The organism is uncultured Chitinophaga sp. (assembly GCF_902168175.1).
In the GTDB taxonomy this organism is placed as follows: domain Bacteria; phylum Bacteroidota; class Bacteroidia; order Chitinophagales; family Chitinophagaceae; genus Chitinophaga.
Genome location: NZ_CABHOU010000095.1, coordinates 173,014 through 230,684, shown reverse-complemented (window position 1 = coordinate 230,684; position 57,671 = coordinate 173,014). Strand labels below are relative to the sequence as shown.

Annotated in this window: 44 protein-coding genes (1 of these 44 running past the window's edge); 3 read left to right on the top strand and 41 right to left on the bottom strand. The window is 45.9% G+C overall.

All coding sequences use genetic code 11. The features are described from left to right. Window positions 1–50: 50 nt before the first annotated feature. From QZT80_RS22225 to QZT80_RS22195, 7 genes are all read right to left on the bottom strand, one after another. Complete coding sequence (locus QZT80_RS22225) at window positions 51–1,169, bottom strand: heparan-alpha-glucosaminide N-acetyltransferase domain-containing protein (protein WP_295127459.1); 1,119 nt, start codon at window positions 1,167–1,169, stop codon at window positions 51–53. A gap of 352 nt (window positions 1,170–1,521) precedes the next feature. Further along, window positions 1,522–3,420 (bottom strand): ABC-F family ATP-binding cassette domain-containing protein, encoded by a 1,899-nt coding sequence (locus QZT80_RS22220; protein ID WP_295127456.1) that lies wholly within the window; start codon window positions 3,418–3,420, stop codon window positions 1,522–1,524. Between the two features lie 949 nt (window positions 3,421–4,369). Beyond that, a complete protein-coding gene (locus QZT80_RS22215) occupies window positions 4,370–5,971 on the bottom strand; it encodes a hypothetical protein (RefSeq protein WP_295127453.1) in 1,602 nt (533 codons plus the stop codon). Between the two features lie 30 nt (window positions 5,972–6,001). Further along, window positions 6,002–7,135: a glycosyltransferase family 4 protein gene (locus tag QZT80_RS22210; protein WP_295127450.1), complete on the bottom strand. Its 1,134-nt coding sequence runs from the start codon at window positions 7,133–7,135 to the stop codon at window positions 6,002–6,004. A gap of 8 nt (window positions 7,136–7,143) precedes the next feature. Further along, window positions 7,144–8,013, bottom strand: coding sequence for a glycosyltransferase (locus QZT80_RS22205; protein WP_295127448.1), 870 nt, complete (start codon window positions 8,011–8,013; stop codon window positions 7,144–7,146). A gap of 21 nt (window positions 8,014–8,034) precedes the next feature. Beyond that, window positions 8,035–9,252, bottom strand: coding sequence for an SDR family NAD(P)-dependent oxidoreductase (locus QZT80_RS22200; protein WP_295127445.1), 1,218 nt, complete (start codon window positions 9,250–9,252; stop codon window positions 8,035–8,037). Window positions 9,253–9,273: 21 nt separating this feature from the next. Then, window positions 9,274–10,308 carry a hypothetical protein gene (locus tag QZT80_RS22195; protein WP_295127442.1) on the bottom strand — a complete coding sequence of 345 codons (1,035 nt, stop codon included), beginning with the start codon at window positions 10,306–10,308 and terminating at the stop codon, window positions 9,274–9,276. 560 nt (window positions 10,309–10,868) lie between these two features. On the opposite strand from QZT80_RS22195, the gene QZT80_RS22190 reads away from it, so the two are divergent. Beyond that, on the top strand, window positions 10,869–12,548 hold the full coding sequence (locus QZT80_RS22190; RefSeq protein ID WP_295127439.1) for a DUF4838 domain-containing protein: 1,680 nt from the start codon (window positions 10,869–10,871) through the stop codon (window positions 12,546–12,548). On the opposite strand, the gene QZT80_RS22185 is transcribed toward QZT80_RS22190, so the two are convergent. From QZT80_RS22185 to QZT80_RS22075, 23 genes are all read right to left on the bottom strand, one after another. After that, window positions 12,545–13,429 carry a glycosyltransferase gene (locus tag QZT80_RS22185; RefSeq protein WP_295127437.1) on the bottom strand — a complete coding sequence of 295 codons (885 nt, stop codon included), beginning with the start codon at window positions 13,427–13,429 and terminating at the stop codon, window positions 12,545–12,547. The genes QZT80_RS22190 and QZT80_RS22185 overlap by 4 nt on opposite strands. Before the next feature lie 5 nt (window positions 13,430–13,434). Further along, window positions 13,435–14,385: a glycosyltransferase gene (locus QZT80_RS22180; protein ID WP_295127434.1), complete on the bottom strand. Its 951-nt coding sequence runs from the start codon at window positions 14,383–14,385 to the stop codon at window positions 13,435–13,437. Window positions 14,386–14,396: 11 nt separating this feature from the next. Continuing rightward, complete coding sequence (locus tag QZT80_RS22175; protein WP_295127431.1) at window positions 14,397–15,533, bottom strand: NAD(P)-dependent oxidoreductase; 1,137 nt, start codon at window positions 15,531–15,533, stop codon at window positions 14,397–14,399. A 52-nt stretch (window positions 15,534–15,585) separates the two neighbouring features. Next, window positions 15,586–16,152 carry a DapH/DapD/GlmU-related protein gene (locus QZT80_RS22170; protein ID WP_295127428.1) on the bottom strand — a complete coding sequence of 189 codons (567 nt, stop codon included), beginning with the start codon at window positions 16,150–16,152 and terminating at the stop codon, window positions 15,586–15,588. A gap of 186 nt (window positions 16,153–16,338) precedes the next feature. Next, entirely contained in the window at window positions 16,339–17,001 is a 663-nt protein-coding gene (locus tag QZT80_RS22165) for a CatB-related O-acetyltransferase (RefSeq protein WP_295127425.1), read from the bottom strand. A 36-nt stretch (window positions 17,002–17,037) separates the two neighbouring features. Further along, window positions 17,038–17,841 carry a class I SAM-dependent methyltransferase gene (locus tag QZT80_RS22160; RefSeq protein WP_295127422.1) on the bottom strand — a complete coding sequence of 268 codons (804 nt, stop codon included), beginning with the start codon at window positions 17,839–17,841 and terminating at the stop codon, window positions 17,038–17,040. Between the two features lie 45 nt (window positions 17,842–17,886). Continuing rightward, window positions 17,887–19,683: a hypothetical protein gene (locus QZT80_RS22155; RefSeq protein ID WP_295127419.1), complete on the bottom strand. Its 1,797-nt coding sequence runs from the start codon at window positions 19,681–19,683 to the stop codon at window positions 17,887–17,889. Between the two features lie 5 nt (window positions 19,684–19,688). Further along, the gene (locus QZT80_RS22150) at window positions 19,689–21,218 is read right to left on the bottom strand and encodes a lipopolysaccharide biosynthesis protein (protein WP_295127416.1); all 1,530 of its coding nucleotides are present in this window, start codon (window positions 21,216–21,218) and stop codon (window positions 19,689–19,691) included. 37 nt (window positions 21,219–21,255) lie between these two features. Continuing rightward, on the bottom strand, window positions 21,256–21,702 hold the full coding sequence (locus tag QZT80_RS22145; RefSeq protein ID WP_295127413.1) for a DapH/DapD/GlmU-related protein: 447 nt from the start codon (window positions 21,700–21,702) through the stop codon (window positions 21,256–21,258). Window positions 21,703–21,827: 125 nt separating this feature from the next. Continuing rightward, complete coding sequence (locus QZT80_RS22140; protein ID WP_295127410.1) at window positions 21,828–23,075, bottom strand: N-acetyl sugar amidotransferase; 1,248 nt, start codon at window positions 23,073–23,075, stop codon at window positions 21,828–21,830. A 4-nt stretch (window positions 23,076–23,079) separates the two neighbouring features. Then, on the bottom strand, window positions 23,080–23,730 hold the full coding sequence (hisH, locus tag QZT80_RS22135; protein ID WP_295127407.1) for an imidazole glycerol phosphate synthase subunit HisH: 651 nt from the start codon (window positions 23,728–23,730) through the stop codon (window positions 23,080–23,082). Then, window positions 23,727–24,578, bottom strand: coding sequence for an imidazole glycerol phosphate synthase subunit HisF (gene hisF, locus QZT80_RS22130; RefSeq protein ID WP_295127404.1), 852 nt, complete (start codon window positions 24,576–24,578; stop codon window positions 23,727–23,729). Before hisF ends, hisH begins: the two co-directional genes overlap by 4 nt. Window positions 24,579–24,606: 28 nt before the next feature. Further along, window positions 24,607–25,350, bottom strand: coding sequence for an oxidoreductase (locus QZT80_RS22125; protein WP_295127401.1), 744 nt, complete (start codon window positions 25,348–25,350; stop codon window positions 24,607–24,609). After that, window positions 25,331–26,269 carry a Gfo/Idh/MocA family oxidoreductase gene (locus tag QZT80_RS22120; protein ID WP_295127399.1) on the bottom strand — a complete coding sequence of 313 codons (939 nt, stop codon included), beginning with the start codon at window positions 26,267–26,269 and terminating at the stop codon, window positions 25,331–25,333. The genes QZT80_RS22125 and QZT80_RS22120 overlap by 20 nt, the downstream gene beginning before the upstream one ends. After that, window positions 26,266–26,988, bottom strand: coding sequence for an acylneuraminate cytidylyltransferase family protein (locus QZT80_RS22115; RefSeq protein WP_295127396.1), 723 nt, complete (start codon window positions 26,986–26,988; stop codon window positions 26,266–26,268). The genes QZT80_RS22120 and QZT80_RS22115 overlap by 4 nt, the downstream gene beginning before the upstream one ends. A 16-nt stretch (window positions 26,989–27,004) precedes the next feature. After that, a complete protein-coding gene (locus tag QZT80_RS22110; RefSeq protein ID WP_295127395.1) occupies window positions 27,005–28,054 on the bottom strand; it encodes a nucleotidyltransferase family protein in 1,050 nt (349 codons plus the stop codon). Next, a complete protein-coding gene (neuC, locus tag QZT80_RS22105) occupies window positions 28,051–29,172 on the bottom strand; it encodes a UDP-N-acetylglucosamine 2-epimerase (RefSeq protein ID WP_295127392.1) in 1,122 nt (373 codons plus the stop codon). The genes QZT80_RS22110 and neuC overlap by 4 nt, the downstream gene beginning before the upstream one ends. Then, window positions 29,169–30,191, bottom strand: coding sequence for an N-acetylneuraminate synthase (gene neuB, locus QZT80_RS22100; protein WP_295127389.1), 1,023 nt, complete (start codon window positions 30,189–30,191; stop codon window positions 29,169–29,171). The genes neuC and neuB overlap by 4 nt, the downstream gene beginning before the upstream one ends. Then, window positions 30,191–30,832, bottom strand: a complete 642-nt coding sequence (locus QZT80_RS22095) for an acetyltransferase (RefSeq protein WP_295127386.1) — start codon at window positions 30,830–30,832, stop codon at window positions 30,191–30,193. The genes neuB and QZT80_RS22095 overlap by 1 nt, the downstream gene beginning before the upstream one ends. Next, window positions 30,825–31,958 (bottom strand): LegC family aminotransferase, encoded by a 1,134-nt coding sequence (locus tag QZT80_RS22090; protein WP_295127383.1) that lies wholly within the window; start codon window positions 31,956–31,958, stop codon window positions 30,825–30,827. The genes QZT80_RS22095 and QZT80_RS22090 overlap by 8 nt, the downstream gene beginning before the upstream one ends. Before the next feature lie 13 nt (window positions 31,959–31,971). After that, window positions 31,972–33,264, bottom strand: a complete 1,293-nt coding sequence (locus QZT80_RS22085) for a nucleotide sugar dehydrogenase (RefSeq protein ID WP_295127380.1) — start codon at window positions 33,262–33,264, stop codon at window positions 31,972–31,974. Window positions 33,265–33,272: 8 nt separating this feature from the next. Beyond that, entirely contained in the window at window positions 33,273–34,355 is a 1,083-nt protein-coding gene (locus QZT80_RS22080; RefSeq protein ID WP_295127377.1) for a Wzz/FepE/Etk N-terminal domain-containing protein, read from the bottom strand. A 26-nt stretch (window positions 34,356–34,381) separates the two neighbouring features. Beyond that, entirely contained in the window at window positions 34,382–36,835 is a 2,454-nt protein-coding gene (locus tag QZT80_RS22075; RefSeq protein WP_295127374.1) for an SLBB domain-containing protein, read from the bottom strand. A 606-nt stretch (window positions 36,836–37,441) separates the two neighbouring features. Between QZT80_RS22075 and QZT80_RS22070 the strand changes: the two genes are divergently transcribed. Together QZT80_RS22070 and idi are read left to right on the top strand one after the other, a co-directional pair. Continuing rightward, complete coding sequence (locus QZT80_RS22070) at window positions 37,442–37,942, top strand: RNA polymerase sigma factor (protein ID WP_295127371.1); 501 nt, start codon at window positions 37,442–37,444, stop codon at window positions 37,940–37,942. 227 nt (window positions 37,943–38,169) lie between these two features. Then, the gene (gene idi / locus QZT80_RS22065) at window positions 38,170–38,703 is read left to right on the top strand and encodes an isopentenyl-diphosphate Delta-isomerase (protein WP_295127368.1); all 534 of its coding nucleotides are present in this window, start codon (window positions 38,170–38,172) and stop codon (window positions 38,701–38,703) included. A 57-nt stretch (window positions 38,704–38,760) separates the two neighbouring features. Here idi and QZT80_RS22060 read toward each other — a convergent pair whose 3' ends face one another. The 11 genes from QZT80_RS22060 to QZT80_RS22010 form a co-directional block, all read right to left on the bottom strand. Further along, complete coding sequence (locus tag QZT80_RS22060) at window positions 38,761–40,161, bottom strand: RtcB family protein (protein ID WP_295127365.1); 1,401 nt, start codon at window positions 40,159–40,161, stop codon at window positions 38,761–38,763. Between the two features lie 416 nt (window positions 40,162–40,577). After that, window positions 40,578–41,147: a DinB family protein gene (locus tag QZT80_RS22055; protein ID WP_295127362.1), complete on the bottom strand. Its 570-nt coding sequence runs from the start codon at window positions 41,145–41,147 to the stop codon at window positions 40,578–40,580. A 580-nt stretch (window positions 41,148–41,727) separates the two neighbouring features. After that, window positions 41,728–43,914 (bottom strand): DUF3857 domain-containing protein, encoded by a 2,187-nt coding sequence (locus QZT80_RS22050; RefSeq protein WP_295127359.1) that lies wholly within the window; start codon window positions 43,912–43,914, stop codon window positions 41,728–41,730. 7 nt (window positions 43,915–43,921) lie between these two features. After that, window positions 43,922–45,814: a transglutaminase domain-containing protein gene (locus QZT80_RS22045; RefSeq protein ID WP_295127356.1), complete on the bottom strand. Its 1,893-nt coding sequence runs from the start codon at window positions 45,812–45,814 to the stop codon at window positions 43,922–43,924. 1,625 nt (window positions 45,815–47,439) lie between these two features. After that, complete coding sequence (locus QZT80_RS22040) at window positions 47,440–48,522, bottom strand: PA0069 family radical SAM protein (RefSeq protein WP_295127353.1); 1,083 nt, start codon at window positions 48,520–48,522, stop codon at window positions 47,440–47,442. 76 nt (window positions 48,523–48,598) lie between these two features. Further along, complete coding sequence (locus tag QZT80_RS22035) at window positions 48,599–50,377, bottom strand: hypothetical protein (RefSeq protein WP_295127350.1); 1,779 nt, start codon at window positions 50,375–50,377, stop codon at window positions 48,599–48,601. Window positions 50,378–50,671: 294 nt separating this feature from the next. Beyond that, window positions 50,672–51,385, bottom strand: a complete 714-nt coding sequence (locus QZT80_RS22030; RefSeq protein ID WP_295127347.1) for a hypothetical protein — start codon at window positions 51,383–51,385, stop codon at window positions 50,672–50,674. A gap of 20 nt (window positions 51,386–51,405) precedes the next feature. Further along, window positions 51,406–51,987 carry a papain-like cysteine protease family protein gene (locus QZT80_RS22025; RefSeq protein ID WP_295127344.1) on the bottom strand — a complete coding sequence of 194 codons (582 nt, stop codon included), beginning with the start codon at window positions 51,985–51,987 and terminating at the stop codon, window positions 51,406–51,408. A gap of 177 nt (window positions 51,988–52,164) precedes the next feature. Next, a complete protein-coding gene (locus QZT80_RS22020) occupies window positions 52,165–55,515 on the bottom strand; it encodes a methylmalonyl-CoA mutase family protein (RefSeq protein ID WP_295127342.1) in 3,351 nt (1,116 codons plus the stop codon). A gap of 651 nt (window positions 55,516–56,166) precedes the next feature. Further along, a complete protein-coding gene (locus QZT80_RS22015; RefSeq protein ID WP_295127339.1) occupies window positions 56,167–56,874 on the bottom strand; it encodes an NUDIX domain-containing protein in 708 nt (235 codons plus the stop codon). 102 nt (window positions 56,875–56,976) lie between these two features. After that, window positions 56,977–57,671, bottom strand: the 3' portion of a protein-coding gene (locus QZT80_RS22010; protein WP_295127337.1) for an amidohydrolase. 937 nt of this gene lie beyond the right edge of the window; the window shows 695 of its 1,632 coding nt (coding positions 938–1,632); its start codon lies off the right edge, out of view; the stop codon is at window positions 56,977–56,979.

The window sequence follows — 57,671 nt, the reverse complement described above, 5'->3', positions numbered from 1 at the left end:
TAATCAAAAAGAAAGAGCCGGCGTTGTTGCCCGGCTCTCATTATAAAAAACTACACTTTAATATAAATCTTCTTTTTATCCATCCACCAACCTAATAACCAAAACAGCAGCACGTGGAAAATGGCGAATAATAACGAGCCGTTCATATTACCTGCCAGCGGCTGAAACACCGTTTCATACAACCAGCCATAGAAGTTTTTGCCAGGCGCAGGCCGTATCAACCCATACACCTTTACCAGTACACCCGACATCACGAATATGAACAGCGGGTTTTTACCGAATACTTCGAAAAAGCTCCAGCCTTTACGCCAGTTCTGGATCTCTATAAGATTTATGAGTATGGCTATTAAGATAAGCGCGAGGCCCACAGAAAGCAGCACATAAGAGCTGGTCCATATTTTTTTGTTGATGGGGAACCAGATGTTCCAGAGATATGCGAGTGCGATTAATCCTGCACCGACCGCTGCCAGGCGGAGTACGGTAGCATTGGTTTTGCCTTTACGCTGAATGTAATCGCCGGCCAGGTAGCCGAATATCACGTTTACGATGGCGGTCATCGTGCTGAGCAGGCCTTCCGGATCAAACGGAACGCCTTCGCCACGGTACATGTGATTTTCGGTAAGAATCGCCTTATCGATGAACAGCCCTGCATTACCTTCCAGGCTGTAAGGGTCGCCCTGGCCAAAGGCCAGCAGTATGCCCCAGTAGCCGAACAGCAGTACCACTGCGGCAATTAACGCCCCTTTAGGTTTAAGGTAATGGATAAGCAGGGCAGCTATGCCATAACAAAGCGCAATACGCTGCAGCACGCCGAGTATACGCAGGTTCGAGAGCGACTTAAATACCAGGTTGTCGCCGTCCCAGCGAACAAAAGGGAACCAGTTCAGCAACAGTCCGATGATAAATATGAGGAAGGTGCGTTTGAATATCTTTTGCAGCACCGCCGCGTTACCGAGCGCTTCATACTTTTTAAGTGCGAAACTCATCGCATTACCAACAGCAAACAGGAAAAACGGGAACACCATGTCGGTAGGCGTCCAGCCGTGCCAATGGGCGTGCCCCAATGGCGGGTAAATAAATTGCCAGCTGCCCGGGTTGTTCACCAATATCATACAGGCAACCGTTAAACCGCGGAATACATCTAAGGATAGAAAGCGTTGTTGGCTCATAAACGGATTTTGGTTAGGTGGCTAAAGCTAGAAAAAAAGCGGAGAAAAGGAAGATATTTCGGTTGAGTGGGGAGGGTTAGGCTATGTAAAAGTAAGGGGAGCAGATCGTAAGACATGTTTTACGCTCGCGGGTGCGTTTGCGACAGGCAAACACCGCAGATGTAGTTGTTCCTTTAGATTTCCGTTGCGGTGTAAATACCACAAGCGATGGAAGAACGGAACGTTGCCCAATGTTGTTACTGCCGCTGAAGGGAGTGACACAACGGCGGCTGATAGGTGTTCCATCGCCCGTTACCTGATTATTTAAATATAAAGGGCGACGTATACACCGCCGCCCTCAATAGCTTATGATTTATGATTCCATTTCGCTGAGGTCCAGCCAACGAAGGCCTTTCTCGTCGAGCTGTTGTATGATGGTGCCTATGCGGCCGGCAGCAGCCTGCAATTCGTCGTAGCCCATGTTACCGGCGGCCATCTGATCTTCCAGCTTTTTCTTCTCCACCTCGAGATTGGCCATATCCTTTTCCAGTAGTTCCATTTCACGTTTCTCTTTGAAAGACATTTTGCGGCCCTTCACTTCCGGAACAATTACTTCAACAGGCTTTTCAGGTGCCTGCTCTACTCTTTTAGGTTCAGACTTTATCTTTTCCTGGTCCTTTTCCCACTCACGGTAAAGGCTGTAATTACCCGGGAAGTCGCGGATTTCGCCGTCACCTTCAAATACAAACAGGTGGTCCACCAGTTTATCCATAAAGTAACGGTCGTGGCTTACGATCAGGATACAACCCTGGTAGTTGAGCAGAAAATCCTCCAATATGCTCAGCGTAGGGAGATCGAGATCGTTCGTGGGCTCATCAAGTACCAGGAAGTTCGGGTTGCGGAACAAGATCGACAGCAGGTGCAAACGACGGCGCTCGCCACCGCTCAACTTCGAGATAAAGGTGTATTGTTTTTCAGGCGGGAACAGGAACAGTTGCAGGAACTGCGCTGCGCTCACCTTTGTGCCATCGGCCAGCGGAAAGTGTTCGGCGATGTTTTTCACGAACTCGATGATACGCATATCTTCCTTAACCTGCAGCCCCTCCTGCGAGTAGTTGCCAAAAACGATGGTTTCGCCCACGTTGATCTTGCCCGAATCGGCCTGCTCGCTGCCCAGCAGCATATTCACGAAAGTCGATTTGCCGACCCCGTTTTTACCTACCACACCAACGCGTTCGCCCTTTTTAAAGGTATAGTCAAAGCCTTTGAGTATCACTTTTTCGCCGTAAGACTTATACACCTTCTTCATTTCGATGATCTTGCCACCGAGGCGCGTCATCTTCACGTTCAGTTCAAGCTGTTGCTGTTCCAGGCGTGCCGATGCCCTTTTCTCCACTTCGTAAAAGGCGTCCTGGCGGGACTTCGACTTGGTGGTACGGGCCTTCGGCTGCTTACGCATCCACTCCAGTTCCTTACGGTACGTGTTCCGTGCCTTCTCGGTGCTGGCCTTGTCCGATTCCTCACGGGCGGCCTTTTTCTCCAGGTAGTTTTCGTAATTGCCTTTGTAGATATAGAGTTGCTGGTTATCCAGCTCCATAATTTCGTTACAAACACTGTCCAGGAAGTAGCGGTCGTGCGTTACGAGCAGCAGGGTCACCTTTTCCTGGTCCATGTAATTTTCCAGCCACTCGATCATCGATACATCAAGGTGGTTGGTCGGTTCGTCCATGATCAGCAGCGTATGCTTATGTTCGAAACCGATGTCGATCAGCACTTTGGCCAGGGCCACACGTTTCTGCTGACCGCCCGAAAGCGTTCCGATTTTTTGGTCGAGGTGATGAATATTAAGCTTACCGAGGATCTGTTTCACTTTAGCATCGAAGTGCCAGGCGTTGAGATCATCCATTTTTGCGATGGCGTCGGTCAGTTTGTCCATATCCGGCTCAGCATCCTCATCTGTCAGCAACTCGTATTCACGGATAGCGTTGATAATGGGGTGATTATAATTGAAGATATTCTCAATTACCGTTTTGTTCATATCGAAGTCGTGCGTTTGCTCCAGCATTACCACTGTTACACCTTTGTGGATCCACACTTTGCCAGAGTCAGGAACTTCCGTACCGCTGAGTATGCGAAGCAGGGTAGATTTGCCGCTACCGTTAAGGGCAACGAGCGCAATTTTATCTCCCTCTTCAATATGAAATGAAATATTCTCGAATAAAGGCGCTTCTCCGTAAGATTTAGTCAAACCTTCTACAGTAACATAATGCATGCGGCGAAGTTAAGGATATCCGGCAATTTAGGGTAGGGCAAACGGAAAAACGGCAATTTTCTTATATGGTTTCCAAATATTATTTCGTATATTCATTATAGAAAATGATGAATCCTATTGATCTGACAGCACCGGCACAGCGACATTGACAGTGTAGACACTATTGCCATCATCCAAACATTTCAAATAATCATAATTATATAACAGACTGGAAATTTATACAGGATCGACAAATGCAATAAGATCTCGTGTATACTCCCATGTGATATTGACAAGCCGCGACAGGGTAAGGAGGATGCACAGTAGTTCCCATTTGCGGGACGAATGCCCGGCCTTAATCCATGCGGTTTCTTTTGTTTGTCTCCCCTTAATCCAGATAGAAAGCCCCGGCACATGCCGGGGCTTTTGGTTTTTGATCCAGTGCATTATATGGGACCTCAGCTGGCAAGCTTGCGGGATGCCGTATAGCTACACGTAGATCGAAACAAATTTGAACACATTAGATGGTGGCCCGCGCTGGCAAGCGGACGGGGGAGCCATTTAAACGTGGGTGCCGGTTGGTGCCGTGCAGATTGCTTACAGTTTCGTTGGTTAGGTGATTAAAGTTTCACTGTTTCGTTAAGTTAGCCGTGCTTTTTACCCATTGTAAGCCACCGGAACGCGGCGAAGAATGCGGTAACTGTAGTCATGGCTAATAGATGACTCAGAAAGTTGTGCATTTGCTCTAGATTTAAATTGATTGACTCGACATATGTAAGGTAAGAAAGTTTTTGGTGTTGCAACAACCACTTTAGGGGGATAATTTTTTTGCTATAATAACGCAGTTTATTGTTGTGGATGGCCTTTTGATGGATGAGTTGGGTGTGTCAGAATGACACGTTTGTGGGAGGGGGGCGTGAAAAAGCCCCGCCGGAGCGAGGCTTTTTCCTTTATTATATGCTTGCCAACATTAGAAATCGTAGTAAAACTGGCGGAAGGTGGTGCGGAGGCCGAACTGGAACATGGTTTCGCCGGTGGTGCCTAATTCGTTCTTTTGCCTGCGGCCGGTAACCGAAGCCTCGAGGCGGAGGTTATATTTTGGGTTGAGGACGTAGGCGAGGGAGCCGGTTAGGTAAATGAGATCTGTTTTAATACCCTGCCCGATTTTGTTACCATACTCCTGTGCCCTGGTGGTGTAGTCTTTTAACACGATGTCTTTCCCGTAGTTAGTCGCCTCATCCGGATCGAGCCCGTAGTTAGCGTACGTTAACTGGCCCCTCAGGTACCAGCGTTTGTAGGTATACGACGCTATGCCCAGTACTTCCTGGAAGTTGGCGCCTAGTGGGTGGGCGAGGGATTGGTTATAGTGAGCGTAGTTAGCGAAGGAGTTACGGAACGAGTAAGTGTAAGGTCTTACTACATTGTATTCTCCCTGCAGGTCGAGTTGTTTTACTTTGAAAAGATCAAATGAGCGGAAGCCGAGCTGCATGGCCCATTTGTTAGCCCACCAGCCTTCGCCGCCAAAGAACTCACTCAGTTTGAACTCGTCGAGCATGAACTGGCCGTAGGTGGTGAGTTTGGGCAGGACTTTATATTTTACGTTGAGGCCTATCATGGCGTTGTCAGACGAGCCTACGGAGAATTCGGCGGGTCTCAGGAAGATGATCGGGTTCATGTACGTCCAGTCGAAGCCGCGTTTGCGTTTAGAGGTGGTATCATAGTCGCTCCACATGACCGCGTCGAAGAGGCCGACCGTGATTTTCTTGTTGATATTCCAGTCGAGGAAGTGGAACACGCCCCATTTTTTGTAGTAGCCGGCATCCGTTTCCGCTTCACGGAAAGAGAGGCTTTTCATATCCTGGAACTGTGCCCACATAGATGTATACTGCACATTGCCCAGGTTAATTGTTGCTTTTAAATAGGGGTAGCTGAACGGAACATCCGACAGAATTAATGAGCGATATCCATCGCCGATGGAATTGCTTCCATACCCCGCGGTTAAATTTAAAAACTTGCTGGGGGTGTAAGAAAGTTTGGCGTTTACATATGCATAGTCAAAAGCTTTGCCTCCGGAGAAGTTGCGTATTTCTCCCTGGCCCGGAACAACGCGGTATTTTCTTATGAATGTATCGAGATAGGCAGGGAATGCGCCCTGGTTTTCGAAGAAGTAAGTTTCGAAGTAAAGTTGTTTACCGATGTTTCCCTGAATGGATGCGCCGCGGGTGTTGAGCCAGGTGTTTTTACCGCCGCCTGCGTTAGTGCGGCCAACGTTAAGGTCGGCGTGGAGGTCCATGAAAACGTTGAAGTCGGGTTGGCGCACCTCGACCAGATGTTCGTGGAAGAGTTTTCGATAAAGCCAGCTTTTCCCGGCACGGTCGAATACAGTTGTATCTTCATATAAGATGCCTTTAAGCGCGGTATGCCTGTTTTCCTTATCGAGATATAGCTCCCGCATATTGGTATAATTATAAGGCATAATCACCGGCGAATTTTCCTGGGCAAATACGTTGTTCATCGTCAGCAACAGGATGATTGTTCCCTGCCAATACTTCATGGGCAATGTTTTTATCATGATAAGATTTTAATATTCCATGCAGGCATTTTAGTTCTTTTCGTTCCCCATAAGATACTGAGCGATGGCACTTTCGTAATACGCGAGTACCAGACGTTCATGAAATTCCTGTTCCACTTTGATCCGGCCTTGCCGGCCCATTTCTGTTAGTACCGAAGCGTCGGCATCCAGCATCCGGATCATCTTATCGGCGAGATCATCCACACTTTTCAATTTACAGATCAGGCCATTTACCTGGTGATCCACCACTTCTTTGCATCCGACATTATCTGTTGTAATGATGGGAATTTCAAGACTTGCAGCCTCCAACAACGCTCGTGGAACGCCTTCTCGGTAATACGACGGCAGGACGAAGCAGGTCGCCTTCATTAGATATTGCTTTACGTTATCCGTGACCCCTAGGTACTCAATCACACCCTCGCTTTGCCATGCTTCCATTTGCATGGAGGAGATGGCAGATGGATTAGCGGAGTCGATAAATCCTAATAGTTGAAAACGCGATTGCGGGTACAGCTGTTTCACTTTCCGGGCAGCTTCCACGTATACTCCGACGCCCTTATCCCACAACATCCTTGCCGAAAGCAAAAAGGTAAAACAACTTTTATCAACGTTGTAAGGTGCATCCCGTAAAAATCTTGCCGTATCTATACCTTCACCGGGTAGCACCTTGGTTTGATATTCGTCAACAATGTTGTTTCCAACAAACAGTGCCTGGTCTTCTTCATTCACAAACCACAACTCGCGCGAACATTTTGCAGCCCTTGTATAAAGGGCCTTTACCAATTTATTCAACAACCCTTCTTTCAGGAAAGCGTAACCGGCCCCGGATACAATCGCTATCGAAGGAACTTTGGCAGCTTTGGCGGCAAGGCTTCCGTAAATATTGGGCTTTACGGTATAATGAAAAATAAACACCGGCTTTATCTGCTGGTATTGTTGTTTTAAAAACACATAAAAAGCCCAGTCTTTAAACGGATTTTTACCTTTGTTCGCCAACTTGCATGCAATAAAGGTAGCGCCTTCTTTTACCAGGCGTTCGCTGTATTCGTCTTCATTGGCGATGCACACAACTTCATAACCGGCACGCTGTAACAGCTTAATGATCGATAATCTGAAATTGAACAAATACCAGGAAGTATTTGATACTAAAATTATTTTCTCCATTTCCTTTACTAAATATTAGCGGCTTCAATGGTGCGCATCAACCCACCAAGTTCTTCCCTTTCAGTATTGCTTAAGGGATTGTTCCGTTTCTTTGACAAATAGCCGTGTTGATTGAAGGCTCCAAAAATCCTATATAATAATACCTTCAGGTGCGACTTCAGCAATTCGATCTGAAGTTCGAGGGGAGAAAAAACACCAACACCGTATTTTCTCATAATTTTCCTGATAGTCTCCGAACTCCTTTCATAATTCTTAATATTGACTCTCCCTTCGCGTACAATGTATAGTGGCTTGGGGACCCGGCCAAATTTAGAGTGGCGGAATGTTCTGCACCACAATTCGTAATCCTCTGCCCGCACATAATCCGGATCATAAGGGTTACGATTGAACCAGCTACGTTTTCCGATCACGCTTGCGTGCAGCAACATCGCACTTTTCAGCACTGCCTTAGGCTCGTAGTTAATTGGCCCCAGCCCTCTTATACCCACGGGATTTCCCATTTCATCTATTGAATAGGTGCCAGTATCCACCAAATCCAACTCAGGCTGCGCCTTAAACATCTTCATCTGTTCTTCAATCCTCGTGGGCTGCATCAGATCATCGGCGTCCATCCTAGCCAGAAACTCTCCGGACCCTAAAGACGCCATCTGATTAAGGCGTGCGATCAGGCCTTTATTCAGGCCGTCACTCCGTACTTGTATATTGGCCGACTCCAGCGATTTCGCTATTTCCAGTGAACCGTCCACCGAGCCATCATCCAGTAATATTAATTCCCAATTGGGATATGTTTGACAAATAACAGACTTTACCGCAAGCAGCAAAGTTGACTTGTTGTTATAAAAGGGCAGGACAATTGTCACTAATGGATCCTTATTCATATCTACGCTTTTCTTAGCCGATTACATGTGCTGGTCAAGGTTCTTTTCTTTTTCTATATGATGAAAGCTGGGCAAAATTTCGGACAATAAAGCCACTACTTCTTTCTTCTCTACATCCTTTTCAAAAAAGGCTTTAATAGCCGAAATCACATCACTCAGTTCTGTTAGCGACCGCCTTTTAGCGTTCTTTATAACGCCCAGCATCTTGAACGAGTCCCAGTCCAGCTCCTCGTCATCAGTATAAAATTCTTCATACAGTTTCTCGCCAGAAGTACTGCTTGGCGAAAGATAAAGTGGGTAGGTAAGGCTCTCAGACGTTAGGGCATCGGCCATCTTTCTTGCCTCATTTTCAGTATGACATATAGCGGGTTCCATGCCGAGATAGCTGATGAAGTCAGTAGCAATATCCGCAAAGTTGACCAAATCCGTTTCGGGGTGGAGGCGCGGAAAAAGGATATCGCCTGATTGACCTAATATGCAGGCCAACAGGCAAATTTGCCCCGATTCCTCTGGCGAAACAAAGAAACGTTTTACATCGCTGGGTGTACTCAATGGCTGCCGTTTCATAATACGTTCTATAAAACCAGCAAGTAGGCTACCATTTGAAAAGGCCACATTAGCAAACCTGGCAGTAGTTATCTTCATTTTTTCAGAATAGGCGAGAATAACATCTTCCATTAGCTTTTTAGATGCACCCATAATGTTTACAGGATTCGCCGCCTTATCTGTAGACACGCAAAAGAAATGCGAGGGCTGTTGTTTGGCCAGCAGGTCCAGCAAAGACACGGCGCGAAAAACGTTGTTCTCGATCATGGCTTGAATGGAAAGTACATCCTTTTCACTCCTTACATGTTTGTGGGCCGCAAAATTTGCGACAATATCGAACGGACCTTCGCGCTCAACAATCCGGTTAAAAATAGGGTCGCCCATATTGACAGGGTAGGTAATGAACACATTCGGCATAGTAAATACACTGCTGCTACGGCAATCGCGCACCAGCTCAGTAAGACCGTTCTCATTAATATCTACCACCACTACTTTGGCGGGTTTGAAGTATAATAATTCTTTTATGAAGTTGGAACCAATGGTACCCGCGCCGCCTATCACCAATGCCGACTTACCCTCAATATTAGCAGTCAGTCGCTGATGATTGGCCACGATATCAGCCTTTAATAAACTTTCACCCCTGCGGGTAACATGTTTCGAGATAAAGCGGTCCAGATTCAGTAAAGATGTCATTCTGTTTAAAAATTTAGGAGTTTATGCTAATTCCGGTTTAAGGCGTGCCTTACGCTCGTAGTCGGTTGCCAGCAGTTTGAATTTCGTGGAGAAAAAATACCCCAACAACATTTGTCCTGGTAAGGCATACATGGCACTATAGTGAAAAGTGGCAAGCATAAATATGAGCAACGGCACTTTATTTAACCGGTTTATTTTGATCATTAGCAAGCCGATGGTAATAAAAAGTCCGAGGTAACCGGTACAATAAAACAGGTCATTCCAAGCGAAGTCGCCCCAAACTACCAGTTCGTTCGGCGAAAAGAATTCCATGCCGATAAACATACCGTTAACATCCTTTAGCTGTGTATACACATCCTCCACCTGCATCGTTTTAAAATCGATCAGGAAATTGATATATATGGCGGATATCTTCTCAAAGCCGGTTTGTGCACCGATATCCGCGCCAAATATCAATAAATAAATTAGCAGGATGGTTAATATTGAAAAAGTGGCGCGGCGAACATCTTTAAATGGTCTTATCTTAAATACCCAAAAAAGGAAGTAGATCATTAGTCCTACGCCCGATGCGAGCATGATTACAGCCACAGTGGCGAGTATCATTTGCCGGGCAGTCAGTTTTTCCCCGCTGCTTCTTTTCAACGCATCAATCGTAAATACCAGCACCATGATTAAAGTACTTGTAATACTGGCGTTATTGCCAATACTGTACGGCCGCTGGTAAAAGCCAAGAAATCGGGTTTCGAAGTTCATCACTCCGCCAACACTGCTCTTGGGGTAGTTGGGCAGGTACATCGGGCTCACAATTGTGTTAACCAGCACCGCCTCTATAATAACGGCAATGCAAATGGCAAACAACAACTTCTCCAAGTCGATGCGATAGCGGTAATTATTGAAAAACAGGTAGAAGATATAGAATCCAAAATAATATCGAAGCAATATTAATGTAGCGCTCATCTGACTCTGCTGCGCTTTGAGTACGAGCCAGACAGCGATCGCTCCCAGAAAAAACACGTCGGCCAGCTTAAACCTAAGAGTAGGTATCCTGACAAACATATACAATAAACATATTATATATGCAGGTACACCTGTTCCTGAGTACGGTAAAAAGAACAATACATAAACAAAATTCCTATTTATCGCTTCTATATATTTGTTTGCGGTGCTCAAAAGACCTTTGACCGTTTATATGATTTTCATAGCACATGACCTCCCTACACTAATGCAGCGCAAATTAATTACTATCCTTCGTATCTGAGAAGTTTTTTTAAACGGGGTCTTATCACTGTTTGGACGATTATCACAATGGGCATGTGGAGATGGAGCTTATTTTGCGGCTTGCAGGCGATCAGCTGCATCGACTACACGAACAGAGGCGAAACGTAGCATAAACCCTTTTTTATATATGATAATACGCCAGCCTGGGCTTACTGGGTATTTGTTTCAAAAAAACATTTTAATAATAACTATCGTTCATCCGGTGCATGTGGAAATATGGACATATTTTTGCAATGTTTATCATAAATCGGAAGATGCGCTCCATTCTCTTTGCAATATGCTTTGCCTTTACCGGCACCTTGTTTTTGGTTGTTTCTTTGCAGGCATGCGGCCATCCTATGGAAAAGATAACGCTCGTCAGTGGCAATAAATCGTTGTATACGATCAGCGCTAACACAGCAATCAGCGAATTTAAATCTGCCGCCAACCTGCTGCAGACGCAACTCAAATCACTGACTGATGTAACGCTTCCTGTTAAATCATCCACTACAGCAGGTACCGGACCGCGTCTACTCCTGACCGACCAGGTGATTGATGGCATTACATTGCCTACCAGGGGAATAAAAATTACAGTAAAGAATAACAACGTCTACATATCAGTAAAGCGCCGGCAGGACGCGGATTATGCCGTATACAAATTCATGGAGTATTATGCCGGCTGCAAGTTGGTAGTGGGAGGAGAGCCGGTATGTGCGGGCGGTAAAGAATTACTAATACCCGTCAAAAATATAGCCGTGGGCGGACACTTCGATTATGGCGAAATGTATTTCAATCCCCCGTACAATGCCACCTACCGGCGTTGGCACCAACTTGAGTTTTTTGACAGCCCGGATAGCAAATGGGGATTGTGGGGACATTCTTTTTTCCAGCTGCTGCCGCCGCAACAATACTTTGTTTCCCATCCCGAGTACTATTCCTTTCGCGATGGAAAGCGCATCTCAAACGGACAATTATGTTTATCCAACCCCCAGGTCGAAAAGCTGGCGGCAGAAAAAATAAAACAACTGATAGCCAGCCAGCCCGGCAAAACTTTGTTCTCGATCAGTCAGGAAGACAATGACCTGTATTGCTTATGCCCGCATTGTTACCGGCTCGATCAACAGGAGCATTCGCACGGTGCCTCGGTACTCGATTTCGTAAACCGGCTTGCCGCCCGTTTTCCCCGGCAGCAATTTGTAATGCTGGCGTACCATTATACTTTTACACCGCCGGCTACTATCGTTCCGCGTAACAATGTGACGATACAGATATCCACCATCAACGCCTACCGCGACAAGCCTATCGCTACGGCTGCAAACAACGCCCCGGTACGGGAGGGCTTCAACGCATGGAAAAAAAAGAATGCACAGTTAATGGTGTGGGACTATGTCACCAACTTCAATCACTTTTTATGTCCCTATCCTAATTTCGAAACGCTTAAAGCAAACGTTGTTTACTTCCGCACAATGGGTATCAAAAGTCTGTTTACGCAGGGAAACAACCATCCTATCAGCGAATTTGCTGAACTCAAATGTTACGTGGTAGCCGAACTAATGCAAAACCCGGATGCGGACATGGAAGCCCTGATGCAGGACTTTGTTGAGGCCTTTTATGGCAAGGCGAGCGCACCATATATCCAACAATATATAACCGCTATGCGCAGAAGTTTAGTCGCCTCGGGTAAACAACTCGGTCTTGGCGATAATCCGGCAGATCATGCGAACGGTTATTTGTCGCCCGCCATGCTCAGGCAATACGACGGTTATCTGGCGCAGGCAGACAAAGCAGCTGGTAAGGACGAGGTGGCATTATATCGCATCCGTCTGTTGAAACTAAACCTGGCATACGTAAAGGTGGAGCAATTGCGGCAACAACAGCTAAAAAATGCCAAAGCCAGAAAGGCTTCCGGAAATAACGTGGAGGGGGAACAGGTACTACTACATTTTTTAAAAGAATGCCGTGAAATGGGAGTAAAGCAACTAGATGATGTGGCCACTACCCCGGAGCAATATGCTACAAGGTTCAGAAGCGGGTCTTAACGGCCTACAAGAGTCCGCAACGTGAAGAAAATAGCCCGAGCTCTTATTGCCCATCTTTCAGCAAACATTGCCTTGCGAAAGCCCTGTAATGCCTCAGCACGGCGACCCATTTGCCTATAAACCCTGGCAATTTTATAAGCCTTCATATTGGCCGCTAATCGCTGATCACGCTCGTTTAATGACGGAACGTAAAGTTCATAGATACGGTTGATGCGGTTTAATTGGCGTTCATCCTGAGCGGTGATATTATCGCCGCCTGCCCAGTAGCAACCTAGTTGTTGTGGGATGTAAAGAAACCGGCAACCGGCCATCGCCAAACGGATCCACAGATCAAAATCTTCCACGGCGATTAGTTCTTTATCCTCTGTGAAACCGCCGACCGCACGCACCTTCTCCGCCCGAACGCAGGCTCCGGATGTACCCACTGTATTGCCATTTACAAGCAAATCGCGAGAGGCATTGCCACGAATCTGTCTTAGCCCCATTTTGCGTAGTTTACCATCGCCATTATCCATGTCGAAATCATGGTATAACACGTCCGTGTGTTCCAGATTCCGGCTAAAAACCTCCAGCTTCGACGGATACCAGTAGTCATCCGAATCAAGGAAACAGATCCATTCAGCTCGTGCATTAGCAATACCAGTATTTCTCGGCTTTGCCGGTCCTCCCCAATTTTCAGCATGGAAATAACGGATTTCCAGCAGGCTATCGAATTCCTTTGCGACCGCCAGCGTATGATCCGTGGAACCATCGTCGCAAACCAGCACTTCAAACGCGCGATAAGTCTGTAAGGTAAGTGCATGCAACGACTGCCGAAGCTTTTCGGCCCTGTTGTAGGTTGGAATAACTATAGAGAAGAGGATGTCTGGCTGATTGGGCATCGGTGCTAACGGCTTTTGGCCAATTTTTCTCTCAGTAGCGCTACGCATCCGAGCGATAAATAATAGAGGTTCATTTTTTCGAATCCGAAAGTGACTTTCATGAGGGTGGGCAGGTTGCTCCACCAGGCTTTGGGACTATCGATAGCATACCATCCCCAAATTGCGCCAGCGCCTCTCTTCATGATGCTTTTTTCGCGACCGGCCAGTTTATACCGGTTGATGTGGTCGTAAAAGATCGTGTAAATTTCCGCTACCTGCGTAACAATCTTCGTTTTACTACGGATCGTAGTTGCATGCTGCCTGAAGTAGTTGAGTGGTTCGGTAATGTAAAAGAAATTTGTCAACTCCGCGAGATCCAGCCAGAAAGCCCAGTCGGCCGCCATGCGATAACGATCGGACAGGCCGCCTACTTTTTCGTAAAGATCGCGTCGAACCATGGCCGCACTGAGATTGGGAATTACGCAGCTGTAAGAAAGATAAGCCCGCATTTCTGCACCCGTAATTAACGCATCGGTAGCACATTGTTCCCTGAATCGCTTTTCACGCCCTTCAAAGTCATCGGTCAGAATAGTGCCATGTTCGTCCACCAGTTTACTCCTCGAAAACACAACGCCCGCATTGAGGTGTTGATTAAACGCTGCCACGAGCCTCGCTATCTGGATTGGCTCACAGTAGTCGTCACATTGTGCAAACAGGATGTATTTACCTTTTGCATAGCTGGCTCCGTAATTACTGGCTTTTACATAACTACCGGTATTTTTTTCGAGCAGATGAAGCTGCACATTAGAACGGGAGCCATAGCGCTTCAACACCTCCTGGCTACCATCGGTAGAACAATCATCTACTACAATTACTTCAATCTGCCGATACGTTTGGTTTACAATGCTATCAAGCGCCTGTTCGAGGTACTCAATGTGATTATAACTGGTAAAAACCACACTAACCAGATCTTCCATAAAGGTTCTTATTATTTTTTCAATAGCCCTCTGTCATGCAACTCACGCAGAGATTGACTATAATCGTTATTGTTTTCGGGAATGTCGTTTTGCTGCAGAACCCAGTCCAAAAAGGCATGAAGCCCCTCCTTAAAACTCCAACGCGGACTTACTCCCAGCACCTGTTTCAACAACAGCAGGTCGGCGTAGTTATGCCGAATATCTCCTTCACGAAATGCACCGGAAACGGTGATGGTGGACTGACTTTTAAGATAAGCTACAATTTCATTGGCCACCTCGTTTACCGTTGTGGCATGGCCACTGCCCACATTCAGGATGTGCTGTTGGTTATCCTGCTTATACAACGCCTTTACCGTTGCGTCTACCACATCTTCAATAAAAACGAAATCGCGGCTCTCGTCTCCATCTTCAAAAACATTAATCGGTTCGTTTTTTAACGCCAATCTTGAGAAAACGGACAATATACCTGTATATGGATTTTTCAGCGACTGTCCCGGACCGAACACGTTTTGATATCTTAATGCAAAGCCATTGATATTTTTCAATCGTGCGGCCAAGATCACCATTTGCTCCTGCACCTGTTTCGTAATCCCATAAAAAGAAGAAGGATGAATTTTTGAAGCTTCGTCAGTAGCCGTCAGCTGCAGATCATTTCTGCCGGATATCGGGCACAGTACGTCAAAACTCTGTTCCATCTGCGCGGCAGTGCGGGCGGTTGGATACACGACGCCGTATTCCGGAGAGATATATTTCCCCTCTCCGTATATCGAACGTGACGATGCTACGATTAAAGTTTTTACCTGGTGCGGCTCATTGATGATATAGTCACATAAATGGGCAGTACCCTGGATATTCACACCTGTATACCTGGCAATATCGTACATAGATTGTCCGGTACCAGTTTCGGCGGCGAGATGAATAACGGCGTCATGCCCTTTGAGCGCATCAAATAACAGAATTCTGTCTTCCACCGTTCCTTCAATTAACGTTACTTTTCCCTGCAGGTCGCCGGGCAGTGTTTTACTGGTTCCGTGGATCTGGGGGTGAAAGTTATCAAATAGCGTAACGTTTACGTTGTCGGCAATAAGACGGCGGGCAATGTTGGAGCCGATAAAACCGGCGCCACCTGTAATTAAAACTTTCATCATATTTTATGGCTGCAGCTTGTAACAAGCTGCTTTATTGAGTAAAAGCCCTATATCAAACTTTTACCCAGGTTTTACTGGTTGCGTCAAATCTCTTTATTACGCGTGCCGGGCTACCAACCGCGATGCAATAATCCGGTATATCGGAGGTTACTACCGCATTGGCGCCGACCACTGAGTTTTTGCCAACGCTGGCTCCAATGATGCAGGCGTTTTCACCGATCCATGCGCCGCTGCCAATCTTTACAGCGCCCTTGAATATCAAAGGTTGATTTTTTACCGGCATGGCAATATCGGCATATTCGTGAAGATTGTCCGAAATGTATACATTGTTAGCAATCAATACATCGTCATCTATGCGTACACTTCTTATAGCCACGATATGCGAAAAATCGCCGATGGCACAATTGCTACCGATTTCCAATATTGGATCTGCATCGTCATACTTTAACGCCCAAAGCCAGCCATGACGCTGAACAACGGTATTTTTCCCGATCGAAAGGTACTTTTTTCCGCCCACCCGTACAGAGTAGTAAATGATCGCTTTATGATGCAGTGACTTATAAAAGGCAGCATTTAATATATTATAAATGAGCCCCAATATCCTTCTTAAATATCTCATCGCTTCTTACACGCCGGAGGCTTTGATGATCACCAACGTGTCCGGAAAAACTGAATGCGGCCCACAGGCACACCTTACAAAACGTCCCGCAATCAAAATGTACGCGAAAATAATTTTTTTGGCAATTGAGATAAAATTAATTACCCATTAGAAATAAAATAATACCATATCATCATGATTATCAAACTAAGATAGTTCCTCCAGAAATTTGCGGGGATCCAGAAATAGCTTGTGATGGGCCTTCAGCCATTGGTCATCCCGATCCCACCAGGCGCTGTCAAGTAGACCCGCGATCGTGTCTTCATCGAATCTTTTCCGGATTACTTTGGCAGGTACGCCTCCCACAATTGTGTAGGGGGGCACATTCCTGGTAACAACTGCACCTGCTGCCACAATTGCGCCGGTCCCGATTTTTACGCCGTCCATAACAACTGCGTTTTGTCCTATCCACACGTCGTGACCGATCTCTACGGGTTCTTCAACTGAAACCATATCATTGTCGGCAAATATTTTGGGCAGCGGCGTATTTTTCAGGTAAAATGCAGGATGCGAACTTACACCGGCCACCTGGTGAATGCCGGGGGCTATGAACGCTCCCCCAGCAATGGAGCAAAACTTCCCAACAGTTGCATTGTTGAGAAAGGCGTTTTTCTGTATGTAGGAATGGCTTCCAATTGTGCTATTGATAATAATCGTGTTATGAAACACCGCCACATAATCGCCAAAATTCGAACCCGCGATCTGTACACCTGAGTAAAAATCACAAGTAGGATTGACACGCTGTACTTTAGCCAATGCTTTTAGCCTGGCAACATACTGCATAAAATCTTTTACTATCAGCTTTATCACGCAATTTTATTTTTCAGCCGACGCGCGTACTGAAAATCAAGCGGGCTTACGACATATAAAATGCGTGAGCTCGCGGCCTTTCTTTCCAACCACCGTCGCTAGTCCTGTAAGGTGTATTTTTTCAAGCTTAAAACCCGCATCGGAGATTGCTTTTTTCCAGTACCATACTGGGTAATCCACATCACCGAGATACGGATCATAGAGAAATCCTCCCGCGGATATTTTCTTAACCGATGACCGGTATTTCTGCGTTACAGTATCCAATAATATTGTTGTAAATACTTTTGACACCGAGAAAATATACCTGGCACCAGACGCCGGCGTTTCGTTCAATATAATTAACCAACCTCCGGGCTTCAGAACGCGTTCATACTCTTTCATGGTAGAGGCGATATTGTCTGCATGATGAAGCGCTGAGGATATTACCAGCACATCAAGGCTTTTATCGGCATACATCAACGGTGAAAAAAATCCCTGTATCGTTTCGATCTTAGAAATATCTCCGTTTAACTTTTGCACCACCGCAGGTAAAAAATTATCCAAATAATTCTGGCTGGAATCGATCGACACCACTTTTTCAACCTGAGGCATGGCAGAAAGATAGGCACTCAGCCATCCTCCACCGCATCCCATATCCAACACTGTAGAACCGGGATTGAGATACTTAGTCCAATCCAGTTGTTTTACTGCGTTTAAATAGTTGCATTCTACAACAAGCCTTTGCAGATACGCTTCGGGATCATTCATCCAGCGCTGCGTGTCCGGATAGTAAGACGTCAGGCTACTATCCCATTGTTCTACATTAGCCAGGGCTTGTTTAACAATCCAATTTTGATTCATAAAGTGGTTGATTGTGTTTACAAAATCGACTAAATATAGCAGAATTTACTTTATCAAACTATATATGGCCGCTATATTTCTATCGGTGTTGCGACCATCCATCGGACCGATGTACTTCTCAAGTACCTGCCTATCCATTAACAGATCAAACCGTTCATCTGCTTCGAAAAATGCGTGCAGCGCCCCTGCAAGTTCCTCCGGGGTCGAAACCGTCACCAGTTCTGACTGCTGGTCAAATGGGCGGTTAAGTACCTGAGTATCATTCTTGTAGTAAATTGCTGGAATACGCAAAGCCGTCGCTTCAAATATTGTTTGTGAAAAAAAGCTGATGTACACATCCGCTTTTAAAATCACTTCCTGAAATGGCGTATGTTGGATCACCTGCACGGAAAGATCACCGAAATACTCATCTACAAAGGTTTTATAGTGTCCCGAATAATTATTCGCGCGAATCTTTAATGTAATGGTAAATGCCCGGCCCTCCTGCTTCAAAAGCCTACATGCGGTCAGAATTCCATGAATAAACTCAAACTCATAAGCCAGGTAGGAGTTTAAATCTACAGGACTATACCCGGCCGCACCGATCGTAATGTTGGGCGTATTTCGATTAACGTTTCGGGGCGATTGAACTGCGTAGTGATCCATCCTTGGATCCCCGAGACACCATACATTTTCCGCTCCGTAAAAATAATCATCCTTCATCGTCTGACTGTAACCGTTTACCCAATCGCAGTCGCGGCCTTCCTTTTCAAAATTATGTATCAGCAAGCCGTTTATAACCATAAACACCGGTATTTTATGTTGCTTGCAGTAATTCATGATCAACCTATTCTCCATCCAGAGATCCGTGACAGGAATCATTAGCTTAACCGGGTAACGGCCGAAAAAACGGGCAATCGCCCCAACTTTAGCGAATGCCTCTGGTACTAACGATTCAATAATGTTTTCGATCACGACCTTGAGCGATCCCGCAACATCAAAACCGCCTATCTCCCAGGAAGCAAATGTCGTAGCATTAAAACGTTTGAAGGCCTCTTTCCCAAGCACTTCATACCTGTCGGCAGTCGCGGCGGGCGGAATTCGCCTTTCCCTTAAAATACCCCAAAGTGTTTTACTGTAATTTTTCACCACAAGCAAAATGGCTTTGTCCTGGCGCAACTGTTGAATTATTGGTGCTGTAGGAAAATAGTGTTGCACCATAACATATGTTTTGTTACGAGTGAATACGTAGTCATATACCGATAAACTCTTGTCAAGTGCAGCGTAAATAAAATCTCGCACCTTCGTCTTCAGGCTCCTCCCCGAAATTTTTTCATTCATCCATTTCGAAATCGGGAAAAAATAGGTCCGCGCTTTACGTACCGGTACATCACTTAACAGCGTGTGACGAATTTCCAGTTCATTCAACAGCCCAAGGACGGTAACATCTTCCGCCGCTACATATAATTGCTCGTATTGTAAACTTTTAACAGCCAGCAGGTTAACGAGGAAGTGTACGTGATAAGACACCGGATTAACAAGGTTCAATAAAAAGGAATTTCCTGTGGGTATATCACGAAAAGTAAAAAAATCGCTCCCATCAGGCTGTTTGTACCAGTTATCCAGAAAGTTATGCAACTCAAAATTACAGCGCTCCAGGAATTCCGTTTTTAATATGTGATCGAGATAGACCACTTTTAACCCCTCTTCTGTCAACTTATTTTTCAGCGCAAAATCAAGCGTTAGCACCAGGTCGAGCTGTCCATCCACCACTTCTTGCACGGCCGGCCAAAAACAAGCACTTTCTACGATGTAGATGCTTCTATAAGACATGATCGGTAAGTTGATGTGTGCAATATCCATCCGATTTATTTTTTAAGGCGCTTGAAAAGAGAACTGAGGATTAAACCTGCTGATGCTCTGAACTTTGCACTGATTAGATAATAGAGTCCTATACCCAGCGCGCAGAAGAGGCCATTGATCAGTAAAATGGAGAAAAATCCCACTTTGTTTTCAGGCAGATTAATACGGCTATTCAAGAAGTATAGTGCAGCGGCAATTATCAAGCTCACGATTATACCTTGGAACAGGAATGAAAAGAACAGCGTGCCTGCTGGCATATTGAGCCAACGAACAATAATAATGGCATAAACAACGGCAATAACGGCGAAGGCAATCAACTTAAAAAGTGCGAATGCTTCCAACTCCAGCTTGTTAAAAAACAAAATGATGCCAACCCAGTATACCAAGGGCAACAATATGCTTGTAAGCAGTACCATCTTGTTTTTTTCGATTGCCATGATCAGAATGCTCGCGGGATAGGAAATGAAGCTGAACACATAACTCGCGATCAGTAGCCGCACAATTGGCACCGCCTCCAGGTAATTATGCCCCACCCAACCCAGCACTATAGGTTTCGCCGTCATCACAAACGTGATTACTGGAAATGTCGTGAAAGGGAAAGCGAGTACCAGTACCTGGACGAAAAAATGTTTAAAGCCATCTACATCCTTATTACCAATAAAGTAATTGAATCGGGCAGTGAAGGGTGAGAACATCACGCCAAATAAAGAGCGAAAATAAGCCGTTAATCCAAGGCCGATAGCGTAAACCGCTACTTTACCCGGCCCCATCAAACGACCAATAACGAAGCTGTCCAGCTCATAGTAAGCAATCCAGCTAAGGGTTAGAACGATGGAACTAAAGGCGAGTTGTTTGGTTTTATCATATAAATCGCGGGAATAACGCACTGATTTAAAAAATTGCGGAAGATCGTAACCTAGCGTCCTCTTCATCAACACTAAACCGGCTACAACCGCGACGGCGTTAAATATTTGTATGCAAATAAAATAGAAGATAATTTCGTAACGGCCGTTCCCAAAAAAGAAAAACGCTGCGCCAATTTTAAGAATATTGGCAAGAATCATCAGTTTTTGAAACTGGTAATCTTTCATCCGCACAGAAAAAACAATCTGTACAATTCGCTGCATCGCTACTATCGGGATAAACATTGCCAGCACCAGAAAAAGTTTGCTGGCAATATGCCGCTCTTCCAGGGTAGCAATATTATTTATCAGCGTATCGGGCGCAAAGGAAACATACAACAGGCCTGCCATAAACAAAGCTGCAAATACGAATAACACAAACCCGGCAAAACCGATAACCTTCATTTCCTCCTCGCGAGCCCCTCTGGCATAGGCTTCGCTGGCGAACTTAATCCCTGAACTTAAAAATCCCAGGTCGGCATAAGAGAGGAAGATAAGAGCCGACACCACGACCATATATATTCCATAAATGGTTGGCGAAGACGACAGATAGGGCGTAACAACAAAAAGAGAAACAAAATTCAATACAATGGAAGTAACCTGCCAGAAGTATATTTTGAGATATTTTTCCATTTATCTACCTGGTAGAAGACATGATTAAGAGAGAGCACTAGCGAAGCTGTTTCACCACGCGTGCGGCGGCCCCAACTGCCACACCATGAGGTGGTATATCTTTTGTAACCACGGCACCGGCACCTATTACCGCGCCTTCTCCGATCGTTACACCAGGTAGTACCACTACATTAGCGCCCAACCAGGCGCCTTTGCAAATCCTTACGGGCCTGGAACTTTCATGCCCTTGATCGATGATGGGAATATCTGGATTGCTAAACCGGTGATTCTCCACATAAATATTCACACCGCTGCCGATCAGCACATCATCTTCGATAACGATACTAACCGCCGCGGTGGCTGTTTCTCCGTGTAACTGCGTATTGGGCCGGATAACTACCCTGTTACCAATGGATATTTGTGAACATCCAACAACGTAACAGCCAGGCCTAAGTTCTGCTGTATCCGCAAAGTGATGAAACTTCTTTTTACAGAGTTTCAACATTGTAGACCTGAAGTAAAGCCGCCAATGGGTAAGGGGAATATCCGGACCAATACGATCAGTCTTTCGCCAATACTTCAATTTTCTAAAAATCTCAGCAAGCATTTGGCATTTATTAATTTTGGAAATTAGTCATCGAGACCATTACCCGACACTGTGTGGCGCAGTTGCCATTCACCACGGTCGTTTTTACCCCAAAGGTGCGGAGAGCGATGTTTATCAGACAGCTCGTTACGGAAGAAATCAGGATTGATGTCCAGATACTCCATAATTTCATTAAAATAGCGGTCGGGGAATTCGCCATCAAATTTTTTCACGAGCGCTACGCCATCCTCGCGGGTGAGGTGTTTGTTACGAATTTCCTGTGAAGCGTCATAACTTGCACGGCCGATACCAAATTTGACATGCGTTGTATAGTAGTGCAGATCGTCGATTTTATCGTCGATGCTGTTATACTTGCTGTACGTCCCCTGTGTTCTGAACGGACGGGCTTTGAAGCCAGTATTTTCCACTGCATAATAATACACTTCCTGCGGAATCCATTTCAGGTAGTAACCAAGATAGTGTACGTCGATATTGGTTTCGGCAAGTTCCGAAGCGGAAGCCGGCAGGAAACACATTAACTCATTAAGACGGAGCTCGTATTTCTCAGTCAACTCGCGAATGGATACCCCACCGAGATATACTTCATCGAGGTTGTTATACGTAAAGTAAGATTTATCCCTGAGTGATGTAGAGTTGTCGGCGATCGGATTGCCATATTCAGCTTCATTCTCACCATAAAAGATCAAAGGAATCTTATACTTGGCAGCAATTTTAGGTGCCAGATTTTTCTGACCCAGGATGAAAGTCTGAAATGGATGGAAAAGGTTTTCGATGCTGAGTTTTGTCAGCAACTTCATGGCCTTTCCGTTCTGTTTGAAGGAAATGTTGTCGAAGCCACCTATTTCGATCCAGTTTTTCCAGTTTTCATACCCATAATCGGTATAAAGAATTGGAGGCCAGGTCACCGTCAGCGGGTTCATACCGTATTTATATTTCAACACGTGTGCCTGAAACGCGCTGTCTTTGCCACCGCTGCCCGATACGATACAATCGTAGTAGCCATCGTTCCGCCTGTATTTATCCAGAAGTTTAATGAGCTCTTCTTCGCGCTTGTCCCATTGAATGCTGTCTTTAACGTCGCCGTTGCGACAGGCATCGCAAACGTTGTCACTATCAAAATTCAGCGTTGTTTTTTTGCTGTCTTTGGTGTGCTTGAATTCAATGGCAGAAGCCGGACGCTGGTTGCTCATCACACATTTGGAGCAAAACTTCACGTCATGAGGCAAACCATAGTAGGCTTCGCGGACTGGTGTTTTTTTATCTTCCATCATAAAATTATATTAATTGGTTGTTCAGGGCCCAGCGTTTATATATCTTCAATCCCTCTTCCGCACTCTTCTCCGGATGAAACTGGCATGCAAAAATATTTTTTTTCAGAATACTGGATACATATTTAACATCACCATAAGTTGTTTCGGTCAGCGCCACCTTGTGGTCCTGTGGTTCAACGTAATAAGAGTGCACAAAATACATATATTCCCCCTCTTTACTTTCTCCCAATGGGGAGTCGTCCCAAGACCGACCTTCCGGCTTGCCAATTTGGTTCCAGGAAATCTGAGGTACCTTAAGCACAGGGAATTCGGGCGATGGTTTGAACTTTTTCACCGTTCCTGGAATGATATCGAGGCCCTTGCTGTCTCCAAACTCTTCACTGTTGGTGAACAATAACTGTAGGCCAAGGCAGATGCCCATAAAGGGCTTTCCCCCGGCTATATAGTTCTTTAGGGGATCTACCAGCCCCATTTTGGCCAGATTGGACATTGCGTCGGCAAAGGCGCCTACTCCAGGCAGCACCACCGCGTCGGCATCATTAATGTCATCTGCCTGCGAACTAATTACCACATCCAGGCCCACATTGAGCAGCGCCTGCTTTACACTAAACAGATTTCCAAGCTGATAGTCCACGATCACTACTTTCTTCTTCATATGGTGCTTCTTGTTGGAATTTTTTCAGAAATAAGCTTGCCGCGGATATCCTGCAGCGTACATGGTTTTATCTTGTTAAATCCTCTGCCACTGGTTAGAAACGAGGTATTACCCTCTTTCTCATAGTTACCTGCATGTTGCTGATGGGTGATATAATCGTAGTGCAGGATAGATGAAACAGCCACCGCGTCCGCCTTTCCGGCAGTAACTGCGCGAGCTATATCTTCAGGACTGCTGGCACCACCATGTGCAATTACAGGAATTCCCACCTGTTCGGCCACCATTCTTGTAAGTTCCACATCAAACCCCAGGCCCGTTCCTTCACGGTCCACGGAAGTAATCACTATTTCTCCTGCACCCAATTCTTCTACCTGTCGCGCCCAACTCAACACCTCTATACCTGTATGTTCGCGGCCATTGTCAGTGTAGGCAAGGTACTCACCATTCTGTTGCCGAATCGCTTCAATAGCAACAACAATCGTAGAAGAGCCGAATTTCAGTGCTGCCTCTCTGATAAAAGCCGGATTTTTGATCGCAGCGGTATTGATCGACACTTTATCCGCGCCGGCTCTCAACACATCGCGTATATCCTGGATGGTCCTGAGTCCACCACCTACAGTAAGTGGGATGAAGATTTCCCGGGCGGTAAGCGTGATAATGTCATGCAGGCTATTACGGTCGTAAAGACTGGCAACGGTATCCTGAAAAAAAAGCTCGTCCGCTCCATTTTCGTAATAATAGCGCGCAAATGCTTCAGGTTTACCCAACACTCTCAGCCCCTCGAGATGTATCCCCTTAACCAGATTTGGGCCTTTTATATCTAGGCGAGGAATGATTCGGACATTCATATTAAGAACACAAATTAATAATTTAAACTTAAATACAGGTCCAGCCACCGTCTATCAATAGGTTCTGGCCTGTGATATAGCTGGCGTCACCAGAGAGCAAGAACGAAACCGCAGGTGCAATATCCGCAGGTAAAGCCATACGCCTCAACGGAACCTTCGCCTCATAATTGCTGACAAAGGAATCTGGCTGGTGATCAAAAACACCGCCTGGTGATACACAGTTGACACGAATATTGTAAGGACCAAAATACGAGGCCATGTATCGCGTCAGATTAACGAGCGCCCCTTTAATGGCCGAGTAGGCGGCCGGCATGGTCATCTCCGTGCCATTATAAACAGAAAAATCAGGTCCCACTACACCATAGATGGAAGACATATTGACAATAGCACCTGACTTCGCCGATTTCATATAGTGCAAAGCCTGCTGGCTGACCAGAAAATAGCTATTGAGTTGCAGATCGATATTTTTCTGCCACGAAGCAAACGGAATCTGCTCGAACTTCGTTCCCCAGTCTTTCGTCCTGGGATATGCATTGTTTACCACCGCATCGATACGGCCGTATTTCCCCACGATCTGCTCCAGCATCTGACTTACAGAGGCTTCACTCGTAATATCGCAATAAATATTTGACAGATCAGCGGTTGTAGTAACCGCGATGTCCGCATTCAGTACAATGGCACCATCGAGCTGTAAACGTTCGGCTATAGCTCGTCCCAGCAGCCCGTTACCACCTGTGACCAATACTACTTTGTCATTTAATTTTCCGCTCATCAGCCAAACATATTTTTAATATAGACAAGGAATCCCTTAATGTATTGAATGATTTTTCCTCTCCCCGCAACACTTTCAGAAAATATTCCATTTGGAACAGATAGGTTTGGGCGATTCCTGCACCATCCTCATGAAACAGTATTTCGCCGGTTTCATTTGTGACGTGGTTGTTGCTCAGGTCCAAAGTAAATGTCCCATCCGCAGTTACTACTTCCAACTCGCGTTTACTATCACGCCGGAAATAGTTTAGCGTAACCTGTGCGGTGAACCCCTTGTACAACAAACGATAATTGGCATAGTCGGGCACAGCAATCCTCAACGTGGAGTTGTTGCGTAGGAGTACATCTACTTCCTGCGGCATCCCAAATAACCAGCAAGTATAATCCAATTCATGAAACAGGTCAAGATGTACGCCTCCGCCCATTTCCGGACGAGTGCTGTACATATCCCTAAAATCCTTTCCCGGGCGCCAGTTGGGCAGATAAGAGCCGCAGTACACATTCACCTCATTGACTATCACATTAGCCTGCAGCAAATGGTTGCGCAGGAAAACCAACGAAGGCAGGAATCGGAGATTGCAGGCAACATAAGAGATTAAACCCGATTTTTCCACACGCGACACAAGTTGCTCAAGTCCATCCAGTTGGTGGGCCAACGGCTTTTCCAGGAATATGGGAATGCTCCTTGCCAACAATATTTCCACTGCCTCCGCGTGCCGGAAGGTGGGGTTGCTTATAATTCCAAAGTCAATATCCGCAGGAATATCGTCAGCGTTAAACAACTCGTTTATGCCTTCCCATCCGAAGGATTGTCCAATACCGGAACGGAGGGCATACAATTGCACTCCAGGCACCAGCTGCCTAAGCGCGTTCAGGTGCCTAGTAGCTATTGATCCTAATCCTATGAACAGCACTTTCATATTAGCGATATCTCAAGTTTATTATGCTCCAGCAAATAAGTTAAAAAGTCAAAATCGATCGGATGATCCAGGTCAAAACAGACATGATCCATCACATATACCAGCGAACGCTCTGTGATAGGCGATTTTTTTCCTGTATCAAAAAATGCGCGGCGGTAAAAGTAAAATGATGCATTAAGATCGTATACTTTGGGCGCACTTTGCCTTGTCAACACGCTTCCTGGCAGCTTTTTCGACAGCCGGTAATAGCCCGATTCGTCCTGTTCCACCATATTGAAATAGGGATTTCTTGCCGCCGCGTTCACCGAAAATAGCGTAAGGGCGTCGGTATTTTCGTTTATTAGCCGATATGCCTTTTCCAGATCGTCGAGTGTACGGAGGGGCGATGTTACATCCAAATCCAGCACATATTTAAACATCTGCCCAACTTTTGTTTCTTCATGAAGTACGATATCGTTTATCACATCTATTTTACCGGCCGTGTCGGTGCCCAGTTCCGCAGGCCTTCTGTAATTGCTCTCTAATCCACACTCCATCGCCACGGTGGCAATCTCTTCGTCATCGGTCGACAATGCTACGTGCCCGCCGTAACGCGCCGCAAATGCTTGCGCTATCTTAACAGAATAGTCTATGAGAGGCCGTCCCATCACTTTTTTGATGTTCTTCCCGGGAATACCTTTGGATCCACCCCGTGCACAAATTGTAATTAAAAGCGACATACTATTTTCGAACTTGTTAGACTGAAATATGTTTGATATCTTCCTGTGCCTTTTTATAGTCTTCATGCTTGCCAATATCCAACCAGTAGCCCAGTAGTGGATAAGACAACACCTTTTTGTTCTGGCCAATCAAATCGTCCATCAGGTCAGTCGCATTAAAGAAACTGTTGTAAGGCAGATTTTCCAGCAATTCTTTGCGGACAAGATAAATACCCGCATTCGAATAATAAGTGTAGGTTGGCTTTTCTTTAAACGTTTGTACAAAATTATCCTGCGTTTCCAAAACGGCGTAAGGCACATTAATTACATAAGGAATAGTGGCCACTGCCATATCTGCGCCCGAACGAATAAACTCTATAAAGAAGTCTTCATAGTTGATATCAGTGAGCAGATCGGAATTCATGACGAGCACATATTCATGCCGGAAATCCTTAATCAGCGAACATGCGCCGAGCGTACCGAGAGGCTCATCTTCGCGCACGAACTTGATTGAGATATTCCGCTCCCTTCCATTTTTGAAATAGTGTTCGATCTGCTCGCCCAGGTATTTAACCGTGATATAGATATTTTCCACACCAAACGAATCGAGTCGATCTACGTTATGTTCAATGATAGGTTTATCGCCTACGGGCAGCAACGGTTTTGGTATTGAATCCGTTAAAGGTTTTAATCTACGTCCTTCTCCACCCGCCATAATCACGGCATCTACAGGAATTACGGACCGTACCTTTTCGAGATTCAGCAACCGGCATATTCGCTTCTGTTCGTCTACAATAGGCAATAGTTTGATCTGCCGGTTTCTAAGCGTCTGCAAGACGACAAAATCTATGTTCTTATTAACAAGGTAACTACAATCTTTATTCATGATAGCATCCACACGCTCTGCCACCGTAACGTTACGGATGAGGGCGCGGCGGATATCTCCATCGGTCAGCGAACCATGCAGCGTGTTATGTTCGTCGACGATAAAAAGCGTGAGATTGCTTCCCAGATCATTCAGCCTTTCCAGCGCCTGTAAAATAGTGGCGCTATTGCTGATTAAGTGTTTTTCCCACTGCCTGTTCATACCAAGGATAAGTTATTATGATTGATTAACTGCTCTACAATATGAACGGCGGCACCACCATTCCAATAGATATTACCGTCGTTATATGCGGGCAATTTTTCGATATTAGTTACTGCTTCAAGTATGGCGGTTTTAGAAACCGGAATATTAATTACATTTTTGCCGCAAAGTCGTCCCCGCTGGCGATCGCCGAGGTTCAACACATATTTGTCAAACGAAGCTGCTTCAATAATGCCACTTGACGTGTTACCCAGCAGAAAGCGGCTTCGGGCCATCATGGTAAAATATCCCCTTGTTCCAAAATTTTCCACCAAACGTACATGGGCGCTGTCTTTGAAACTGCTGGTAAAGAGTGCCCGCAAACGATTCCCTGCGGTATCGGCATTAGGCATCGTTATTACGAACTGGTACTGCGATAGTTCCAACAGTGCGTCTACCAGTTCCCTACCATACTTGTCATTTATTTCTGGCTTTACTGTCTCAGGATGAAATGTAACCAATACGGTAGGCTTCGAAAGATCAATATCCCATTTCTGCAGAATTTCTTCATTAGTATGAAGGGGTATTTCACCCAGGTTGTCCAGGCTCAATGCGCCCACATTGAAGATGTGATAAGGTGGTTCTACCAGTTGTTTTACCTTATCTAAAAAGGCCTCTGTGGCTGTAAAATGCATTTTGGAAGCGTGAGTGATCGCATGCCTGAAAGTATTATCAATAGCTCCCAGCGTAGTTTCACCGCCATGAATATGTGCAAACCTGATATTAAAGGGAATACCTGCTGCAACTGCTGCGAACATTTCAAAACGGTCGCCAAGGCACAATACCCAATCAAATCGTTTGCCATGTTGTTGCCAGAAACTGGCGAACTTTGTTACCGTCAGACCGATGCCTGTCGACAATGCTTCTTCCGTATCGCCCAGCAACATCGACTCTATGCGATGATCAATAGAAAAACCTTCGTCTAGTATATGCTGTGCGGTGTAACCATGACAGTGAGACAGGTGTGTTCCAAACACAATCAATTCTGTCCGGACATCCGCATGGCGCCGCAATTCCTTCAATAGCGGAAGATAAATGCCGAAATCAGCACGGGAACTTGTCAATATACCAACTCTCATATTAAATCTGACCAGGAAAGTTTATGATACGCTTCCTTGTTTTCGTTTAATCTGCGGCCGATGACGTTATCCATTTCAAATGGAGAAATTCCATCACCCGGGCGCAACATCACCAGGTGTTCTTCCTTTAGAACAGCACCATGTTCAAGCGCTTCTTTCAGGTGAATACTTTTTCTGGCAATGACAATATTTTTTTTCTCCGATGCTGAGGGCTCTTTAAACCCCGATCCAGCAATCGCTGCTTCCACATTCCTGATGCCATTTACCATGGCCGCCAGTTCCGCAGGTTCCAGTGAAGCCCTATGATCCGGACCTTCCATTGTTTTATCTAACGTAAAATGCTTTTCTATCACCGTGGCACCAAGGGCTACCGCGGCAATGGGCACCTCAATGCCAGCCGTATGATCAGAATAACCCACGGTTATCTGCAATTGTTCCCGTATACTTAGCATAGCACGCAGATTCACATCCTGCATTGGGGTCGGATATTCTGTATTACAATGCAGCACAGTGATATTAGAGCGCTCAGTACCGGCTGCCAAAAACACCTCCAGCGCGGCTTTCACCTCGTCCATCATAGCCATACCGGTGGAAATAATAATACGGTCAAACAGCTTGGCCATCTTCCTTAAATAAGGCAGATTCGTCAGTTCTCCGGATGGCACTTTTGCAATGGTGATACCCAGGGAATGCAGGTATTGAAGTGAATCCATATCGAAAGCGGTGGAGAAAAACCCGATTTCCTTTTTGCGACAGTAAGCTATCAGCGCGTCATGGTCACTCTCACTCAACTCCAATCGCCGCAACATCTCGAACTGCGTTTCCGATTCCTTTTCCGTATTCCTGACCTGGTATTCCGCCTTCCTTGCTACTCTGCTAACCAGTTTTTCAGCCTTGAAAGTCTGAAATTTAACCAAGTCGGCACCCGCAGCCTTGGCGGCATCCACAAGCTTAAAAGCGGTTGCAAGATCGCCGTTATGGTTTACCCCGGCTTCTGCTATAATAAGCGTATGCGTCATTACTTGATTTTTTTGTTAGGCACCCCGGCATATATACCTGAATCGTGTATGCTTTTGGTTACAATCGCTCCCGCTCCCAGCACTACTTCATCCGCAATCTGCAATCCGTTCAATACAACTACACCACTGCCAATAAAGCAATTATTTCCTATTTTAACATTGCCGTTTAGAACAGCTGAGGTGGAAATATGACAAAAATCGCCTGTCGTCACATCGTGCTCTATAATACTGCCGGTATTCAAAATATTTGATTTCCCCACTACTGCACCGGCATTCACAACACTAAAATGATGAACAATTGTGCCTTCGCCAAGTGTTGCGTGCTGCGAAACAATCGACTTTGCAGCTACCACTGTCGCCATCCGCGCCCCGGCTTTCTCCAACAGCGAAGTGAGCGTACGCCTTGTAGCAGCCGACTTAATCTGGCCGACCGTTACCAGGAAATAATATCCTTTTGCTACGTACATCGGTATCGCCTCGTTAGTACCCAGTACAGAGTAACCCAGCACCCGCCGGCCAACAGCGGTCGCCTCGCGTTCAAGAATGCCAAGGATTTCCCATTCGTCGCTGCTTTCTATCGCATCTATACAGGAGACGCAATGCCCGCCGCCGCCTACCAGTATTAATGGTTTTTTAGGCATAAAACTCCTTGATTTTATTAATCACTATCGCCACCATCTCGTCAGTAATTCCAGATGAGCAAGGCAGGCTTACACAATCACCGAACACCTCGCCCGATATATCACCATTATTGTAATACACATCATTTTCGAATACGGGCAACTGATTCATTGGAACCCAGAATGGCCTTGCCTGCACCTGATGTTCCTTTAGGTAAGCAATCAATTCCTTAGACCGGTGAAAGGCTGCTGTGTAAAGCCAGCAGTTAGGATTAACATTCGCTGTAACCGTCTGCGGCCTGAAACCCGGAACCTCTTTTAACGCAGATGAATACATTTCTGCCACAGCCCTTTTGCGAACAATAAACGCATCCAGTTGCTCCATCTGCGCAACTCCAATGGCGGCAAGAATATTTACCAAACGATAATTATAGCCCAGTTCATCGTGATAATAATCAAGCGCAGAAGCTTTCGCCTGCGTTGTTAGATGTTTTGCCTTAGCGGCCAGCTTTTCATCATTGGTAAGGATCATCCCTCCCCCACCGGTGGTAATTATCTTATTCCCATTATAACTCAAACAACCAAACAGGCCAAATGAGCCTGCTGGTTTCCCATTGTAAGTTGAGCCCAAAGCCTCGGTCGCATCTTCAATAACCGTAAGCCGGTAACTTTCGGCCAGCGTCATAAGTGCCTCCATATTCACCATGTTACCTAATACATGCACGGGTAAGATAACTGGAATGCGACGGCCAGATGAAACGTGATAACAGTAGCCACCGCGCACCTCACATTCCGTAGCTAGAAAACGCTCCAAAAGTACAGTATCCAGCTGCCAAGTGTCTTTATCAACATCCATTAATAAAGGATCGGCCCCTATATACTTAATCACATTTGCTGGTGCAACAAATGTGATATTTGGAAGAATAACTAGATCACCACGTTGCACCCCTCCTAAAATAAGGCTGATGTGCAACGCCGCAGTACCATTAGTGGCGGCTATCCCTTTCGCTACATCACAATATGCGGCAGACATTTGCTCGAATTTGTCGACATAGCTGCCTACTGACGACACCCAATTGGTCTCAATGCAATCACTAACGTACTTCAATTCATTTCCTCCCAAATTGGGTTCTGATAATGGTATCATATTAGATGCATATTTATAACCGGCCGTCAACAATTGACCGGTCGAGGAATGCTTTAGTATCAAAAATTACGCTTTGTTCATCGTATCTGAGTGAAGTAAAATCAAGCGCTTTAAATTCTGTATGAGACACTGCAAGGATGATTGCGTCGTATTTGCGATCCAGGTGTTCTACCGGCAAAATCCCATACTCTTCCTTCACTTCAGCGGGGTCCGCGTGCGGATCATACATATCTACCAACAATCCAAATTGCTTAAGTTCATGGTAGATGTCGACCACACGGGAATTTCGGATATCCGGACAGTTTTCTTTAAAGGTAACCCCGAGGATCAAAGCTCTGGAGGCATTGATCTTGTGTCCCTTTTTAATCATTAGTTTAATGACGCAATTGGCCACAAACATACCCATATTGTCATTTACCCTTCGGCCCGACAAAATCACCTGCGGATGATAACCAAGCGATTCGGCTTTGTGTGCCAGGTAATATGGATCAACGCCAATACAGTGCCCGCCCACTAATCCGGGCTTAAACTTGAGGAAATTCCATTTGGTAGCCGCGGCTTCCAGTACGTCATTCGTATCGATTTCCATACGAGCGAAAATCAAAGCCAGTTCATTTACGAAGCTGATATTCACATCGCGCTGTGCATTTTCAATAGCTTTCGACGCCTCTGCCACTTTCAGGCTGCTTGCCTTAAAGGTGCCAGCTTCGATGATACTCCGATATAACTGATCAACAACTTCGGCTACTTCTTCGGTAGAACCAGAAGTCACCTTCATGATTTTAGTAAGTGTGTTAACTTTGTCGCCGGGGTTAATTCTTTCTGGAGAATATCCGCAGAAAAAGTCTTTATTGAATTTTAACCCTGAAGTAGCTTCAAGTACTGGCACGCAGTCATCTTCAGTACAACCAGGATAAACGGTTGATTCATAAATGACAATGTCTCCGGCTTTCAGCAATTTCCCGACCATCTCCGTAGCTTTCAGCAGCGGACGGAGGTCTGGTGTTTTGAAATGGTCGATAGGGGTTGGAACGGTAAGAATGTAGACATTACAACCAGCAATGTCTTCCGTTTTGTGAGAGAACCGCAATCTGCCCGCCTGATTATCCGAATGGTGAGATACTGCGCGGAGGCTTGTCAGATCCGCTTCCTTTGTATGATCAATGCCCTGAGACAGCTCCTGTACACGGCTTTCTTTAATATCAAAGCCCCATACATCATACTTTTTTGCAAATTCTACTGCCAGCGGCAACCCTACATATCCAAGCCCGATGATCCCTATTTTATAATTTGATGACTTTTCCATGAAGCGATTTATTTGGCCATTATTTCTTTATATAGCCTTGCTAATACAAGGTACAGTATGATTAAAAAAGCCCCGGTAAAACCTCCTATCATTAGCCCTTTAAATTTACCGAGTTTCTCCTTCTTCAGAGGCAAACGAGGAGTATCCACTACCTGGATTAGTGGCGTTTGTTGATCCATCGACATTTTCGCGAACTCAAGATTCTTCACAATTTCGGCATACATCGTCTGCAGCACTAACTTGTCCCGCAATGCGAGTTCCGTTCCTACCCTCGCCACATTGCGAGCGGGATTGGCATTTAGGTCTTCGGTAACGGCGGCAGAATAGGTTTTCCTGTTTAATAAAAATTCGATGGAGTCTGCTCGCGCCTGCAATTTTTCAACGGTATTTTTCGATCGCAGCGTCTTTGTCTGCACATAAAAATCCACCGCTTCATTCACCAATCTTTCTGTAAAAAGTTTAGAAAACCGCTGTTCGGGAGAAACTATTTTGACGGTGATGAAGCTCAACAATTTATCAGCCTTTGAGATAGTAAGGTGTTGTTTAGAAATTGAAAGCTGTATAAGATTCAGCACACTGTCCTGATCTATGCTGAAGCGTTCGCGATCGGCATTTACCGGGAACTTCACGCGTGACATTTTCGGATGTTTTACCCAAGCTTCTGTAAGGCCCGTAACATTCAGATACATCTCTGCCAATGTCAACTGCTTCCCATCTACCATTACTGATGCCAGAAGCGTACGCTCGATCATTAGCCGGGATCGGAGAAATTCGATGACGTTGTCGCCTGCAAACACACTTCCTCCTGCTGCTCCATTCCCGAGATTGATCCCTAGCTGGCTGGCGAGTCCTGCATAATTGCTCATTTGACCACCCTTAGTATCCTCTACAATAAAAGTAAGTTCTGCAGCATATTTAGGCTTTGAAAAAAACGCGAGTAATAGCCCTATCCCCCCACCAAGCGCAGAGACTAGCAGAATAATCCACCATTTTTTAAACAAAAACCTGGTCCAATCCTGCGTCTTTACAATGAGGTCTTTGATAGTTATATCTTCCTGATCCGTATGTTGTTGCGTTTCGCTTGCCTCCATAGCTGGTCTTTTACACTTATAAGAGATTACTTTATTTTATCGAGGATCGTAATGATGATCAACGCCACTGAGGCTAAGCCGGTAGTTAGCCCTACCACTTCGGTACCTGACATCCTGCGCGCATCTTTCTTGGCAGGAACATATATTTCTGCACCGGGTCGCAACCTGGGATAACTGTTAAAAAACAGTACCCGTTTGGTACTCTTCACCTCTCCATTGGCATAAACAACGTAACTCTTCCTTCTTAGTCCCTGACTTGTAAAACCACCGGCACCGCGTATATAGTCTCGGAACCCGAAATTTTTGTCGAAGCGGACCTTTTTAGGGAAATACACTTCTCCAAATAACTGTACGGTCTGTAATTTTTTAGGGATCCGGATGACATCACCTTCTTCGAGGAAAAGATCATATTTTGACCCTGGCGATGCGAGAATTTTATCCAATTGTATACCAAGCAATTGCTCGTTTTTCATCATAGTGCCCTGTACTTTCGCAATAGCGTTGGTGTCGGAAAGCTTGTTATAAAACACATCTAGTTTGCTGCTCAACAACGCACTGTCACCATTATTAACAAATGTTTTTCGTAACAACAATGCTCCTTCGGGAAATGCCTCGGGGCGTAGCCCACCGGCGCGGCGTAATAGATTGGAAATTCGTTCAGACTTCGCGTTTACTGTATATAAACCCGGATACAACACCTCTCCATCGATAAACACATTACCCTGTTCATTATAAATTGGCGACCTGCGAATGGTAACTTCATCGAACGGTTGCAAGATAAAATTCGTATCGCCGCCCGTACGCAAATCTCCGCTGATATTAAATTGCTGGATAAAGGCCAGCGCAGTATCACGCCCTTCATAAGATGCATTCCTAATACGTCGCGAAATCTCTACCTGTTGCAGCGAAGCCGCATCTGTAAGGCCGCCTGCCAGCAGCACCAGATCCTCTAGCTGCATACTTGCTGCATAAGGGAAATAGCCAGGCTTGTTTACCTCGCCGGAAATTTTCACCTGATACGATTCCTGCAAATCAGATTTACTGAAGATAAACACGCTATCTTCCCGCTGCAGCACCTCTATTTGGGTTCCATTCAGCACCTTCGTTACGTCGAAAGCTACATAGGCCTGGCTGCGATCACCCTGCAACCTGCGGATCAAACCACGGTTCAACGAAGCTTCTTCCTTCACGCCATCGGCCCTTTTGATAAGGTCGGCAAGGGTCATCCCCTGGGATAACGCGTATGCACCGGGGTGATAAATGGCCCCTGTAATGGTCACTCTGTTGGTATAGGTATTCAATATAGAATCCACGTAAAATCGATCGCCCGACTTCAGCTTAAAAGTGCCCACTTCACCAGAGTTAACGGTCAATACCTCCCGTTCTCTACTATTAATACGTTGTACGCTGATGTTATCACGATAAGCAATATCAGTATATCCTCCTGCGAAGTCCAGTATAGTTTGCAGTGTTTCGCCTTCCTTCGCCTCAAAAATTGCCGGCCTTTTTACCTGCCCGGCTAACTCAATGCGCGTCGCATACGGATTCACCCGCACAATATCCTGATCGCGCAATACCACATTGTTCGTCAGATCACCTCGGGTTAAAAAATCGTAAAGGTCAAAAGTCGCGACTACCTTGCCGTTACGGATCACCTGAATATTGCGGAAGGAACCGTTTTCGCTGGGACCGCCCGACAGATACAATGCATTGGCAACGGTAGCGAGCGAGGGCAATGTGTAAGTAGCAGGCGCTACTACCTCACCGATCAATAACACCTTAATACTGCGGATATTGCCCAGCGATACGCTTACAAAAGTATTTCCCGTGCGGATGCCTCCATATATTGTACCCAGTTGTTTGGTGATTCTTTCCTTGGCCTCTTCCATGGATAAGCCGTTTACATACACTGGTCCCAGATTTGGAATTCGGATATAGCCTTCGGGCGTTACCTTCAGGCGATGCTGTACTTCGGAATAACCATACACGTCAATAAGTATCTCGTCGCCCGTAGCCAACTGGTAGTTAGGCGGCGTAGCCATTCTAAGGTTCGGTTCAAAAGAAAGATTTTTGTTAGAAAAAAGTTCTGATCCGAATATGCGGCGGCGGTGCTGAACCGCTTTTATTTCATCCTGGGTCATCGGACTGTCGGTAGCACCATCAACACCCCGCTCTCCTGTAGTCCCACCTTCTCCCGCCGACTGTGTGGCCAGCTCTTTATCGAGGTTTAAAGCTATTATCCGTTGTTTCAACTTCTGGACTTCCGATGAAGGAATGCCTTTTTGCTGAGCATAAGTGTCCAGCTGCGAGATGTCCATCCTATTCTTTTTCATATCCGCTACCACCTGCCTTACCTGGTCGTCGCTCAGGCTCTCTGCTTTCATCTGCTTCATCGCTTCAGACGACATAGTCGGTACCTGGGCGCTAACACACAGGGTTACAAGCACGAACAGTTGAAGCAACAAAAGTTTTTTTATCATAAGACGTTTTCTCGAAATTTGGATAACACACTCCCGCCCCAATTTTGGGATTGGGGTTTAAAAATGCAGGCAAATTTATTAAAAATACTACATAAATGTTAGGAGATTGAAAATCAATCTGATTAAAGCCTCTAAGCACTAGTCGTATTAAATAAAAAAATATGCATATTATCAATAGAAGGAATATAAAAGAAGCTTTTCTATTCCCATCGCACGCATAATTCTAATCTCATCTTTTTGTAAAACAATACCAATATTATTATATAGCATCTCATTTATCATGCCCATAGTAAAAACAACGGCATCTATTGTATTTATCCCCCTGGCACTAAACCATTTATCTCCCCTTTACGTACATTAATATGAACGGGCTACTACACATTCACGTTAATCTTAATTCATATCCCAAAATAGTTAAACACTTTAACTAAGCACTAAATTCCAAAATAGCACAATTGTACTTATTTGTTGTCATTTTTACAGTTGATTATTAAGTGTTTAAACAACCTTTACATTTTCGTGTGATGCGAAAAAACCACTCAAAAAGCTTGGAATGAATTCCTTTTTTGTTTAAATTAGTATTGTAACCACTTAAACATTATTTATATGTCATCCGCTGAATTTAACACCCTATTACTCAGCAATGCTGATTTCCTTAAGCCATTCGCCATCACCCTCACCAAAGATGCCGAATCTGCCAAGGATCTCTACCAGGAAACTATGTTCCGCGCCATCTCCAACCAGGAGAAATACCTCGCAGGAACAAATATCAGAGCCTGGCTGTACACCATCATGAGGAACATCTTTATTAACAACTACCGGCGAAAATCAAAACAACACCTCTGCTTCGACAACTCTTCCAACGACTTCCTGCTTAACTCACACCAGACCATTATCGGTAACCACGCCGAAGCCGGACTAAGGATTAAGGACATACAAGTAGCCGTTCACCAGTTGCCGATCATCTTCAAAAAGCCGTTCCTGTTGTTTCTCGACGGTTTCAAGTATTACGAAATCGCCGATGTTCTACATGAACCTTTAGGTACCATCAAAAGCCGTATTCACTTTGCCAGGAAAATGCTGAAAGCACAAGTATCTAACAACTAACACCAGCAAGGAAAAAACCTCAACATTACAATAACCCAAAACAAACATCACCCCTTTTTATCAGGCAACACCTTTACACAAACACTGACATTCATTACTCTTTTAACTGTTACAAAGCTAACTGCACCTGTATCGCAGCAAAATACCTTTTGTCATTCTGATAAGGAATAAAGCTTAACTTGGACTATCTTTTATAACCATTAAAAGACCCAAATTTTTAACCGTCTATGTTAAGCACTTCAATTGCTGCTGCCGTTGTTCTGGTAAATGAGAACGATGAGCCGGTAGGTACCATGGAAAAAATCGAGGCCCATCAAAAAGGCTTACTTCACCGCGCATTTTCGGTATTTATTACCAATGCAGCGGGAGAAATGCTTTTGCAACAACGCGCCTCCGGCAAATACCACTGCCCCGGACTGTGGACCAACACCTGCTGCAGCCACCCTTTCCCGGGCGAAAGGGTAGAAGAGGCGGCGCACCGCAGATTAAAAGAAGAAATGGGATTTGATTGTGAGCTGAAAGAGGTGTTCAGCTTTACGTACAGGGTTGAATTTGATAATGGCCTCACCGAACATGAATACGATCATGTGTTTATTGGAAGGTATGATGGTGAAATAGTACCGGAGAGCAGCGAGGTGAGTGCCTATAAATATGTAGCCCTTGCTAAGATCAGCGAACAACTGGCCAGCGAAGCGGATACGTTTACTCCCTGGTTCCGGCTGGCGTTTTCACGAGTGGAACAATTGTTAAAAACGAAATAGTGTCTTTAGATAAATAGTAAAAGGGTCGCGAAAATTCGCGACCCTTTCTTGTTGTACTTACTCCCCATCGGCCATCCTCACAATAGTAGGCCGAAAACGGGCGAGAACTTCCACCAGGTCGGTTTGGGCTCCCATTACTTCATTGATGTTTTTATAGGCCATTGGCGCTTCATCCAATCCACCGCCAATTAATGTAACCCCGTTATCGCGCAACATTTTATCCATCGCATTACGCGTTACATTTTGTTTGGCAGCGCTCCTGGACATTGCCCGCCCTGCGCCATGCGATGCGGAATCAAGCGAAGCTGACTCCCCACGGCCCTTTACTATAAAGCCAGGTGCGGTCATGGAACCCGGGATAATTCCCAGCACACCTTTACCTGCGGGCGTAGCACCTTTACGGTGAACGATCATCTCTTTACCTCCATGTTTTTCTTTCCATGCGAAGTTGTGATGGTTCTCTACCCGCACCAGCACTTCGGCCCCCATCGCTTTGATCATCTTTTCATGGATCAGGTGATGACAGGCGGAGGCGTAGTCGCCGGCCAGATTCATAGCCAGCCAGTATTCCTGGCCTTCTTCGCTATCCATATCTAACCAGGCCAGGTGTTGCACTTCTTTTGGCAACGGACAAAGCTCCTTTGCCAGCTTGGTATAATGCCCCGCTATTTGCGCACCTAAACCCCGCGATCCGGAGTGGGTAAGGATAGCAGTGTAATCACCTGCAGGCAATCCCCACTCATTCTTATCATCTGCTATTTCCACAATACCCCATTCCACGAAGTGGTTGCCTGAACCGGAAGTACCCAGTTGTCCCACTGCCTTTTCGTGCAGGTGCTTCAACAGCGGCAGTTCCCGGAACTCGTTACGCTCCAGCACTGCGTTATCAGGTGTATGTTTCCAGGCAGCGCCTGTACCGAACTTGGTGTTATCGGTCAGTACTTTCACAAACCTGTTGTACTCGCCAGCCTGCAGTTTTACCGGCAGGTCCACAATGCTTAAGCACATACGGCATCCTATATCCACGCCTACTCCATATGGTATTACGGCGTTTTCGGTGGCTAGTACGCCGCCAATTGGCAGGCCATACCCATGATGAGCATCGGGCATTAAAGCGCCGGCTACAGCTACGGGCAGGCGTACGGCCTGTTCCATTTGCCTGATAGCAGCAGGGTCAATATAATTGGCACCATAAACGCTGTATGGTACGGGTTCGGTACGTAAAGCACGCTCTTGTTCTTCTTCCTCTTCCACCAAACGCTCGGCGATCTTTACCAGCGCTTCGTCTTCCAGGTATTCCTCAGGTGTTGCCAGTACTTTCGCTAAAATATCCAACGCATCTTCTGCAGAATGATGTTTGTAATGTTGTTCCATTACCCCTATCGCGATGCTGATCACCGGGCTTTCGGGATAACCAATGTTACGCAGGTCTTTACCCCGCAGTTTTAATTTTGCCATTGATGTTGTTATTGATAGTTGCACCCGGTAAAACGGCATTACCGGCTGTATGAATGTAAGTTTTTTATCCGCAGGTGAATACATGAGCAGGTTGCAGGGCCGGGGGATAACATATTTTACCGGCGACCACATTTTGTATGCCTGGGTTTGCTGCCATAAGGCAGCGGCGTCGTATGGGTGGTATAAAAAAAGGTCCGGCTTATACGGCCGGACCTTGTTATATTTAGTCGTTCACTACTATTTTCGTTGATCGACATAACACGCCCCGAACCCGCTACAGTCTATGCTATCCGCATAAGCCGCCACCAAATTCCCATATGATCTGTTCGTGAGCATTGTTATAAATTTTAAAGTTGAATACAAAGGTATACACGAAAAGTCTGAATTGCAAAATAAATTCCGTGTACCCTTATTAGTTAGGAAGCCATTGCTTCTGTTTCCTCATACTGCATTTCCAATTTCTGCATCTGCCCAACGTGACGCTGTATGTGCATGGTAAGGAAATAGATGTATTGATAAACGTCGATTTTACCGAGGTTATTAACGCTCATATTGATACTTACCAGCCGGCCTTCTCCGTTTTTAAGCAGGGAAAGATTATACATGCACTGTGCATATTGCTGTTTAAGCAGCGTACGCACTTCCGACATTGCTTTTAAGCCCGTTGGCTCCATATGTTCAGGCCTAACCCATTGAAAATCGCCATCGCTGATCACATCGATCTCGCGAAACTTTTCTTCGTAATTGGCTGGCGGCATCACTATAAGGCCATCTACACGGCGGTCCAGCGCGCGGCGGGTGCTTTTGCTGATAATCAGGAGCAGAAAATAGTTGGCTAAACTAATGTGCTCTAATACTTCCCTGGCATTCCAGTGGTCTAACGTGGGTTTGAAGTGCAACAGGGAATGATCCTTATCGAACCAACGGTCGATTTCCCTAAAGTTTTCAACCAGGGCCTCTCTTACAAGTTGTACTACATTTCTCATGGGCTCAAGTTTTGGGGGCAAGCCACTTCTAAAATTTAAAGCGCGTACCGGTTAATATATATGTTGATGTCCTATTCTATTCTTTTCCATAACGGCTAAATAAAAAGCCCGGTCTGCATCTTGTTTGCGGACCGGGCATTTATAATTATAAACTACTTCGTTTAAATCATAACATACCTCACCCGCCCTGCTTTTTGCATAAAAGCCTGCTTTGATGCCTTTCGGATAATACATTTGTTTATCCTCGTGCATGCATTCTGCGACAGCGTTTGAATCATCATCTTTTCCATCTCACTTATAAAGAAAAGGTCCCGCTTTCCGGCGGGACCTTCTGTTATATCTTAGTAACTTTTAGTTATTTCTGTTTATAACATACCCGCTCAATCTCCGCCAGCTTTGTTTGCTTGCGTGAAATCATCACTTGGTTCATATTTTGACAACTGCGTAACACTTCTGTTTTGTTGTATTTCTATTTAACTCTACAGCAAATATAATTTGATTTTTTTGAACTGCATAATTTTCCAGGTAAAAAAATTATTAATTCAAAAAAATTTACTAAAACAAGTTTCAAATGAACATCTTATGATTTTTTAAACAGCACTTTCTGGTCCTGAAAGGCCAGTGCGGCGTCTATCACCTTCACTAAATTGCTCCATTCGGCCACCTTCTCGTATGCATGCTTATACGTTTTTCGTACGTTGATGTTCAGTTTATCACCCATCACCTGTGCTTTTACCTGGAATGCCGCAGCAGCATTATCAACGTCCTGGTTTAGTTTGTCCAGGCCTTCTACGGTATATCCCTGCGGCACCTGTATTTCTATATTATACTCGAACGAGCGGGCAAAAGGCATATACATGTCCACCTTGCGGTCGCGCTGCGATGGTTTCAGCGTTAACTGGCCGCCAATGAGTTTACCGGCATCCAGTATATAATTATTACCGGCACGCTTCAGCAGCCCGTCGAAGGTGAACTGGGTGTTATATACGAAGTCCGGATCGGTGTGCTGTAACCCCATCTTCACAATGCTGTATTTGGTCACCTCCCTGGGCTCTATATCAAACGAGCCCTGAATTTCTTCTTTAAAGATTTCCTTCCAGTCTTTACGGGCCTTGGCGAAGGCGTTAGTATATTCCTCGGCCAGCGAACGGTTCTTACGGCTGTCTGCAAAATCTTCCATAAAAGATGATTTCACCCCCATGGCCTGGCGCTCCTGCTCATAATAGTCTTCAAACAGTAGCAGGTTTTGCTGGTCATCGTGTTTCAGGTGCCCTTTCACCGTGGTGGTGCGATCTATCTTCAGTAGCTGCATATCCGCATCCAGCGTAATCTTCATTTTTTCCAGCTTGGCATTTTGGTCGGCCGTGGATTTAGGTACCGTTACCTCTCCCTCAAAACCATCGTTACTGCGAACTTTGGCACCTTCCACCACCGGTGCCTCCTGGCCTTCAAACTCCGACGCTACGTAGGCGGCATTGGTAAACATCCCTTCTACGCTTATGTACAATGGCTTTTCTTCCCTGGTCTTTAACATCCACTCATAATCGCCGGGCAACAACACCTCTTCCTGGCTGGGCCCGTATTTAGACGTTACCAGTACGAAGTCGGTATTAATATCATTTTTTACCAGGATGTAATTAAGGTATAACAGGAAACGCTTCTGATTAAGGGTGCTGTAATTCCTCGACTGGCCCACCAGGATCTTGTCACCGGCGTTCACCCTGTATAACGCCAGGTAGCGGATGGCATAATAGGCGAAAGTCACAACATCCCGGTCGGTGGCGTTTCTATGTGTCTTTTTATAATTGGCGATCAGGTCTTTCGTTTCGTTAAGAAAGGGCACTGTAGCGTAAGATGTTCCTCTCCGTTCGTACAACACTACATTAGTAGCTGTTTCTTTTATACGGTAGATGGCCGGATTTTTCATTACTGCACCTTTGGGCGGAGCGGCGAGCGCCGGATCATTTTGCTCAGAGAGGCTCATACGTATCAGCGGGACCTGGCGGAACGGCGACATCCAAAGGCCGATCGGCAGACTGGGAATGTTTTTTACCAGCATATCCAGCTCCACGGTGCCATCTTCATAACGCTTTTTAAATTCCGGGGCGCCGTTTATAGACCGATACTGTGTTACGAAACGGTCGCTTATTTCGGTGTGGATAGAGTAAGACAGGATGGGTTTATCATCGCCCAGCACAAATACCTCCGGCAAAAAGCGCTGGTAACCTTCCAGTACCTGTTCCATACAAATGAAGTAGTCGATAATATCCCCCACCTGCAAATCAGAAATAGCCAGCTTACGTTGTTTGTCCGTTCTATCGTCGCTGGTAGCTACCGCGTCATCTGCATTCACATATTTAACAGATCCGTCGGGCTTGATGATGCGCACACCTAACACCTGCGTTTCTGTAACCGGGTACGACATCAGCGAACGGCTGAACTGCTGGTAATTGAATTGCGAATATTCCTCCAGTGCGGCCTTGTCATTGATCTTCACCATCTCGCGAACGGTACGAATGTACGTACGTTTACGTTTACGGCCCGAGGCGCTGATATCTATATGCCGCGCCAGTACTACACCAGATTCTTTATTTAGACTGTCGGGAATTGTACGGTTTTTGAATGCCGGCAGTGTCCATGCCCACACTTCGCTCCTTATCTCCTCCGCCCGTTCCTTATATTTGGCGTCCTGTTTATCTTGTGCATGCACGTTTGTGACTAACAGCACGGTTATAACGCTTGCCAGCAGCAAGTGCCATCTTTTCATGGGTTATCTATTTTTTTGTAAATGATATCTGTTGCATATAGTTCCGGGATAGTGTTTTAACATCCTCATTCCACTGGCCAAAAGCATTTTTGGGAAGATGGGTATCTTTGATCACCAGCTCTTTGCGGTACACGATCTTGTTGGCCTTTACCTCGTAACTAACCACGAAGTCGTAGGAAGGACGGCTTACTTTCATGCCCGTTGGCAATTCGTTCACCTTTAATCCGTCGGGCACGAGTAACTCCGTTTCATGCACCAGCTTACGTTTGAACTGAAACAACAAATCTGTGCGGCGTTTGGAAGTATCAATATCCATCCCTTTCATTTCTTTCCTGAAATCCAGTTCCAGGTACAGATCATTACCGAAACCGGTGATAGCATTCTTGTACTGCACATCGTATTTCATGGTCAGATCCGTATTCCAGTCGTTCAGGTTGGAAGTTTGCAGGTTATTAATATTACATTGAGTTTTGCCTTCAGAAAGATAACTCTGTAAGGCATCCTGTAACTTTTCCTTTTTGATACCGTGGATCTGCGTTAAGAGAAGTTCGGTACTCTCCCCTGTATAACGATGCTCCGTAACCCCGGCCAAATCGTTGCCCTCGATGCGCAACACACGCTTTTCATACGACTCGTTCTGGTCGCTCGTAGCGGTAGGTATACGCTCAATCGTATACTTAGCCCCATCCTCCACCATCACCTGGCGGCCCTGGATACGTTCAGCATATTTATCGAAACCAATGTAACTCTCGGTGGCGTCCAGGAAATAACGTTTGCCTTTGTAGTTAACACCGCAAATCATATGGTTATCTACAGAAAGCGATGCAATGGAATAATCGTAGGCAATGTGGTTCGTCCCGATCCAGCAGAGGCGGGCATCGAAACCGAGCGAAACAAGCAATTCTTTTGTGAGATTAGCCATTCCTTTACAATCGCCATATTTCTTTTGCAATACTTCCTGTGCTTTGGCAGGCTTAAAACCGGCGATACCATCCTCGAAAGCAATGTAGCGGATGTTTTCCTGTACCCAGTTAAACACCGCTTTTATTTTAGACAGGTCATCTTTCGCATCTTTTGTAATCGACTCTGCTAATGGCTTTATCGTAGCCGGATCGTTACCGATGGTCAGTACCAGGCCGTGGTACCAGGCATACAGATCATCCGTGGTGTTAAAAAAATTAGCGCGGCCGTTCTTTGTATCGGCATATTTGCTGCATACAAGCAAGTGGGGATAAATATGCGAAGGGCCGGGCGACATCGACTCATTCGGCCTTGCAGCCAGACCATTGATGGTATATACATATACGTCAGCGTCGATTTTCTGATCATACGTCACTGCTTTTTTTACCGGATAACCTGCAAAGTTCATTTCCTTAATATCTGCATGCATCCAGCGTGGCACTACAAACGTAACCTCTTTAGCTTCCTGGAAATAACCTTCGTGGAAATACACGGCGGTCAGGTATCGGGGATCGTTGGTAGTGCGTTGTAACTCCACATAACTCTCTGTGCCTTTCTTTTCAAGGGGCAGTGTCAAAGTAGCTACGCGCATATCAGAAAAGAAGTACTCATCAATCTCGTAGTACCGATATTCAGGTTTGATAGACTTCACGCGTTCGTTATTCACGTACACGCGAATATCATCGATGGTACTTTTATCATCGTAAAACTCCACTATCCGGAGATTGGTGCGAAACTCGTTGCATTTATAAACGGTACGGGTGTTTTCGCGCACTTTCACCGGGTTGTCTTTATCACCGGTAACAAACTCGTATCGCTGTTTCATTTCGCTGATCACGACATTCTTATCGTCGTCCTGCCGGGCACAAAGCTCTAGTGGGGCAATAGCGATGCAGGTATACATCAGCCACTTCCACAGGCAATTAGGATAAATACTCATAAAATTGGGGGCTGCCACTGGTGACGAGCCGTAATAAAGATAATTAAATAATACATAATTATAAAATTACATAGTATTAAAAAATTGAATAGAACAACTGTAACAGGGAAATTAATTAGGGACAATCGGCGGAAAAACACGGGATTGCATGCTATTAAGAAGCAGTTTGCAGCAGGATACCTGCAGGAAAAGCGCAGGATAACTGTAGGATAATAGCAGCATCGTATGCGGTGTGGTAACGATGAATATAAGGTATGAATCGTACTAAAATAGGTTTACACCCAGGGTGATTAATCCGGATGATGCTTTACAGTGTGACGACTAGTAACATAAGGAAGCAAGTTGATGATTATCAATTAGAAAAACGACAATTACGACATTTACGACAAAAACGACACGCGATTTGTTGAAGGCCTCCGCCACCTCTAATTTTACGATCAAAACATTGCATGATGAGTAACAAAAAAATACAAAGGAAACTTGAAGAAATGCTCGGAGGTCTTGTGTTGCTGAAAGTGGCGGACGGGCTTAAGGTACGGCGGAAACGGGGCCCCAAGGGAGAACGCGTACTTAAGGCACCAGAGTTCGAAGGCTCCAGGGGAAGTTTGCAGGATTTTATCATGGCCAGCAAGGCCGGCAGAACTTTGCGGATGTCGCTCAAACATAGCCTTGGCTGGGTGAATGACAACAAGATGTATAATCGCCTAACCAGTACTTTTTGTAAAGTGGTGAGGGACGATACGGCGCACGCGGCAGGCAGCCGGGGCATTGGCAATGAACAGCTGGCAAGGCTGAAGGGATTTGAGTTTAATGAGAAATGCCCGTTAAGCAGGATACTGTTTGCTCCTTATAAAACAACAATCGACCGGGCCACCGGGGAAGCCGTTATTACGCTTAAAAACTTTTCTCCTGCCAAAATGGTTTCCGCACCAACAGGCGCTACTCACTTCGCACTGCACGCAACCGCATCGGCAGTAACCTTTGAAGCAAGGCAGTCAAACAGTTCGGAAAGCGAAACGGTCATGATACCTGTAGATGCAGCAAACAGCGGCGATATAACACTACGCATGCAATTACCAGCAGGCACTACGGCCGCTTTGTTTCTTGCGTTTGGTATCTATTTTATCCAGCATTCGAATGGCGTTAATTATCCATTGCTGGGGAGTGATTATAGTGCGCTGAAATTAGTGGAAGCCGGAAATGGGCAGGCGGCTGCGTACATTGAGGAAATGAAATCGTCGGAGTATAAGGAAGACGCTTCCGGATGTATTCAGCAACCGGTCGCTGGCGAACCGGCGGAAAGCGGATTTTCGAAGCACAATTGTGGCAGATCGACAACTCCCGAGAAAGGAAGCCTAACAACAACCAAAGCGCGGTATTCTCCTGCACCCAACTTCGCATGCGTTAAAATTCCGGGACGAACTAAGCGGTTACGACACCATCAATCCTATCATCATTATGAAGAAAGTGATTCAAACTTTTGTACCGGCAAACATACGAGCCTCAAACTTGTGAATGCCCGGCTAAGACAATGTCGAACACCGGACGTGCTTAACAGCGGGCGTATACACGTCCGTGATTGCCACCCCAGTTATTTACCACCAGCATCAACCAATACCGCACCACTAAAACAACTTCAACTGCACCTGCGGCCGTTCGAACAGCGAGGTGTTAAATTCAAACTTCTCCAGATTCAGGCCCAGCTTTTTGGTGTGGATACGGAACTGCTGATTGATCATCTCGGATATGTTACCGCTGCCTTTCATACGGCGGCCCCAGTCGCTGTCGTTAACATGCCCACCATGCAGGCCCTCAATCATGTGCCATACTTTGTCTGCACGATCGGGAAAGTTTTTGTACAGCCAGTCGTTGAAAATTAACTTAACGGCATCATTCAATCGCACTACGGTGTAACCCGCCTGCTTAGCGCCATTATTGGCTGCCATTTCCAATATCTGCGGCATTTCATGATCGTTGAGACCGGGAATAAGCGGGGCTGTCATTACACCTACGGGGATGCCCAGTTCGTGCAGGTCCTTGATCACCTTTAATCGCTGGAGGCCTGTAGCGGTGCGTGGTTCCATTTTCAGGCGGAGGTCTTCCTGTAAAGTCGTTACTGATACGAACACACAAACAAGGTTATGTTCGGCTAATTTCTGTAGTATATATTTATCACGTAAAACGAGAGAATTTTTTGTGATGATACCTACCGGCTGCTTGTACTGTAAACACACCTCCAGCAACTGGCGGGTAATCCACATCTTACGCTCCAATGGCTGATAACAGTCTGTATTACCGGAAAGTGATAACGGTTTGCATACCCAGTTCTTGTTATCCAAAAACTTCTTCAGCAATTCGGGCGCATTCTGCTTAACGATAATCTTACGCTCGAAATCAAGACCGGCACTCATTCCCCAATACTGGTGAGAATTACGGGCGTAACAATAGATGCAGCCGTGTTCGCACCCCTGGTAAGGGTTCATCGAATACCACATGCCAACATCCGGACTATCCACCTTGTTTACCAGTGTCTTCGCATGCTCTTCAAATATCTGGGTAGGCACATCGGCCTGCCACCACTCGTCAATACCCTCTGCATGTTCCTGTTTGTACTCGCCTTTCAGGAACCTGTTCTTCGGGTTAATCTGAGCGCCTCTTCCTTTATAATACGGGCTTTCGGAAGGATTATCGTTAAAAGGCAACGTCATCTTTACTGCTAATTATGTTAGTAAAGATACTAATTTTATTAGCAGTACAAAATAATTTTAGGCGCTGTAAACAGAATTAAATAATCTGCATCTGCTGCATCAGGAAGGTGGCATTCTTATTCCGTGCAATGCCTTCACGCATAAGATAATCGAAGTGAAGGTCGCCGTTTTCGAGACTACTCTCGAAACAGAAATTGCGTATCTGTGTTGGATATTTTTGCTCCAGACTACCCAGTTCAAGATCATGCGTGGCAATCATTCCCAAACAATTATACTCCAGGAAATGTTGGATGAGCCGCAACGAACCGGTGAGTTTATCTTCTGAATTAGTACCCTTAAGAATTTCATCGAGGATAATAAATACACGCTCTCCTGTTTTTAGCACCTGTATGATATGCTGCAGGCGTAACAACTCCGCCTGGAAGTAAGAAGTATGCCGCGCAATGGAATCCTTAATACGCATGGAGGTCATAATGCGGGTAGGACTGCAAGTGAAGCTGGACGCACAAACCGGCGCACCCTGCATAGCGAGCAACAGGTTAACACCAACGCTACGCAGGAAGGTACTTTTGCCCGACATGTTGGAACCAGTGATGATCAGGAATTGCGCCTGTTCGCCAATCGTAACATCGTTGGTAACACATTCTGCAGCGGGAATCAATGGATGACCAATAGCAGTACCTGAAACGGTAACGGGGCTATCGTTTACATGCGGATAAATATACTGGGGATGATTATAAGCAAAGGTGGCAAAGCTGTTAAGCACTTCCAGGCGGGCAATCACATCGAGCCAGGAAGGCATCTGGCTTTTAAATTTTTCTTTCCAGTTTTCCAGTGCAAAAGCACACTGGATATCGTAAAGAAATAGAAGATTAAGGAATAACGCCACCAGGATGTTGAGGCGCTGATCGAGCAGGTTGCCTGTTTTCGCCAGTTTACGTAATGCTATATCTGCTTCGGCTGCGGTATTTTTGTATTGTGTAAGCAAAGCCGACTGCCATGGTGCCTCCCGCACCTGCTGCAACAGGTTGGCAAACTTGTGCAGTACACGCTCTTTGTTTCCGAGGTGTATATACATCTCATTTACTCTCTTCACACTGGCGCCCAGCATCAAACCATTCACCACGAGCATCAGGGAGAAAGGAATGTAGTTGCCGGTAATGATATAATACACGATCGATGCGATCACCAGCAGGGGCAATAGAATCCTGGCTATCCGTAACCATTTTTTACCGACGAAATGAAGCGGCATATTAAACCAGGCCTGCAGTCCTTTCACATCATCGGGCTTCTCTTCTGCCAGCACAGCCTGTGCGGTATATAACTGCCTGAGGTCCAGCTGCGGCGCCAATTCTTTTACAGCATCCTGCACCTGGTGAATATCTGCTGCATTAGCAGGATACTGACGCAGCGAGTCGGCCAGCTGCTTTTTACCCAACAGTGTGCCCGTACGGTTAATATACTGAAACAGGGAAGACGGCCCAAACACGTCCAGGTCGCCCGCAAAATCATGCTGATCGTCGATAAACTCGGCACCGTCCGCAAAGGCAGCCTTGTGTTCGGTAGCCAGCAACAACTCTTTTTCATTCAGATCGAGTAGTGCTTTATACAGATTTAACTTATCCTGCGACCGTTGATAACGCACCAGCGAAAACACAAATACCACGGTCAGGGCAGCGATTACCAGCAGCCATACAGGGATAAAATCGTTGTGAAAATATTCGTAAACCGAAATAATAGCGAGCAGAAAAATACCTAACCTGGCCCAGGCCAACCCTCGTAACTGACGTTCCAATTGTTTGATGTGTTGCCTGTAGTGTTGTGTCTTTTGCTGGTATGTGTGTGCAGGGTTCATATATTAAAACGTATGCTCCCGGCAAATTACGGGAATATGCGCAGCAGGGCAAATCGGGAACGGAAATTTGTACACATGGCAGCTTTCCGGCTACGAAACATCAGTATCAACGGGCGTAAATAATTACTGTCATGTATACACCTCGTCCTTTCTCTTTAAGAAAGAATATACGAAACCTGGTACCGCAATCAAATCCCCTTAATAGCACACCGGCCGGTGCAGCCATGTATACACCAAAATAAAAAAGCCACCGACACGCAACAGGCGCCGATGGCTTAACCAATCCTATAACAGTTAATTTACAATCCGTTTTCCGTCTATCTCTTTGCCATAGCGGTCTTTAGCAGCGCGCGCCGCATTGGAGAGTACCCGCACCAGCTCGTAGGCGGACATAGGCCTGTCTTTATAAACACCGGCCTGCTCATCAGACACTACCGGGTAGTACAACCGCCTGCCGTCTATGCTTGTTTCGATAAAGGCGAGCTGTAAACCTGGAATATTTACCAGGCCGAACGCCTGCCCCTGGCTTAGTTTGCGGGCATTGGTCACAACCGCGGCATGCCCCTGGTCAAAACCGGCTATCTGCCATCTTTCGCTCATGCCGGTAATCTTAACGGTGGATTTTACCGCGCCGCCTACTGCCAGCGGATATACAAGTTCCTGCTGTTCGGTGGACTCGAAGCGTGAAAGTGGGTTAAGGCTGTCGTTAGCCATAGAGCTATCGCCGGCCAGCAGTTTATCGAAACTGAGTACCTGCAGCTTTACCGGTTCCTCTGCCTTGGCCTCTTTAGCCTCGGCGACAGAAGCAAAACCGAATGCCTTAATATTATCGTCGGAAAGCTGCTGCAAATCGCGCAGCGCCACTTCCAGCGCTTTTTGTGGTGAGTTCATAACGATGGCAGTATCGTTTGCGCCACCATTACCGCCCGACTGGCCTGCCGTGCAAGCCAGCAGCCACGCGGTACAGGAGACCGTAAACAGGGTATATATTTTTGATTTGAGCTTCATGATCATTGATTTTTTAGGGTTTAACGAAATTTGAAATCATACATGGTACTCCAATGGTCGGAGCTGCCTGAATTACTGTATTCCTCGTAGGTAATAGACCTGTCTGTACCTTCGCAGGGGGCCCATGGGTCGCGCAGGAACAGGTAGTTGGTGCTGCCAACACTGACGTAGCCATAGATGACCAATACGTGCCCAACACCGCCGGATTTAGGCCCATAAGCGTAGGCTAGCGGTTGTTTACGACAGTAAATGTACTTCTTCAGACTATCCCATGGCAAAGGCGTGGTAGATTCCCTGAAATCGAAGCCACTCTCGGAGAACATCGTCCACGCAGGCATGTTACAGGCAGAATTTTTCGGGCAATTACCCTGGCAGCAATCGTTTCTGCCAAAACGTTGATTAGCCAGGTCGCACTGCTGCACAGGATGCCCTAAAAATGTAGTGATCATTTGGGTGGTAGCGGCCCAACACCAGTTGTTCGTTTGCTGCGAAATAAGCGGAACCGGTTGTGAACCTACATTTGCAGGTTTGCAACAAGCAGTCAGATAGAGGCAGAGACCCAGTAGCATACAGGCCTGCCAATGAAAGCAATTCTTTTTCATTGAGGTTATTCTTTTGAAGTTAACAGATAAACGTGGTTATGCAACTCGACGACGGGTATAAAGGTAAGGGCTTATTTAATACTGCGAGCAAAGCGCGTTGCCACGCAGAAATATTAGCGCAGCGGTCAAATAAAAAAGTCCCGCATTACTGCGGGACTTATATAACAAGTGTATTGTTTACATGTTTCTTCTATATTGTCCACCCACCTCGTACAAAGCATGTGTAATTTGCCCGAGTGTACAATACTTCACGGTTTCCATCAACTCGTCAAACAGGTTATCATTACGTATCGCCGCCTCCTGCAAACGTTTCAGCATAGCCGCACTTTTATCTTCATGACGCTTTTTAAAAGCATCCACCGAATTAATCTGGTATTCTTTTTCTTCGGTAGTAGAGCGGATCACTTCTGCAGGAATAATTGTAGGTGACCCATTCTTATTCAGGAAGGTGTTTACACCTATGATCGGGTATTCGCCGGTATGCTTCAGCGACTCATAATGCAGGCTTTCTTCCTGTATCTTGTTACGCTGGTACATTCTTTCCATAGCGCCCAAAACACCACCGCGTTCGGTAATTCGGTTGAACTCCATCATTACCGCTTCTTCCACCAGGTCGGTTAGTTCATCCAGGAAAAAGCTGCCCTGGTTAGGATTCTCATTGGTAGCTGTACCCAGTTCGCGGTTAATGATCAACTGAATGGCCATGGCGCGGCGCACACTCTCTTCGGTGGGCGTAGTAATGGCCTCATCGTACGCATTTGTATGCAGGGAGTTGCAGTTGTCATATATCGCATATAAAGCCTGCAACGTAGTGCGTATATCGTTAAAGTCAATTTCCTGCGCATGCAAACTGCGGCCGGAAGTCTGGATATGATATTTCAGTTTTTGCGAACGGTCGTTACCCTTGTACTTATACTTGATGGCTTTTGCCCAGATGCGGCGGGCCACACGGCCGATTACAGCATACTCGGGGTCCATACCGTTGCTGAAGAAAAACGAAAGGTTTGGCGCAAAATCGTCGATGTTCATGCCGCGGCTGAGGTAATACTCCACGTAAGTAAAACCGTTTGATAACGTAAAGGCCAGCTGGGTAATCGGATTGGCACCGGCTTCGGCAATATGGTAACCGGAAATACTTACTGAATAGAAGTTTCTTACTTTTCTGTTGATGAAATATTCCTGCACATCGCCCATCAGCTTTAATGCAAATTCGGTAGAAAAGATGCAGGTGTTCTGTGCCTGATCTTCTTTCAGAATATCGGCCTGCACAGTGCCACGCACGGTGCTAAGCGCATGGGCTTTTATCTTTTCATACACCTCCGGCTCCAGCACGTCGCTACCGGAAACGCCCAGCAGGGCAAGGCCCAGGCCATCGTTGCCATGCGGCAATCCGCCACTGTATTCAGGCAGGGGGTGTTCTTTAAATTTCTTCCTGATGATGTCTTTTACCTTATCGGTGAGCCCTTCTTTAGCAATATATTGTTCACATTGCTGATCAATAGCGGCATTCATAAAAAAGGCGAGCAGTATGGGTGCCGGACCGTTGATCGTCATCGACACCGAAGTCTTTGGATTACAAAGATCGAAGCCGCTGTAAAGTTTCTTGGCATCGTCTACAGAAGCTATACTAACACCGGAGTTGCCGACTTTACCATAAATATCCGGGCGGTAGGCGGGGTCTTCGCCGTAAAGCGTAACACTGTCGAACGCCGTAGACAAACGTTTGGCAGGCTGCTCAACCGATACATAGTGAAAACGTTTATTGGTACGTTCCGGGCCACCTTCGCCGGCAAACATCCTGGTAGGGTCTTCGCCTTCGCGTTTAAGCGGGAACACACCTGCTGCGTAAGGGAACTCTCCGGGCAGGTTTTCGGTAAGCTGCCAGCGTAAAATATCGCCCCAGTCGCTGAACTTAGGCAAACTTATTTTAGGAATGCGCGATTGCGAAAGGCTGGTGGTGAATAAAGGAAGTTTGATCTCTTTATCACGCACCTGGAACGCATAATGATCGGCGGTGTACTTCTCTACCAACGCCGGCCATCCTTCTATCAACGCCTTACATTCCGGCTGTAATTGTTTTTGAAGATGTTCGCTGACGGCCCTCAATCCTTCCTTATCTTTCCACTCTTCCATATCCAGCACACCAGTTACTTTATACCATTTGCTGGCAATAGCGCATTGTTCCTTTACCCACTTGCCATAATCCTCAATGGTACTAACGATCTCCGCCAGGTAACGCACCCGTGAAGGCGGAATGATCGCATCTTCCAAATTACCGCTGCCTGTAGCTTCTTTAGCAGTACCGCCGAAGCTGATACCCACCTTATCTTCCACTACCTTCATCAGCATATCAAACAACAGGTTACAGCCTGCATTATTGAATTTAGAGGCGATGGTGCCCACTACAGGAAGCTCTTCGTCTTTGGCGCTCCAAAGGCCGTGGTTACGTTTATATTGTTTACGCACATCGTGCAGTGCATCCAGTGCGCCGGCTTTATCGAATTTGTTGATCGTAATTACGTCGGCGTAATCGAGCATATTAATCTTTTCGAGCTGCGAAGCCGCACCGTATTCAGGCGTCATCACATACAGCGAAAGGTCGCAATAATCTACAATGGCCGTATCACTTTGACCGATACCCGATGTTTCAAGAATAATAAAATCGAAGCCTGCCATTTTGCAGATGTCGATAGCCTCCTGTATATGTTCGCTGATGGCCTTATCGCTTTCGCGGGTAGCCAGGGAGCGCATGTAGGCGCGGGGGTGATGGATACTGTTCATCCGGATACGGTCGCCAAGTAACGCACCGCCCGTTTTTTTCTTGGATGGATCTACGGAAATAACAGCGATCGTTTTGTCTTCGTAGTGATAGAGGAAACGCCTGACCAGTTCATCCGTCACGCTACTTTTACCTGCACCGCCGGTACCGGTAATACCCAATACAGCTACGTGGCCACCCGTAGTATGTTCTTCTTCATCCAAACCAACCGCTGCCAGTTTCTTCTGCAACTGTGGAACGGGCTGACCATTCTCCGCCTGCGTGATGGCGCGGGCGATCAGCGGCGCGTCCGTAGTTTCTATCTTACGGGCGATGGCAGGTAAAGGATAATCACATTGATTGATCAAATCTTCTATCATTCCCTCTAAGCCCATCTGGCGGCCATCGTCGGGAGAGTAAATACGGGAGATGCCGTATGCGTGCATTTCCTGGATTTCTGTTGGCAGAATGGTGCCGCCACCACCACCAAATATCTTGATATGCCCGCAACCTTTTTCATGCAGCAGGTCATACATGTACTTAAAAAATTCAACGTGGCCTCCCTGGTAAGAGGTAACGGCAATGCCCTGGGCATCTTCCTGTATGGCGCAATCCACTATCTCGGCGGCGGAGCGGTTATGCCCGAGATGAATTACCTCCGCGCCTTTTGACTGCATAATACGGCGCATGATATTGATCGCGGCATCATGACCGTCGAACAGAGAAGCTGCCGTAACAATACGTACTTTGTTAGTTGGTGTATATGACATAATAAGATGTTTGCGGAAAACTGCTAACGCAGTACAACATTGCAAGTTACGAAAATAAGGGTTGAAGCACTTACAAACGCCGCCAGGCCGCAGAATTAGAATTGATTGAACAGGTGAAGATGCTTGTTGGATAAATACTAACAGTTGTAAGCAGCAGTTGATAATTGTTTAGACTAAAAACAAAAAATCCCCTGCGATTAAAAACGCAGGGGATCCATAGAAATAGAAAGCAGTAATGAATAATTAGTGAAACTAAATTTCACAACGTGGAACTTAAAATAAGGTATAACGTGGAACTTACAATAATGTATAATGTGGAATTTATAAACGCAATTTGTATATAAAAAGCTTGTTTTTATATGTTTGTCTAATGTCCTTTTAGCAATTTAAATTCTGGTTACTTATTTGTCTCTCTGGTCTTTTCTATCGGGTCAAAAATATACCGCCTCTTTATGTGCGTATATTTAACACAATCTTAAAGCTTTTTTTTTATCTCTCAAACTTTTTTTTCAATAATTACTGAAAATTCTAAATAAATTATTTCAACTGATACTTTCCTCCCACAGGGCATCTTAGCCGATTATCAATACTGTTAAGTATTTTCCCCTAAAAGTATACTATTCCGAATTTATCCCAAATGTTAAAAAAGCATTAGAAATCCAAAGCTCTTTTAGCCCTCAAATCGTACTTTCCAGGGTCGAATTTATACAGTCTGGCGGGACGGTGGGGTACGCTATCTTCCTCTTCATGCAAATCGACCAGGATATCCATGTTAAAAAACTTCTTCCGGAAGTTGCGACGGTCGAGTTTAACGTCGAGAATGGTTTCGTAAAGATGTTGGAGGGTACGGAGTGAAAACTTCTCCGGCAGGAGGTCTATACCGATAGGATGGTCTACTACTTTATGCTGTAACCGCCGGTAGCAGGTGGCCAGTATCTCTTTATGATCGGGCAATAGTTCAGGTAACTTTTTCACCGTACACCACTTTAAGGCGCCTGGTTGCTGGCGGATGGGAGTATGGGCTACGTTTACCAGGCTGTAGTAGGCAACCGACACCACGCTACCAATAGGATGGCGCTGGACGGCACCGAAGGCGTGTACCTGCTCCAGGTCGAGGCCACTAATGCCCGCATGGCGCTCTAACACCCGCCAGGCAGCCGACTCCAGTGTTTCTCCCGGTCGTATCGTATCGCCCGGTAACTTCCAGCAGTCGTTTTGCCCAGGCTCCTGCGCAGGCAACAATAATACTTTGAGGGCTTCGTCTTCCCAGCCAAAAACAACACAGTCTACGGAAACCGCCATTTTAAAATGCTCAGCTACATTCCCGGTTTGGGAATCGTTCGCGGTGTATGTGCTCATATCGTGGAATATTCTAAAAAACGGATAATCACCCGGGGCGCTAACAATCACGTAAGAAAAGATAAATAATTTTTCACAGTTCCATGGGGCCTTATTTTACACTTATTGTAAGTTGAATACATTTTTACCGCCAACATAGGTGCTTAATATGTTAAGCCTGAGTATTCCCGCTACCGGCACTTTCATTATATCGTCGGACAGGATGATGAAGTCGGCCAGTTTACCCACCTCGAGGCTTCCTTTATCCTGTTCTTCAAACGCCGCTCTGGCCGCCCAAATAGTCATGCCACGCAAACCCTGCTCTCGCGAAAGGGCGTTCTCTGGCTGGAAACCACCTTCGGGAAATCCTTTCGCATCCACCCGGCCCACTGCAGCCAGAAAGGTTTTTAAAGGACTGATATCCTCTACGGGAAAGTCGGTACCCAGAGGTAACCAGCCGTTCTCTTTCAGCAGCTGCAGGAATGCGTACGCGGTTTTTACCTGTTGTGGCCCAAGCCTGCTGGCCGCCCAATACATATCGGAGGTGGCATGGGTGGGCTGCACAGATGGTACGATACTATATTGCCCGAACCATTTGAAGTCGGCGCTATCTACCACCTGCGCATGCTCAATACGCCAGCGCTTATCGTTCTTCCCTTTTAATACGGAACCGTAAATACGTAATATCTCCCGGTTGGCAGAGTCGCCAATGGCATGCGTACACATCTGCAATTTCGTTTGCACCATCTCTGCCGCCTTTGTCTCGAAGTAGGTTTTATCTTTTAATAAGAATCCCTTCCAGCCTGCTTTATCAGCAT

Excerpts from the sequence above, each read along its gene's own strand:
- QZT80_RS22225 (WP_295127459.1), bottom strand. The coding sequence starts at position 1,169 with ATGAGCCAACAACGCTTTCTATCCTTAGATGTATTCCGCGGTTTAACG.
- QZT80_RS22220 (WP_295127456.1), bottom strand. The coding sequence starts at position 3,420 with ATGCATTATGTTACTGTAGAAGGTTTGACTAAATCTTACGGAGAAGCG.
- QZT80_RS22215 (WP_295127453.1), bottom strand. The coding sequence starts at position 5,971 with ATGATAAAAACATTGCCCATGAAGTATTGGCAGGGAACAATCATCCTG.
- QZT80_RS22210 (WP_295127450.1), bottom strand. The coding sequence starts at position 7,135 with ATGGAGAAAATAATTTTAGTATCAAATACTTCCTGGTATTTGTTCAAT.
- QZT80_RS22205 (WP_295127448.1), bottom strand. The coding sequence starts at position 8,013 with ATGAATAAGGATCCATTAGTGACAATTGTCCTGCCCTTTTATAACAAC.
- QZT80_RS22200 (WP_295127445.1), bottom strand. The coding sequence starts at position 9,252 with ATGACATCTTTACTGAATCTGGACCGCTTTATCTCGAAACATGTTACC.
- QZT80_RS22195 (WP_295127442.1), bottom strand. The coding sequence starts at position 10,308 with ATGTTTGTCAGGATACCTACTCTTAGGTTTAAGCTGGCCGACGTGTTT.
- QZT80_RS22190 (WP_295127439.1), top strand. The coding sequence starts at position 10,869 with ATGGAAAAGATAACGCTCGTCAGTGGCAATAAATCGTTGTATACGATC.
- QZT80_RS22185 (WP_295127437.1), bottom strand. The coding sequence starts at position 13,429 with ATGCCCAATCAGCCAGACATCCTCTTCTCTATAGTTATTCCAACCTAC.
- QZT80_RS22180 (WP_295127434.1), bottom strand. The coding sequence starts at position 14,385 with ATGGAAGATCTGGTTAGTGTGGTTTTTACCAGTTATAATCACATTGAG.
- QZT80_RS22175 (WP_295127431.1), bottom strand. The coding sequence starts at position 15,533 with ATGATGAAAGTTTTAATTACAGGTGGCGCCGGTTTTATCGGCTCCAAC.
- QZT80_RS22170 (WP_295127428.1), bottom strand. The coding sequence starts at position 16,152 with ATGAGATATTTAAGAAGGATATTGGGGCTCATTTATAATATATTAAAT.
- QZT80_RS22160 (WP_295127422.1), bottom strand. The coding sequence starts at position 17,841 with ATGAATCAAAATTGGATTGTTAAACAAGCCCTGGCTAATGTAGAACAA.
- QZT80_RS22155 (WP_295127419.1), bottom strand. The coding sequence starts at position 19,683 with ATGGATATTGCACACATCAACTTACCGATCATGTCTTATAGAAGCATC.
- QZT80_RS22150 (WP_295127416.1), bottom strand. The coding sequence starts at position 21,218 with ATGGAAAAATATCTCAAAATATACTTCTGGCAGGTTACTTCCATTGTA.
- QZT80_RS22145 (WP_295127413.1), bottom strand. The coding sequence starts at position 21,702 with ATGTTGAAACTCTGTAAAAAGAAGTTTCATCACTTTGCGGATACAGCA.
- QZT80_RS22140 (WP_295127410.1), bottom strand. The coding sequence starts at position 23,075 with ATGATGGAAGATAAAAAAACACCAGTCCGCGAAGCCTACTATGGTTTG.
- hisH (WP_295127407.1), bottom strand. The coding sequence starts at position 23,730 with ATGAAGAAGAAAGTAGTGATCGTGGACTATCAGCTTGGAAATCTGTTT.
- hisF (WP_295127404.1), bottom strand. The coding sequence starts at position 24,578 with ATGAATGTCCGAATCATTCCTCGCCTAGATATAAAAGGCCCAAATCTG.
- QZT80_RS22125 (WP_295127401.1), bottom strand. The coding sequence starts at position 25,350 with ATGAGCGGAAAATTAAATGACAAAGTAGTATTGGTCACAGGTGGTAAC.
- QZT80_RS22120 (WP_295127399.1), bottom strand. The coding sequence starts at position 26,269 with ATGAAAGTGCTGTTCATAGGATTAGGATCAATAGCTACTAGGCACCTG.
- QZT80_RS22115 (WP_295127396.1), bottom strand. The coding sequence starts at position 26,988 with ATGTCGCTTTTAATTACAATTTGTGCACGGGGTGGATCCAAAGGTATT.
- QZT80_RS22110 (WP_295127395.1), bottom strand. The coding sequence starts at position 28,054 with ATGAACAGGCAGTGGGAAAAACACTTAATCAGCAATAGCGCCACTATT.
- neuC (WP_295127392.1), bottom strand. The coding sequence starts at position 29,172 with ATGAGAGTTGGTATATTGACAAGTTCCCGTGCTGATTTCGGCATTTAT.
- neuB (WP_295127389.1), bottom strand. The coding sequence starts at position 30,191 with ATGACGCATACGCTTATTATAGCAGAAGCCGGGGTAAACCATAACGGC.
- QZT80_RS22095 (WP_295127386.1), bottom strand. The coding sequence starts at position 30,832 with ATGCCTAAAAAACCATTAATACTGGTAGGCGGCGGCGGGCATTGCGTC.
- QZT80_RS22090 (WP_295127383.1), bottom strand. The coding sequence starts at position 31,958 with ATGATACCATTATCAGAACCCAATTTGGGAGGAAATGAATTGAAGTAC.
- QZT80_RS22085 (WP_295127380.1), bottom strand. The coding sequence starts at position 33,264 with ATGGAAAAGTCATCAAATTATAAAATAGGGATCATCGGGCTTGGATAT.
- QZT80_RS22080 (WP_295127377.1), bottom strand. The coding sequence starts at position 34,355 with ATGGAGGCAAGCGAAACGCAACAACATACGGATCAGGAAGATATAACT.
- QZT80_RS22075 (WP_295127374.1), bottom strand. The coding sequence starts at position 36,835 with ATGATAAAAAAACTTTTGTTGCTTCAACTGTTCGTGCTTGTAACCCTG.
- QZT80_RS22070 (WP_295127371.1), top strand. The coding sequence starts at position 37,442 with ATGTCATCCGCTGAATTTAACACCCTATTACTCAGCAATGCTGATTTC.
- idi (WP_295127368.1), top strand. The coding sequence starts at position 38,170 with ATGTTAAGCACTTCAATTGCTGCTGCCGTTGTTCTGGTAAATGAGAAC.
- QZT80_RS22060 (WP_295127365.1), bottom strand. The coding sequence starts at position 40,161 with ATGGCAAAATTAAAACTGCGGGGTAAAGACCTGCGTAACATTGGTTAT.
- QZT80_RS22055 (WP_295127362.1), bottom strand. The coding sequence starts at position 41,147 with ATGAGAAATGTAGTACAACTTGTAAGAGAGGCCCTGGTTGAAAACTTT.
- QZT80_RS22050 (WP_295127359.1), bottom strand. The coding sequence starts at position 43,914 with ATGAAAAGATGGCACTTGCTGCTGGCAAGCGTTATAACCGTGCTGTTA.
- QZT80_RS22045 (WP_295127356.1), bottom strand. The coding sequence starts at position 45,814 with ATGAGTATTTATCCTAATTGCCTGTGGAAGTGGCTGATGTATACCTGC.
- QZT80_RS22040 (WP_295127353.1), bottom strand. The coding sequence starts at position 48,522 with ATGACGTTGCCTTTTAACGATAATCCTTCCGAAAGCCCGTATTATAAA.
- QZT80_RS22035 (WP_295127350.1), bottom strand. The coding sequence starts at position 50,377 with ATGAACCCTGCACACACATACCAGCAAAAGACACAACACTACAGGCAA.
- QZT80_RS22030 (WP_295127347.1), bottom strand. The coding sequence starts at position 51,385 with ATGAAGCTCAAATCAAAAATATATACCCTGTTTACGGTCTCCTGTACC.
- QZT80_RS22025 (WP_295127344.1), bottom strand. The coding sequence starts at position 51,987 with ATGAAAAAGAATTGCTTTCATTGGCAGGCCTGTATGCTACTGGGTCTC.
- QZT80_RS22020 (WP_295127342.1), bottom strand. The coding sequence starts at position 55,515 with ATGTCATATACACCAACTAACAAAGTACGTATTGTTACGGCAGCTTCT.
- QZT80_RS22015 (WP_295127339.1), bottom strand. The coding sequence starts at position 56,874 with ATGAGCACATACACCGCGAACGATTCCCAAACCGGGAATGTAGCTGAG.